Origin of the sequence: Streptomyces actuosus, assembly GCF_016921115.1 — a bacterium.
GTDB lineage: Bacteria > Actinomycetota > Actinomycetes > Streptomycetales > Streptomycetaceae > Streptomyces > Streptomyces actuosus_A.
In genome coordinates, this window is the sequence record NZ_JAFFZS010000001.1 from 114582 (window position 1) to 170962 (window position 56381).

The following is a 56381-nucleotide window of genomic DNA, read 5'->3' on the forward strand; positions in this document are numbered from 1 at the left end:
AGCGTCTCCAGGGGCAGGCCGTGGTTGCGGGTGGCGAGCGCCAGTTCGTCGCGGCCGATGCCCTCGTCCGGGGCGGCCAGCCGGGCGGGCGCGCTCACGTCGGCGAGTCGATGGCCCATGGCTGCATTATCGCGCCGCAGGGCCCGGACGGCACGGCACGCCGGTATGGGGCACCCCCGTGGGGGACGGCCCGCGGTGTACTCGTAGGGCGGACCCGCGCGCCGTTGCCGGGGAGGTTCGGCCGAGGCCCGTCTCTGACGCCGAGGGTCAGGCGTCCCGTCGGCGCACGGCCCACCAGCCGGCCAGGAGGGCGGCTGCCGCCCACAGCCCCTCCACCGCGAGACCGGCCCACGGGCCGAGGCCGGCCGACGGATCCTGGTGCAGGACCTGCTGTCCGGCCCGGTCCGGGAACCAGGAGGAGACGCCGTCGGCGACGTCCGCGACCACGAAGGACACGATCAGGAGGAACGGGACGAGCAGGCTGAGCACCGCGACGGCACTGCGCAGCAGAAAGGTCAGTCCGGCGGCGAACAGGGTGACGAGGGTGAGGTGGATCCCCGCGCCGATGCAGGCCCGCAGGGCTCCGGGCTCGCCGAGTCCGATGGCGTACGGGCCCAGGAAGGCCTGGCCGGCGAAGAAGGTCGCGAATCCGGTCGCCAGCCCCACGGCGAGGGCCGCGGCGGCCACGACCGTCGTCTTGGCCGCGTAGAGCAGGCCTCGGTGCGGTACCGCCGACAGGGAGATCCGCAAGGCGCCGCCCACGTATTCGGACGACACCGCCGTGGCTCCGAAGGCGATGGCTGCGATCTGCGCGAAGTTGATCGCGTAGAAGGCTCCGGAGACGGGGTCCCCGCCGTCGTCCGCCTCGGCCCTGCCGACGGTGGCGAAGACGAGAAGGGTGATCATGAGGGTCGCGGCGAAGACCGCGACGAGGGAGCCGAAGCTCGCCCGGGCGGACCTGATCTTGATCCATTCGGAGTGGAGTACCGCGGTGACGGACATGGTCAGACCTCCCGGGGCGCGGTGGGGGATGCAGGGGGCGCGGCGGCGAAGTCCGCCTGGTTCGCGGTGAGGGCGAAGTAGGCCTCCTCCAAGGAGGCCTGTTCGTCGGTGAGTTCGAGGACGGCGATGCCCTCCTGGGCGGCGAGGGCTCCGATGTCCTGGGCCCGGGCGCCCTCCACGAGCCAGCGGCCGTCGCCGCCCTCTGCCACCGTGTGCCCCCTGCGCAGCAGCGCGGCCCGCAGCCGGACGGGGTCGCCGGTGCGCAGGCGTACCCGTTCGCGGCTGTGCCGTTCGATGAAGTCGGGCAGGGAGGTGTCGGCGAGCAGCCGTCCTCGACCGAGGACGACGAGGTGGTCGGCGAAGGCCGCCGTCTCGTTCATCAGATGGCTGGAGACCAGGACCGTGCGGCCCTGCCGGGCGAGCCGGCGCAGCAGCTCACGGATCCACACGATCCCTTCGGGGTCGAGCCCGTTGGTGGGCTCGTCCAGCATGAGGACGGGCGGATCCCCGAGGAGCGCGGCGGCGATGCCCAGGCGCTGGCGCATGCCGAGCGAGAAGGTCCTGATGCGGCGGCGTGCCACGGCGGCGAGGCCGGTCTCCTCCAGGACGTCGTCCGTGCGACGGGCCGGGATGCGGTTGCTGGCGGCGAGGAAGCGCAGATGGTCGCGTGCGGTGCGGGAGCCGCTCGCCGCCTGTGCGTCCAGTAGCGCGCCGACCGTGCGCAGCGGCTCGTCGAGCGTGGCGTACGGGCACGCGCCGACCGCGGCGGTGCCGGAGGTGGGTCGGTCGAGGCCGAGGACGAGCCGCATGGTGGTGGACTTGCCGGCGCCGTTGGGGCCGAGGAAGCCGGTGACGCGGCCCGGTGCGATGCTGCACGTCAGGTGGTCGACGGCGCGCACGGCGCCGTACTCCTTGGTCAGGTCCAGGAGGTCGATGCTGGTCATGGCTTCAGCCTGGTCGTGCCGGCGCGGGCGATCATCCCCCGCCGGAGGAGGGTGTCTCCCCCGGGCGGGGGAGATCCGGCGCCGTCCGGCCGTGCCACGATGCCCACATGTCGGATCTTCTGCTGCCGCTGACCCGTGCGGTCACGTACACCCGCTGGGTTCACCTGCTGGTGGGAGCGATCCTGCCGCTCGCGTGCGCCATGGTCTATCCCGGGTTGGTCGACCCGTCGCCGGGTGACTGGGTGCTGATCGCGCTCCTCCCGATCCCCCTGGTGCTGGCCGCCGCGGCGGTGCCCTCGGTGCGCCGGGCGGAGGGCCTGCAGGCGCGGTTGATGCTGTTTCCAGGTCAGCACGCCCGGGTGAAGGGTGACGGGGAGCCGGGTGTCTCCGCGGTTCCGTCCGCCTCGTGGGCCGACCGGGCCGGAACGGGCGTCTGGCTGGTGCTGCGGCTGGAAATGGGGATGGCCGTCGCCGTGGTGACCGAGCAGTTGATGGCCGTCTCGCTGTCGCTCGTCGGGTCGGCCTGGGGGGTCGGCGACCTCGCCGACCCGCCGGTGCCGGTTCCCTCGGGAAGCGGCGCGGGCTGGGTGTGCCTCCTGCTGCTGCCCGTACCGGTGTCGGTGTTGTTGGCGGTCGTCGTCGGGGCGGGTGCTCTCATGGCCCGGGCCGCCCGCCAGTTGCTCGGACCGACGGCCGGGGAACGGCTGGCCGAGTTGGAGGAGCGTACGGAGCGGCTGCTGGAACGCAACCGGATCGCCCGGGAGTTGCACGACTCCCTCGGTCACGCGCTGACCCTCGCCGTCGTCCAGGCGGGTGCCGCGCGGGCGGCGGCCGACCCGCGGTTCACGGATCAGGCGCTGGAGGCCATCGAGGAGACGGGACGCGCCGCGTTGGAGGATCTGGAGCGCGTCCTGCTCGTGCTGCGCCACGGGGACCACCCGGCCGGCGCCCGGCCCACGCTCGGCGAGGCGGACCGCCTGCTGGAGTCCGCCCGGTCGTCGGGGGCGCAGGTGCAGGCGGAACTGACGGGGCCGCTGGAGCACCTGCCGGGACCGGTCTCCCGCGAGGCCTACCGGATGCTCCAGGAGGCGCTCACCAACGTGCTGCGGCACGCCGGACCCGTCCGGGTCGCGGTGCGCGTCGCCGCGGACGACGCACGGCTGCGGCTGGAGGTGCGCAACCCGCTGGCCGAGGGGGCACCGGCGGCCGGCACCGGAGGTGGCAGCGGGCTGCGCGGGATACGGGAGCGAGCCGCCCTGCTCGGCGGTGCGGTTCGCGCGGGACGGGACGACGGGCACTGGCTGCTGTCCGTCGACCTCCCGCTGCGGTGATCGACCGTGCCGGACGGCGGCCACCGCCCGATCGGCGGGAGGCACCGCCAGATCGGTGCGATCGAGGGGGCGGAACCCGCCCCCGGCCAAGGGCCGTTCCGCTCGCAACACTAGGCTGACCGGATGCCGCTCACCGTTCTCCTCGTCGACGACGAGCCGCTCGTACGGGCGGGCCTGCGCGCCGTGCTGGAGGCGCAACCGGACATCGAGGTGGTGGGTGAGGCGGCCGACGGGGCGGCCGTGATCCCCCTGGTGCGGCAACTGCGCCCCGATGTCGTGGCCATGGACGTGCGGATGCCGTTGATGGACGGCATCGAGGCCACCCGGGCGGTGCTGCGCACGGTGGTGGACCCGCCGAAGATCCTGGTGGTGACCACCTTCGAGAACGACGACTACGTGTACGGCGCGCTGCGCGAGGGCGCCGACGGCTTTCTGCTCAAGCGCGCGGCCGGCGGAGATCGTGCACGCGGTACGGCTCGTGGCCGAGGGCGACTCCCTGCTGTTCCCCGCAGCGGTACGGCAGTTGGCCGCGTCGCACGGGCAAGAGGGGGGCAACGCCGCGGCCCGGGCGGCGATGGAGGGTGCCGGGCTGACCGAGCGGGAGCGCGAGGTACTGCGTCTGATGGCGCGCGGGCTGTCGAACGCGGAGATCGCGGCGGGCCTGGTGGTGGGGACCGAGACCGTCAAGAGCCATGTGAGTGCCGTGCTGGCGAAACTCGGTGCGCGGGACCGCACCCAGGCGGTGATCGCGGCGTACGAGTCCGGTTTCGTGTCACCGGGCTGAGGCCAGGTCGGCGACGACCCACCGCCGCGCCCCTGACGCACCCGGGTGATCTGCACGGACAGAAGGGTCCGCGAGCGCACCGCCCAGGGCCGCGCGGCAGCGCGACCGCAGTGCGACAGGGTCGCCGCGGCAGCCTCGGAACAGCCCGCTGGCGGCGAGGGCGCACATGCTGTGCAGCCGAGCAGGGGACGGCCGGGCCGGGCCCGAGGTACCGGTCGTACAGCTCGTGCCTCGGGCCGGAACGCGCCATGGCCGCGTGCGCGGCACAGGCCTCCGGGCCGTTTCCCCGCGCCGCGCCGGACCGGTCACCGGGCAGTACCCCGTCGGACCCGGTGTCAGCCGGAGAGCAGGTCCGCGAGGTCGGCCACGACGCGGTCGGCGCCGTGGGCGTACAGGGCGTCCCGCTGCCCGGCCCGGTCGACACCGACGACGTACCCGAAGCGTCCGGCACGGCCGGCATCCATCCCCGCCAGCGCGTCCTCGAAGACGGCGGCATGGGCGGGCGGCACGCCGAGGTCGGCGGCCGCGGCGAGGAAGGTGTCGGGGTGCGGCTTGCCGGGCAGCTTCCGCCCGGCCGCCACCACCCCGTCGATCCGTACGTCGAACAGGGCCTCGGCGCCGATCGACCGCAGCACGTCGAGGGTGTTGGCGCTGGAGGAGACGACGGCCGTGGCCAGCCCTCGGGCTCGGGCCGCCTCGATGTACCGCACGCTGCCGTCGTAGGCCTCGACGCCCTCGGTGCGGATCTTCTCCAGCAGCAGGGTGTTCTTGCGGTTGCCGAGGCCGTGCACGGTGCCGGCGTCCGGCGGGTCGCCGGGCTCTCCCTCGGGCAGTTCGATGTCCCGGGAGAAGAGGAAGGTGCGCACGCCGTCGGCGCGGGGGCGTCCGTCGACGTATTCGTCGTAGTCGGCGGCGTCGAACGGGCGGAAGGGCGTCTCCTCCCGCTCCCGCAGGAACGCGTCGAACGTCTCCTTCCAGGCCGCCGCGTGCAGGGTGGCCGTGCGTGTGACGACCCCGTCGAGGTCGAAGAGGCAGGCCCGGATGTCGTCGGGCAGTCCGAGTTCCGTCGTCATACCCGGAAGGTTCCCCCGATCGCGTCTCCCAGCGGCCCGCGCGGCTGACAGACTTCCTGTGTGCCGATCGCCTTCGCCTCCCTCCTCGCCCGTGCCCGTGCCCTCGCCGAGGGCCGGCGGCGCGCGGTCCTCGGCATCGCCGGCAGCCCCGGCGCGGGCAAGTCGACGCTCGCCGAGAACCTGGTGCGCGCGCTCAACGCGGACGGGCCGCCCTGGGTCGCCCACGTACCGATGGACGGCTTCCACCTCGCCGACGTCGAGCTGGACCGGCTCGGGCGGAGGGACCGCAAGGGGGCTCCCGACACCTTCGACGCGGCCGGTTACGCGGCGCTGCTGCGTCGGCTGCGCGAGGAGCCGGACGGGGACGTCGTGTACGCGCCCGGATTCGAACGGGTGTGGGAGCAGCCGGTCGCCGGGGCGGTCCCGGTGCCGCCCTACGCCCGGCTGGTGGTCACCGAGGGGAACTACCTGCTGCTGGGCACCGGGGCGTGGGCGCGGGTGCGGACCCAGTTGGACGAGGTGTGGTTCTGCGAGCTGGACGAGCCGGAGCGGATCCGGCGGCTGATCTCCCGTCACGAGCGGTTCGGCAAGGGCCACGAGGAGGCCGTGGCGTGGGTCCTGGGCACAGACCGGCGCAACGCTGAACTGGTGGCGACGACGCGAGGCCGGGCCGACCTGGTGGTGCGGGACGTCGTGGGCGGGCCGGAGGGCCCCGGGTCGTCCCCCCGCGGCGACGCCCGGCCGGGTCAGGTGGGCGCGGACGGCGGACGTTGAGTGTGGCGCGCCGTCCGGGCGCGCCGGGTCGGGTGCCGCGCGCCGGGTCGGCGTGCCCCGGGGCGCGTCGGGGCCCGGCGCGGGCGGTTCGGGGTGGCCGCGAGGTGAACCCCGGTGCGCTGCGGGCCGTACCCCTTGACACGGCGGGCGGTCCGTCGCGGGGACCGGTGAGGCGGTGCCGCCCGGTGCGGCGGGCGCCGGCGGGGGACGGACGATGACGAACGATCGGAGCGGGGGGACCGCCCCGGACGGGCCCGGACGGGGCGTCCGGGTGCGCCGGTGGCTGCTGCCGTTCGTCGTGGCCGCGCTGCTCGTCCAGATGGCCGTCGCCATGGTGACCACGGCCGTGCAGCAGACCCCGACGATCGACGAACCGGTGTACGTGGGCGCGGCGGCCGTCTACCTGCGCGAGCACAGCCTGCGTCTGAACCCCGAGCATCCGCCACTCGGCAAGCTGGTCGTCGCCGCGGGAGTGGCGCCGGCCGGGCCGCGGCTCGACCCGTCGTTCCGCGGCGACCAGGGGCAGGTGGGCCGGCATCTGCTGTACGGGTCGGGCAACGATCCGGGGCGGCTGATGCTGTGGGCCCGGCTGCCGGTGATCGCGCTGACGCTGCTGTTCGGGCTGGTCGTGTTCGCCTTCGCCCATGATCTGACCGGACCTGCGGGGGGACTGGCCGCGCTCGCGCTGTACGTGTTCACACCGGACGTGATCGCGCACGGCTCGCTGGCGACGCTGGACGTGCCGATGGCCGGCTTCCTGCTGACCTCCGTCTGGCTGCTGTGGCGGGCCCGCCGGCGCCCGCGCCGGTACCTGCCGCTTGCAGGGGCGGCGCTGGGGGCGGCGCTGGCGACGAAGATGAGCGCGCTGCCTGCGGTTCCGGTGCTGCTGGTGCTGGCGGGCGTGGCGGCGGGGTCGTGGCGGCCGGGAGGCCGGCGGCGGGCGGCGGCGGGCGCCGCGACAGTGGCGCTGGTGGCCGTCGCCGTCGTGTGGGCGGCGTATCTGGCCGTCGATCCGCGGCTGCGGCGGCCCCCGCCCGAGTCGGTGCCCGCCGTGCACGGGCTGCGTGGGCTGCTGGTGCGGGCGATGCCGTTCCCGGGGTCCTACCGGGACGGCATGCGCATCCAGTTCGCCTTCGAGGACCGGCCCTGGCAGGGCTTCCTCCTCGGCCACCTCTACACCGGGTCCCACTGGTACTACCTGCCGGTCGCGCTGCTGGTGAAGACGCCGCTCGGGCTGTTGCTCCTGGGTGCGGCGGGCGTGGTCGCGCTCCTGGCCGTGCGGCGGCTGCGGCCGGCGGCGGCGTACGTTCTCCTGCCGGCGGCCGTGCTGCTGGTGGCGGCGATGCAGGGGGCCCGGGACCTCGGCACCCGGTACGCGCTGTGCGTCCCGGTGTTCGGGGCGGTGGCGGCGGGGTGCGCGGTCGCGTCCAGGGGCCGTTGGATGTCGGCCGTGGCGGGGGCGCTGGTGCTCTGGGTGGCGGTCAGTTCGGGGCGGACGTTCCCGTACTACCTGCCGTACTCCAACGAGGCGTTCGGCGGGCCGTCCCGCACGCATCTGCTGCTGCACGACTCGAACGTGGACTGGGGTCAGGACCTGGGCCGGCTGGCGGCCCGGCTGCGCGGGCGGTACGCGGGCCGGCCGGTGTGGCTCGTGTACAAGGGCAGTGGTGTGCCGTCGTACTACGGGATCCACGCCCGGGATCCGCGCACGGTGCCGCCCGGCCGGGTGCACGGGCTGCTGGTCGTCTCGGACTCGGCCGCCGCCAAGGCCCGGGGGAGGCTGGCCGAGCTGCTGGCCGGAAGCCGTGCGGTCGACGACGTGGGCCACTCGATCACGATCTACCGGCGGTGAGGGCCTGTGGACGAGCACGGGACGTCCGCGGAACGGGGTCGAGGCCCGGGGTCCGCCATCGGCCGTCTCCGGCGGGCGGGCCGGGTGAGGGCGGCGGCGGCCGGGAGCGCTCTCTCGGCTCCCCGGCGCGCTGCCGCCGGTCGCGGTCCCGGCCGAGACCCGTCCGGGAAGGGCGTGCGGCGTCGCCCCCCTTCCTGCCGCTGCGGCAAAGGCGCCCGCACGGTGTCCGAGGTGTGGGAACGGCCGCCCACCGGCCCTGAGCCGGGCGGCGGGTGAGCTATGTTGAAACACCGTGGGAGACAAAGGAGACGCATCCGTGCCATCGCTGCAGCAGGCACGTGCGCAGGCATCGGCGATCACCTCGGGGAAGACTGCGCCGGAGGTGGAGGCGTCCCCGACCTCCCAGCTCAGGAGGCTCTTCGACAAACCCCGACTGTCCCCCGGGCAGCGGCGCATCGCCCAGTACCTGATCGAGCACATCACCGAGGCCGCGTTCCTGTCGATCACCGACCTCGCCGAGCGGGTGGGGGTGAGCCAGCCGTCGGTGACGCGGTTCGCGGGGGCGGTCGGTTTCAGCGGCTACCCCGCGCTGCGCGAGAGGCTCCAGGCGATCACCCTCGGCAGCCGCGGCGGCGGCGCGGCCGCGGACGAGGCCAACCGCAGCAACGAGCTCCAGGCCGCGGTGGACGCGGAGATCGAGAACCTGGAGAACCTCCGCCGCGACTTCGCCGACCCCGACCAGGTCATCGACATCGGCCGCAAGCTGACGCAGTCGACGCCGCTGACCGTCCTGGGACTGCGCATCTCCGCCTCCCTCGCCGAGTACTTCGCCTACGCCGCGCGCCGTATCCATCCGGACGTGCGGCTGGTGACGCTCGGCGGCAGCGTGGCCTACGACGCGCTGCTGCAGTCGCGGGAGGCGGGCGGTTCGTGGGTGCTGGCGTTCTCGCTGCCGCGGCACGCCAGGGAGACGCTCACGGCCCTCCGCGTGGCGCGCAGCGCGGGGCTGAAGGTGGCCCTGATCACCGATCTCGCCCTGGGGCCGGTCGCCGACGAGGCCGACGTGGTGTTCGCGACGGGAACCGGCTCCCGCCTCGTCTTCGACTCCTACGCCGCCCCCGGGCTGATGGCCGCGGCGCTGCTCCAGGCGATGACCGACGCAGGTCCGGAGCGTGTCCAGGCGCGGCTGGAGGAGTACGAGCAGATCGCCGACAAGCACCACTTCTTCCTGCGCGACTGATCGCGTGGCACGCTTGGCCACCGGGCTTTCAACCCCAGCACGCATGAATGTTTTCATACGTCTTGCAAAGGCGACGGCATATATAAATACTGCTCACGGCCGCACCGCCCCGCAGCCGCCGTCCCCTACCCGCGTCGGCGGCCGGAAGGTTCGGTCGGGCCTCGCGAGGGCGAGCGCCCGTGGCGGCCCCGGCCATCCCCTAGGCCGGGGCCGCCCGAGACCGTCGGACACCACTCGACGCCGGAAGCGATCACCATGCCTCTCACCACGACGCGCACCAGCCCGGACTGGCCGTGCCAGGTCAAGACCCCCGGCTCCTACGACTGGGAGCGCTCGGCGGCCAAGTGGCTCCGCGAGCTGGTGCCGGCGCGCTACGCCAGCTACCCGGCCCTGATGCGCCACCCGGTCCTGCTCGCCCGGCACGCGGACATACAGGTGCAGCACGAGATCCGCATCGCCCGCACCGCCCTGCAGACCGCCCGCGCCGACCTGCCCCGCCTCGGTCTGCCGGAGTCGGTCATCGAGCACACGATCAAGATGTACGCCGCCGAGGTCATGCAGCTGCAGCACATCGCCCGCAGCGTGCGCACCGTCACCCAGGCGCTCGTGGAACGCAACGCCGCACGCTGATCGCCCGCCCCACGGGCGAACCCGTGCACCGCCCGACGGGTACGTGCGCGGAACCGATCGGACGGTCCGGTTGTGCCATGCTCACCATGTGACGAGTGAGCCCGCCGTTCCGGCGGAGTCCGGTGCCACGCCCGACCTGGCGGCCCTGACCAGGATCGTGGCACAGCAGCGCGCCGAGTTGGACCGGCTGCACGATCTGGCGGCCACCTCGGCGGTCCTGGAACGCGCCAAGGGCGCCCTGATGGCACTGACCGGCTCCTCCCCCGACGCCGCCTTCGATGAGCTGGCGCGGCGCGCCAAGAGCGCTGGCCGCACGCTGCTGGAGGAGTGCTGGCTCACACTCGGCGACCTGGTCCCGCCCCTGCCGCCGACCGCGCCGCAACCGGAGCCGAGCCGGTCCCCCTTCCCCGAGGAGGCCGGAACAGGCCATAGGGGCGCCTTGGAAGACCAGGACATCGGCTCACTCGCCCGGCTCGCCCGGGCCCTGATCCAGGTCCGCTCCCCGCACGACCTGGCCGCGGCACTGCTGACGCACCTGGCGCCCGGGGTGGGCGCCGACGCGGTCATGGTCTTCGCCCGCCACTCCGCCGGTGGACTGGAACTGGTCGGCCACGCGGGCATCGACGACACCCTGGCCGCGCAGTGGCACCAGGTCCCGCCGGTGAGCGGGGTGCTACCACTGGACGCCCTCGACACGTGCGAGGAACGCTGGCTGGAGGACATCGGCGAGGCCGGGCACGGGTATCTGATCATCGGGGAGCCGCCCGACCGCTGGAAGTCGCGGGCCTGGCTGCCCGTGGTGGTCGGGGATTCCGCGGACGTCACCGTCGGAGTGCTGCGCGGGCGGGCCGAGCCGTTCGGCCCGCGGGTCCGTGAGCATCTGCGGGCCGCGACACGGCTGTGTGCGGGGCGGCTGCGGTCTCTCGACGCCACGCACGAGGACGGGGCCGACGCCGCCACGGACGTCGTGCAGACGGTACTCGACGTCATGCCGGGCGCCACACTGCTGCTGACCCCGTTGCGCTCCCCGACCGGCGGAGTGGAGGACTTCCGCATCGACGCCGCCGCGCCGACGGCCGTCGACGCCGCCGGCCGCACCGGCCGGGAGCTGGTCGGACTGCGGCTGCGCGAGTACCGGCCGACCGTGGCCACGGAGCCGCTGTGGCAGGGGTGCCTGCGGACGCTGGCCACCGGGGAGCCGTACGAGAGCGAGCCGTTCGCGCAGCGGCAGAGCGTGGGCGGCACCGCCGAACTGGCCACGTGGTTCGTACGCGTGGCGAAGTTCGGCGACGGGCTCGTCGTCACCTGGATCCGGCACGACCCCTCCGACCGGCAGGAGCAGCGCCTCGCGGACGTCCAGCGGCTGGGCAACCTGGGATGGGCCAGCTGGAACCTGCTCACGCACGAGACGACGTGGTCCGCCCAGGCCTTCGCCGTACTCGGCCGGGACCCGGAACGCGGGCCGCTGCGGCTGACGGAACTGCCGGCACTGGCCCTGCCCGAGGACCTGGGACCGCTGGCCGGTGCGGTGGGCCGGCTGCTGCGCGAGGGCCGACCGCTCGACGTCCCCTTCCGGATCCGCGTGCGCGCCGGGGTACGTCATCTGCGCGCCGTCGCGGAGGCGGTCGGCGACAGCAGCGGCACGCCGATCCAGGTGCACGGCTTCCTGCAGGACGTCACCCCGCTGCGCAGTGCGGAGATCGCCCTGATGCAGAGCGAGCGGGCGATCCACACCCAGCACAGTGCGCTGCAGGCCGAACGGTCCATGGCGGCGCGGCTCCAGCACGCCCTGCTGCCCTTGCCGGGAGGCCCCCTGCTCCTGGCGGGGCTGCGCGTCGACGTGGCCTACCTGCCCGCCCAGTCGGGGCTGAACGTCGGCGGGGACTGGTTCAGCGCCGTGGAACTGCCCGACGGCGACGCCCTGTTCGTCGTCGGCGACGTGGCCGGGCACGGCATCGACGCGGTCGCCACGATGGCGCAGCTCCGCTTCACCACGAAGGGCATGGTGAGCACGGGGTCGTCGCTGACCGGCGCCCTGACCCGGCTCAACGCGCTGCTCAAGCCCTCCCGGGACGCTCACGGCACGGCGACCGTGATACTCGCCCGGTACCACGCCGACGGCCGGCGGATGGTGTGGACGCAGGCCGGGCATCCGCCGCCGGTGCTGCTGCGCGGGGGCCGCGCCCGGCTGCTCGACCGCCCCGCGGGCATGCTGCTCGGCGCGAGCGACACTCCGCGGTACGAGGCGGCAGAACTGGGGTTGCTACCGGGCGACCGGCTGGTTCTGTACACCGACGGGCTCGTCGAGCGGCCCGGGGAGGTCATCGACCTGGGTCTCGCGCGGCTCGTCCGCGCCGTCGAGGCCCAGGCCTCCGGCCCGCCCGGGGCGACGGCCCCGCTGCACGCCGAGTTGCTGGAGAGCGACCAGCGCGACGACGTGTGCGTCCTGGACATCCGGGTGCCGGTGTAGGGCTGCGGCGCCGTCCGGCGGCCGATCACGCGGAGTACGGCCGCCACAGAGAGAACGGTACTCAGTACCCTGTCGGGAGGGTACTGAGTACCGTGAGGGCGTCCGGGGTGCTACGTTCCGCGCATGAGCTCCACCAGTGCGGGATCCGGGCGCAACGACAGGGCCGACACGGCGGGCGCCAGGCCGCCCATGCGGGAGGCGCTGGTCGCGGCGGCCTTCCAGCTGTTCCTGGAGCGCGGGTACGAGCAGACGACCGTGGACGACATCGTGGCGCTCGCCGGCGTCGGACGGCGCTCGTTCTTCCGGTACTTCCCTTCCAAGGAGGACGTGGTCTTTCCCGACCACGAGCGGTGCCTCGCCGACATGACCGCGTTCCTCGCCGCGAGCGGTGAGGACGAGGAACCCGTGCGCCGGGTGTGCGACGCGGCCCGGCTGGTGCTGCGCATGTACGCGGAGAACCCCGCCTTCTCGGTGCAGCGCTACCGGCTCACCAAGCAGGTGCCGGGCCTGCGGGCGTACGAGCTGTCGGTGGTCTGGCACTACGAGCGGGCGCTCGCCGCCTACCTGCGCGGGTGCTTCGCCGGGCACCGGGACGGCACCCTGAGGGCGGATGTGATCGCGGCAGCGGTGGTCGCGGCCCACAACAACGCGCTGCGCTCCTGGCTGCGTTCGGACGGGCAGGGCGACGCCGGCGCCGCCGTCGACCACGCCCTGGGACATGTGCAGGCCGCCTTCGGCGCGGCCGCCGCACCGGCGTCGAAGGCCCCGGCCGGGGAGCCCGGCGGCGCCGTCGGGTCCACCGGCCCGGCCCGGCCCACCGGGGCCGGCGGCTCCGCCGGGGCCCGACGAGCCGCCGCTGCCGCCGAGGACGTGGTGGTCGTGGTGGCCCGGCGCGGGGCTCCGCTGTGGCGGGTGGTCCAGGAGGTCGAGACCGCGGTCGGCCGCGACTGAGGGGCACTCTCCCGATTCTGGGGTACGGAGTGCCTTTACGCGTGACACTCAGTGCCATACGCTGAGCCCGTGCACGGTCGCACCGTGAACCGCGCACGGGCGTGCACGGGTGCCCCGCGCACGCGGGTTTTCCGGCCGAGCGCAGGGAGTTGACCAGCGTGTACCACCACTCAGGAACCGCCGTTCAGCAGGGATCCGGCTCCGCGGCCGGCGTTCTCCAGCCTCCGAACACGGCCACGGACGCCACGGACGCCATCCTGTTCCAGCGCTGCACCTGGTGCGGCACGGCCATGTACCACCGACTGTTGTGCCCGGTCTGCCGGGGCAGCGAGCTCAGGACCGAGCGGAGCGAGGGCGCCGGTACGGTCCGCCACTCCACCGTGGTGCACCGCAACACCCCCGCCGCCCGCAACGTGTCGCTGGTCGAGATGGCCGAGGGGTTCGTGGTCCGCGGCCGGGTGATGGGCCCGCCGATCGGCATCCACAGCGGTGACCGCGTGCGACTGTCCACGGCGAAGGACCCGGTGCGCGGTGAGCCGGTGTTCCAGTTGCTCGACGAGCCCTACCGCGCCTGGAGCTGACGCCGGCTCACCCCCGGTCGCGCCCGGGTCGCCGCCGGGTGCCCTGCCGGGCCCTCCGGCCCCGTCCGCGCCCGCTCCTCGTCAGGTGAGCGTGATGCGGATCCCGACTGTGCCGTCCTGCCCCCGGCGCAGCCGGCTGCCGAACAGCGTCAGCCGCCCGACCAGACCGTACTTGCGGGCGATCAGTCGGCGGTAGCGGGCCGTGGCCTCCGCGCCGCACAGCTCGGCCGTCGCCGGGACCTGCTCACCGGTGGGCCTGCCCCGCATGTCGCAGGGCCCCACGAGGATGTCGCCGCGGGCCCGGATCCGCTTCACCTTCCACGAGTCGGCGGCCGTCCACGCGCCGAGTGCCTCGCCGTCGCTCACCACCCACACCGGGGTGGCGACAGCCGTGCCGTTCTTCCGGTAGCTGGTGATCAGCAGGTACTTGCCGGCAGCGAGCCGGTCGACCGAGGTGGAGTCCATGCCGGAAGTGTAGGCAGGGGCCGCGCTACGGGCACGCGGCGGAACCCCTCCGTGCGCCCTGTCCCCCGGCACGCAGCGCCGAACGGCAGCGGGACGTTCCACGCGGTCTTGATCGACTCCCACTGAACACGCACGGTCCCGGCCCCGTATCCAGTGTGGGCGTCCGGCAACCGGAGGGCCCCGCGGAGCGGAGGCCGCCCGCGCGTTCGGTTTCGGGAGCCATGCATGAGGCACGCACGACGACGGATCGTCCGGCGAGTTGCCCGACTGGCGGCCGTCGGCGGACTCCTCGTGGGAGGGGCCATGGTGGGGCAGGCGGCGATGGCGGACGAGGCACCACCCGCCGTCGGCGACGCCCGCACCACCGCCGGGCCGGCCGGGCAGGCGGGGACGGCCCTCGCGGCCCGGCTCGGCACGGACCGTACGGCGGGCAACTGGGTCGACGCGGACGGGCGGCCGGTCGTCGCCGTCACCGACCGGGACACGGCCGCCGCGGTGCGTGCCGCGGGCGCCGAGGCGAAGATGGTCCCGCACAGCATGAGCGAGCTGCGATCGGCCACGGCGAAGCTGCGTTCGGCACCGCGGGTGCCCGGCACGGCCTGGATGGTCGACTACCGCAGCAACGAGGTGGTCGTGCAGGGCGACCGCACGGTCTCGGCCGCGGACTGGTCCCGGCTGACGCGGGTCGCGGACGGCATCGGCGGCTTCGTCCGCATGGAGCGGACCGCCGGCACCTTCACGCCCCGGCTGAACGGGGCGCTGCCGATACTGTCGACCGGCGGGCGCTGCTCGGCGGGGTTCAACGTCACCGACGGCAGCCGCGACTTCGTCCTGACGGCCGGGCACTGCGGGCCCGACGGCACGGTGTGGTTCGCCGACGCCGGCGGAACCCGGAGGATCGGGCAGACCGTGAACGGCAGCTTCCCGGGCGGCGACTTCTCCCTGGTGCAGTACGCGTCGGGCCGAGCCGGCGACGGCGCCGACGTCGTGGCGCTCGGCAACGGCAGCGGGGTACGTATCACCGGCGCGGCCGATCCCTCGGTCGGGCAGCGGGTGTTCCGCAGCGGGAGCACCAGCGGGCTGCGCGACGGCCGGGTGACCGGCCTCGACGCGACGGTGAACTACCCGGAGGGCACCGTCACCGGCCTGATCCAGACCGACGTGTGCGCCGAGCCCGGCGACAGCGGGGGGCCGCTGTTCTCCGAAGGCATCGCCCTGGGCGTGACCTCGGGCGGCAGCGGTGACTGCACGACGGGCGGCACGACGTTCTTCCAGCCGGTGACCAAGGCGCTCCAGGCCCTCGGCGTGAAGCTGATCGTCTCGGGGCAGGCCGGGAGCGGGGCCGGTGCCGCGCCGTCCGGGCCCCCCATGCAGAACGCGATCGCCCCCGGAGCCGCGTCCCCGGGCTCTTCCGCCCCGGTCACCGGGGGAACCGAGGGCACGGCACTGCTGTCCCGGCTGACGGACAGCCGCAACGCCGGGCCGGGGCTGCTGGTCGTCGCCGGCAGCCTGGTGGCGCTGGTCGCGACGCGGTACATCAGGGTGGAGCAGGATCGGAAGGCCTACCGCCGCCACTATTCGGCGACATGGGGCTGAGCAGACGGCGACCGAAAAGAAGTCGCGGGGCCGGGCCCGGGCCGCCCACCCCTGCACGGGGCGGGCGGGCGGCGCCGAAGCGGCGCCCGGCAGTGCGGGCGCGGGGACGGACGAACGAATCGGGGTGCGGCGGTCGGGAGAGCCGGGTCAGGCCGCTCTGGCCGGCAGCTGCGGGTCCGCGGCGGCCCACTCCAGGACGAGACGCCGGTACTCCTCGCGCTGCTCGCCCGTCAGTGTCCCGCCGGACCGGAACCACAGGGCCCGGATCTCCTCGTTGACCTCGGCAGCCGATCGCTCGGAGGCGGGTTCAACAGTGGTGGGCATGCCGTGAAGCTTACGGGGGTAGGAGTGAAGGCTCTGCGAGCAATCACTCACGATTCGGGCAAATGGGACCGTGTTGATGGTCACGTGATCTGCGCCTCCCGCCACGGCGATCACGGACCGGTCGGTCACGTGCCCGGCTTGCGCCCGTAGACGAAGACGTCGTCGCCCGAGCGCAACAGCGACCAGTAGGCCTTGGCGTCGGTCCTGGTCATGTTGACGCAGCCGTGCGAGCCCGGCGGGTTCCACATGCTGACACCGACCGAGTGGAAGGCCTGGCCCCCGTCGAAGAACTGGCTGTACGGCATCGGCACGTGGTAGATCGACGAGACGTGGTCGATGTGCCGCCAGTAGATCTTCTTCAGCCCGGTGCGGGTCTCGTACCCGTCGCGGCCGGTCCGCACCGGAACCGGGCCGTAGACGAGCTTGCGTCCGTCCTGGATCCAGCTCAGCTGGAGGGTGAGGTTCACGCAGGCGATGCGCCCCTTGTTCACGGGGCACTTGCCGTCCTTGCCGGGGTTCTTCCCGACGGCCCGCTGCTTGGTCATGAGGTCCATCACACCCCAGGTGACGGGCCCGGCGTAGCCGATGTTCGGGGTGATGCCGTGCTTGGTCTGGAAGCCCTTGATCGCCTTGCAGTCGGCCGTGGACTGCCGGCCGTCCACGGGCCGGCCGAGGAACTTCTCGACCCGCTTCTGGTACGGGCCCGCCGTGGACGTGCAGCCGGTCGCCGCCTGGGCGGTGCCGGTACCGAGAGCGAGTGTGACGGGCGCGACCAGCGCCGTGATCCCGAGTGCGACGGCGCCCCGTCGGCGTATGTCCCCCATGGCGGTCCTCTTTCCTCTGCGCGAGCTGCGGTCTCTGCCGGTTGGACGGATGAGCGGGCCCTGCGGTTGTGGGGACGGGCGCGCTGTGACCGAACGGTGAACTGTACCGGCACCCGATGTCGGCCCCGTGCCCTCGGGCCCCTGCGTCGTTCACCTGCGTCGTTCAGGTGTCCGGTACCACGGCGGCCCGGAACCCGGTGTCGATCGCGGTGATTCCACCGTCGACGTACAGGGAGGCACCGGTGATCCACGCGGCGTCACGCGAGGCGAGGAAGGCGACCGCCGCCGCGACGTCCTCGGGCTCGCCGACGCGGCCGAGCGGGTACAGGGCGCGGACGGCCTCCGGTTCGGCATCGCGCCCCTCCCACGCGGTGGTCCGCACGGTGCCGGGCACGACGAGGTTGACCCGCACTCCGCGGGCCGCGGCGTGTCCGGCGAGCGTGCGGGTCAGGGAGCCGAGGCCGGCCTCGGCGGCGCTGTAGGCGTGGTTCCCGAAGTCCTGCGCGCCGTTGACGGAGCCGATCCCGACGATCGCGCCGCGACCCGGAGGCGGCCAGGTGCGGCAGGGCGGCACGGGAGCAGCGGTAGGCGCCGGTCAGGGTCAGGTCGAGATCGCGGGCCCAGACGTCGTCCGGCTCGTCCTCGAAGAGCGGTGCGTCGGGGTGGCAGGCGTAGGCGTTGTCGACCAGGACGTCGAGCCCGCCGAAGGAGGCGGCGGCGTGCGCCACGCCCGCCTCGACCGAGCTGCGGTCCGCCACGTCACAGGCGAACGCCTCGGGCCCAGCCCCTGCTGCCTCGTCCCGGAGGCGGTCGTCCGGGCCGCTGCCGGGTCCACGTCGGTGACCAGGACGTGCGCGCCCTCCTCCGCCAGCCGACGGGCGATGGCGGCACCGATGCCGCGGGCGGCACCGGTGACGAGGGCGGCGTGGCCGTCGAAACGCTGCGGGGAAGGGATCACGGACCGACCGCAGTGTCGCGACGATCATCCGGGCAGAGGCCCGGCGCGTCCGGCCGCGCCGCCGACCGTGCGCCCGCACGCCTGCCGCGCAGGGTGGCGACGCGGACACACCCCGCACCGGCGCCGCACCCGGCGGCCGGGCGCCGCCGCGCGGGCCGTGCCCGCGCCCCTCCACAGCCCGGCGCGGCGCGGCCGTCAGCGGTAGCCGGTGGTGTCCGCGGGCCTGCCGGCGTCCTGGACCTCGACGAGGTACCGCCAGGCGTCGGGGCGGCTGCCGTCGAGGTCGGTGAATCCGTACTCACGGGCGAGTCCACCGCTCGACAGGGAGCGCCCGTTGAAGCGGGCCACCTCCGGGTCGGCGGCGAGCGCCGCGACGGCGCGGCCCGTGTAGCGCGGGCTCTCGGAGATGGCGAAGTGCGGCTCGCGGTCGAGCGCGTCGCGCCAGTTCTCCTCGCGGACCCCGAACAGGTCGAGCATGAGCTCGGAGCGCAGCCAGCCGGGGGTCAGCGCGACGGCGGTGGCACCGCGCGGTCCGAGTTCGTGACCGAGGGCGAACGCCATGCGCAGCACGGAGGTCTTGGCGAGGTCGTAGAAGAGGTTCACCCGGTAGCGGTCGCGGTTGTACTCGGCCGTCCCGTCGGTCATCTCCACGACCAGGCCCCCGGGACGGCGCAGCAGGAGCGGCAGGGCGTGGTGGCTCGTGACCGCGTGCGTCTCCACGGCCAGGCGCAGCAGGCGGAGTCCGTTGTCGAGGTCGTGCTCCCAGACGGGGGTGTCCCACTCGAAGAGCTTCTCGCCGCCCCAGATGTCGTTGACGAGGACGTCGAGGCGGTCCTGCTCGGCGGCGATGCGGTCGACCAGCGCCCGGACCTGGTCGGGTTCGAGGTGGTCGGTGGGTACGGCGATGCCGTGGCCGCCGGCCTGGGTGACCTGGTCGGCGGTGTCCTCGACGGTCTCCGGCCGGTCGTACTCGGAGCGTTGGGCACGGGTGCTGCGGCCGGTGACGTAGACGGTGGCGCCGGCGGCTCCCAGTTCCACCGCGATTCCGCGTCCCGCGCCCCGGGTCGCCCCCGCGACCAGTGCGACCTTGCCGTCCAGTGGACGTGACATGTCCGGCCTCCCGTTGCCGTGCGAAGTGTCGTCACGTCGAGGGTGCCGTGGAAGCCGGACAACTCCTGTCGGGTATGACGGACGTTCACCCGGGGGCCCCCGGAGCGCGTCCATCCGGTCAGTGGCCGCGGTCGATCCACTCCTGGAGGTGGGGAGCCTCCGCCCCGATCGTCGTCGCGTCGCCGTGTCCGGTGAGAACCCTGGTCCCGGGAGGCAGGGTCAGCAGGCGGTCGCGGATCGAGGCGACGATCGTCGGGAAGTGGGAGTAGGAGCGGCCGGTGGCGCCGGGGCCGCCCCGGAAGAGCGTGTCGCCGGTGAAGACGGTCCCGAGGGCCGGTGCGTACAGGCAGACCGCGCCCGGGGCGTGACCGGGGGTGTGCAGCACGGTGAGGTCGACACCGGCGGCCTCGATGACCTGCCCGTCACGCAGATGGGCGTCGGGCTCACGGTCCGGGTGGGTGAGCTTCCACAACGGCAGGTCTTCGGGGTGGAGCCAGATCACGGCGCCGGTCGCGTCGGCGAGGGCGGGGGCGGCGTCGACGTGGTCGTTGTGGGCGTGGGTGCACACGATCGCGGTCAGGCGCCGACCGCCCACGGCGGCGGCGATGGCCGCGGCGTCGTGGGCCGCGTCGACGACGACGACCTCATGGTCGTCGCCGACGATCCACACGTTGTTGTCGACGTCCCAGGTGCCGCCGTCGAGGGTGAACTGCCCCGAGGTCACCAGCCGTTCGATGCGGGTGCTCGTCACAGCACCACCACCGAGCGCAGGACGTCCCCGCGCTGCATCCGTTCGAAGGCCTTCTCGACCTCGTCCAGCGCGATCGTCTCGGAGACGAACCGGTCGAGGTCCAGGCGGCCTTGGAGATGCAGGTCGACGAGCATCGGGAAGTCCCGGGAGGGCAGGCAGTCGCCGTACCAGGACGACTTGAGGGCCCCACCGCGCCCGAAGACGTCCAGCAGCGGGAGTTCGAGCGTCATGTCGGGAGTGGGGACACCGACGAGGACGACGGTGCCGGCCAGGTCGCGGGCGTAGAACGCCTGCTTGTACGTCTCGGGGCGGCCGACGGCCTCGATCACGACGTCGGCGCCGAAGCCGTCGGTCAGTTCACGGATCGCCTCGACGGGGTCGGCGGTGCGGGAATCGACCGTGTGGGTGGCGCCCATGGTGCGGGCGGTGGCCAGTTTCCGGTCGTCGATGTCGACGGCGATGATCTTCGCCGCGCCCGCGAGGCGCGCCCCGGCGATCGCCGCGTCGCCGACGCCGCCGCAGCCGATGACCGCGACGGTGTCGCCGCGGCCGACATCGCCCGTGTTCAGGGCGGCGCCGATACCGGCCATCACCCCGCAGCCCAGCAGCCCGGCCGCCTGCGGGGAGACGGCGGGGTCGACCTTGGTGCACTGGCCGGCCGCGACCAGGGTCTTCTCCGCGAACGCGCCGATGCCGAGGGCGGGCGCGAGGACGGTGCCGTCGGTGAGTGTCATCTTCTGGCCGGCGTTGCGGGTGTCGAAGCAGTACCACGGCCGGCCGCGCCGACAGGCTCGGCAACGGCCGCAGACAGCACGCCAGTTGAGGATCACGAAGTCGCCGGGTGCCACGTCGGTGACGCCCTCGCCGACGGACTCCACCACGCCCGCCGCCTCGTGGCCGAGCAGGAAGGGGAACTCGTCGGTGATGCCGCCCTCCCGGTAGTGCAGGTCGGTGTGGCACACGCCGCACGCCTGGATCGCGACGACGGCCTCGCCCGGCCCCGGATCGGGCACCAGGACCGTGTCGATGCGCACCGGCTGGTTCCTGCCCGGTGCGATCACGCCGCGTACTTCCTGCGCCATGTGCTGATCCCCTTCCGTCGGCGGGGGCCGGATTCCGTTTCTGGCCCGACCCTACGTGCGGGGCGGCGGCGAGGGCGTGCGGCGGCGCCGGTGACCTACGGTTTCGGCCACATCGGGGTCCGGTTCCCGGGAGGCTGCCGGCGGCGTCCGCAGAGCGTGCGAAGGGTCGCCCCCGCGGGGGCGACCCGGGGAGGCGCGCAGAGCCTGTTACTGGACGGCCGGGAGCAGTCCGGTCACCGGTGCGGCCAGGTCGGTCAGCTGGTGCAGCTCGTTGAGCTTGTTCAGCTCGTTCATCCGGTTCAGCGACCCGAGCTGCTGGGAGACCCGCGGCATCTCCGCCCGGTGCTCCGCGGGGATGTCGCTCGTCGCGAGCGAGTCGAGCACGTGGACCGGGTTGAGCCGACCGGTGCCCTGGGCGCCTGCGTCGGCCGCGTTCGCGGCCGGCGCGGCAAAGCCGGCGGCTCCGACGGCGAGGCAGGCGGCGGCAACGATGCGTCGAGTGGAGATCATGCCCTCAGCAACGGCGCGGGGCGCCCCCCGGACACGGGCGCGTTGCGCCGCTCACCCGTCAGGCGCAGCGGGCGGACTGCGCTTGCCGAGCCCGGCGGGGCGGAGGACGCTCGAAGGTGAGGCCGGCGCCGCCCGTATCCCCGTACGGACCGCGGCCCCCGAAGGAGGTCATCATGGGCACCACCGCATCCGCCGCCTTCGACACCGAGACCTTGCGCCGAGGCATCGAAGGACAGACAGCGGCGACACTCTTGTCGCTCTACACGGACGACGCGACGCTACGCATCGTGAACCGCAACAGCCAGCCCAGCCACCCCAAGGTGCTGCAGGGTCGTGGCGAGATAGCCGAACTGCTGGAGGACGTGTACGGCCGGGACTTGAAGCACACGTTCGAGGGATGCGTGATCCAAGGAGACCGCGCGGCGTACAGCGAGTCCTGCCGGTACTCGGACGGGACCCGTGTGATGTCCGAGTCGATGATCACGCTGCGCGACGGCAAGATCTCGGAGCAGATCATGATCGAGGCGTGGGACGAGTAGAGGCAGGTCCCCAGGCACAGCCGACGAGGGCCCGGCCCGCATCCCGCGCGCACGTGACTCACACCTGACGAGGACGTGGTTACACACAGCCGAACGGTGACACGCGACGCACAGCGACGGTCCGGACCCTTCCTGGTCCGGACCGCTCACTCCGGTCCCGACCGTGCGCGCCGGACACCCGGCCCCACACGGACACCTCGTTCCGGGCCCGCGGCAGAGGTGTCCCCGGGCCGGCCCTCCCGACCACCGGACCCGCCGCACGCCCGGATGCCCGCGACCCGGACGCTGCGCCCCGGACGCCCGCCGCCGCCCCGCGCGTGGCTCCACTCCCCCACCCGGCGCTCCCCGCGCGGTACTTCCCGTGTTCTCCTCAGCCGGGCGGCGCGGGCCCGTCCGGCGGGCGCAGCATGCCCAGGAGCTGCCGGACCAGCTCGTCGACGACGTCGTCGAGGGTGGCGTCGACCCAGCCGGCGCTCCAGTCGTGCAGAAGGCCGTTGACGCTGCCGATGAACGCCGCCGCGGCCAGCCGGTAGTCGCGGTCGGCGGCCTCCCCGCGGGCGGCGGCCGCGCGGGCCTCGGCGCAGATGAGGTCGACCCAGCGGGCGCGCCGGGCGAGGCGCTGCTCCTCCAGGCGCTCGCTGACGCCGACGATCTCCACGAAGGTGACGCGGATGCGGCGCGGGTCGTCGGTGACGTTGTCGGCGTAGGCGCGGAAGAAGACGGTGATGCGGTCCGCGAGCGGTAGGCCGCCCGCGGTGGCGAACGCCGCCCGGACGGCCTCCTCGGCCCACCCGTTGACCTGCAGGTGGAGGGCGGCGAGGACGTCCTCCAGAGTGCGGAACTCCTCGTAGAACTGCCGGGTGGACAGACCCGCGGCCTCGCAGAGCGCTGCGACCGTCGTCGCCCGGTATCCGGGCGTGTCGCCGAAGAGTTCCAGTGCCGCCTCCAGGAAGCGGCTGCGGCGCTCGGCCTGCCGCTCCGCGGCCGACCTGCCGCCGTAGCGGCCTGTCGGTGCCCTCAGCCTGCCCGTCACGCTCCCTCGCGCCTCCCTCGTCGTCCCCGGGACGCCGTCAATTTTGTCGTGTACGCGGTCTTGTCGAGAAGGCACCCCCTCCTTACTTTCGAGTAAGTCCACTGTGAAACCGCGCGTGTTCAGATTCCTCGCACTCGCCCGCACGCTCCCCCACTCCAAGAGGAGAGAGCACTCATGCCTGCTGTCGGTACCAGGCACCTCTGCTCCGTGGCCGCCGCCCTCGTCCTGGCCGTCACCGCCCCGGCGACGACCGCCACCGCCTCGACCGGATCCGCCCCGGGCACCGGCCTGCGCGAGGTGCTGTTCGTCGGCAACAACTGGGACGGCACCGCCGATGTCCTGCGGTCCTCCGGCGACTACGCGAAGGTCGGCCGGATCGACGTCGTGCCCGACCGGGCCGAGCGGATGGCGGAGATCAACGCCGACCCGATCAAGTGGATCTACTTCATGGCGATCCGACACAGCGTCGGCGAGGGACACGACCAGTTCGCCGACGACATGTACGCCACGCCGGACGGCACATCGGTGGTGGTGTCGCGGCCCAGCTTCGCCGACGTGGTCTCGATCGACCTGTCCGACGGGGGCGTCAACTGGCGCTTCCGCGTGTCGGGGTACCGCGCCGACCACATGGCGGCCTCCCCCGACGGCACCCGGGTCGCGGTGTCCGCCTCGACCTCGAACACCGTGCACGTGCTGGACATCGCCGGCGGAAGGGAGCTGGGCCGGTTCGCCACCGGCGACAAGCCGCACGAGAACATCTTCGGCGCGGACGGCAGATACCTGTACAACATGTCGATCGGCGAGGTGAACACCGCGGCGGACGCCCCCTGGCTGGACTGGACGAAGGGCGACCGGCACATCACCGTCGTGGACGCGGCCACGTACCGGCCGGTGCGGATCGTCGACATGCGCGAACGCCTGGACGCGATCGGCCTGAGGGACTTCTCCGACGCGGTGCGGCCCGCGGTGTTCTCGCCGGACGGGTCGAAGCTGTACTTCCAGGTGTCGTTCTTCAACGGCTTCTTCGAGTACGACCTCGCCGACGACCGGATCACCCGGACGAAGACGCTGCCGAAGAACCCGGCGACCAGCGACGACCGCACCACCTTCGTCAACGACTCGCGCCACCACGGCCTGTCGATGAAGCCGGACGGCAGCAAGCTGTGCGTCGCCGGCACCATGGACGACTACGCCACGGTCGTGGACCGTGCCACGCTGCGGGAGGGTCCGCTCGTCCCCGCCGTCAAGCCGTACTGGGCCACGGTCAGCGGTGACGGCCGTGACTGCGTGGTGTCGGAGAGCGGCGCCGACCGGGTCACGGCGATCGACTTCGCCACCGGCGAGAAGCGGCTGTCGGTGCCCGTGGGCGACCATCCGCAGCGCGTCCGTCTGGGCCATGTACCCGCGGACTGGACCGGCCCCGGAGTCTGAGCACGCCGTACGGGGTCCACGGTTCGGACCCTCCCTGTCCCTCCGCCCCTGGTCCCCCGCGCACCCACGCCACCTGCCGTCCCACGCGGGTGCGCGGCGGCCGCAGCGAGGCCGCCACGCCCGCCGCCGTCGCTGGACACGATGCCGGTGGGCCGTCCAGGGGGCCGGCGGACCCGGGTTCCCGGTGGCCGGGGACCCGTCGGCGGGGCGGGCGGCCGCGGGGCCGGGGTGAGCCAGGGCGCGGCGAACGGCACGGGACGGCGCCAGGGCGCTCCGCGGTCGCCCCGGCCCGGCGGGCCCAGAACCTGCGGGCCCGTCGGCAGGCCCGCAGGCCGTGCCCGGTACAGCCGCCGCCCGGGGCCGGGCACGGTCCGGCGCGCCGGTGCCGGGCCGCCGCTTCGTCGCCCAGCGATCCGTGCCGTGCACTCGCCGCCACCCCGGCGCGGTCATAGAGTGCGGTCATGGGGTGACGAACATCACGCCCGGCTGCTGGCTGCTCCTCTCATCCGCCCGCATGCCCTCTGGAGGGCCCATGACCCACATCTCGGTGAAGGTGGACGGCACGACGTACGAGGACGAGGTCGAGCCCCGCCTTCTGCTGGTGCACTACCTGCGCGACCGGCTCGGCCTGACCGGTACCCCGGTCGGCTGCGACACCTCCAACTGCGGTGCCTGCACCGTCGATCTCGACGGCGAGAGCGTCAAGAGCTGCGCCGTGCTCGCCGTCCAGGCGGACGGCGGCGAGGTGACCACCGTCCAGGGACTCGCCCGCGACGGGGAGTGGACGGCGCTCCAGCGGGCCTTCCACGAGCGCCACGCGCTCCAGTGCGGCTACTGCACCCCCGGCATGATCATGGCGGCGCGCGACCTGCTGCGCGACAACCCGCGTCCCACGCCGGAGGAGGTGCGGCAGGGCCTGGAGGGCAACCTCTGCCGCTGCACCGGCTACCAGAACATCGTCCGGGCCGTCCTGGCCGCCTCCGGGCAGGAGGTCACGGCATGACGTCGACGACGGAACGCGAGGTCGGCCGGGCCCGGCCCCGCAAGGAGGACGCGCACCTGATCACCGGCCAGACCAACTGGACCGACAACATCCAGGCCGGGGGCCTGCTGTACATGGCGTTCCTGCGCAGCCCGCTGGCGCACGCCCGCATCGAGCGGATCGACGTCGCGCCCGCCCTGCAGCGTCCCGGCGTGGTCGCCGCGTTCACCGGGGCGGACCTCGCGGACGGACTCGGGTCGATGCCCTGCGTGTGGCCGGTCACCGAGGACATCGTGATGCCGGCGCACCCGCCGGTCGCCGCCGACGAGGTGCGGTACGCGGGCGACCCGGTGGCCGTCGTCGTGGCCCGGGACCGGTACGCCGCCGCCGACGCGCTGGAGGCGATCGAGGTCGACTACGAGCCGCTGCCCCCGGTGCTGGACCTGGAGGGCGCGCTCGCGGAGGACGCCCCGCTGGTCCACGCCGACAAGGGCACCAACCGCTGCTACGTCTGGCCGCTGCGGACGGGCGAGGAGTTCGACGCGGTACGGGAGCGGGCCGAGGTGACGCTGAAGCGCCGCTACCACCAGCAGCGGCTCATCGCCAACGCCATGGAACCGCGCGCGGTCGCCGTCACACCGGTCGCCGCGTCCGGCGAGTACACGCTGTACTCCTCCACCCAGGTCCCGCACATCGCGCGGTTGCTGCTGGCCGGCGTGACCGGCATCCCCGAGAACAAGCTGCGGGTCGTCGCGCCCGACGTCGGCGGCGGCTTCGGCTCCAAACTCCAGGTCTACGGCGAGGAGGCCGTCGCCCTCGACGTCGCGCGCCGCCTGGGACGGCCGGTGAAGTGGACGGAGTCCCGCTCCGAGGGCTACCTGGCGACCCACCAGGGCCGCGGCATGATCCAGGACGTGGAGATCGCGGCGACCCGCGAGGGGCGGCTCCTCGGCCTCAAGGTCGACCTGCTGGCCGACATGGGCGCCTACCTGATGCTCATCACGCCGGGCACCCCGCTCCTGGGCGCCTTCATGTACCCGGGGATCTACAAGATGGACTCCTACGAGTTCACCTGCACCGGCGTCTTCACCACCCGTACCCCCACCGACGCCTACCGCGGGGCCGGACGCCCGGAGGCCACGTTCGCCATCGAACGGATCATGGACGACCTGGCGGCCGAACTCGGGGTGGACCCGATGGAGCTGCGGCGGCGCAACTGGATCCGGCACGAGGAGTTCCCGTACACGACGGTCGCCGGCCTGACCTACGACAGCGGCCACTACGAGGCCGCCACCGACCGGGCGCTGGCCCTGTTCGGGTACGACGAGCTCCGCGCCGAGCAGCGCAAGCGCGCCGAGGGCCAGGACGCCGTCCGGCTCGGCATCGGCGTGTCGACGTACACGGAGATGTGCGGTCTGGCACCCAGCAGAGTGCTGCGTGACCTGCGGTACGCGGCCGGCGGCTGGGAGGCGGCGAGCATCCGCATGCTGCCGACCGGCAAGGTCGAGGTGGTCACGGGGACCAGCCCGCACGGGCAGGGGCACGTCACCAGCTGGAGCCAGATCGCCGCCGACGTGCTGGGGGTCCCGTTCGAGGACGTGGAGGTCGTGCACGGCGACACCCGGGCGGCACCGCAGGGCATGGACACCTACGGTTCCCGGTCGCTGGTCGTCGGCGGGTCCGCCGTGCACCACGCGGCGGTGAAGGTGGTGGAGAAGGCCCGCAAGGTGGCCGCCCATCTGCTGGAGGCCAGCGAGCAGGACCTGGACTTCGCGGACGGGGTGTTCTCGGTCAAGGGCTCCCCCGAGGCCCGCAGAACCATCCAGGAGGTCGCGTTCGCGACGTTCACCTCGCACGACCTGCCCGAGGGCCTGGAACCGACCATCAACGCCGAGCACCTGCTCGACCCGGACACGTTCTCCTACCCGCACGGCACCCACCTGTGCGCCGTGGAGGTCGACACCGAGACCGGGCAGGTCCGGATCCGCTCCTACGTGTGCGTCGACGACGTCGGCCGGGTGGTCAACCCGATGATCGTCGAGGGGCAGGTGCACGGCGGCCTCGCCCAGGGCATCGCCCAGGCGCTGTACGAGGAGGCGGTGTACGACGACGAGGGCAACCTGGTCTCCGGCACCATGGCCGACTACCTGGTGCCGTCCGCGGCCGACCTGCCCGACTTCGTCACCGACCGGACGCAGACACCCGCCACCTCCAACCCACTGGGCGTCAAGGGCGTCGGTGAGGCGGGCACCATCGCCTCGACGCCGGCCGTGGTGAACGCGGTCGTGGACGCGCTGCGCCCCCTGGGCGTCGGCGACGTCCGGATGCCCTGTACACCCGAACGGATCTGGCAGGCAGTGAGGGAGGCGCGCTCATGATTCCCCCGACGTTCGACTACGTCCGCCCGGCGAGTGTCGAGGAGGCGGTGCGCGGCCTCGCCGAGGGGGGTGAGGAGGCGAAGGTCCTGGCCGGCGGGCAGAGCCTGCTGCCCCTGCTGAGGCTGCGGCTGGCCTTCCCGGAACTGGTCGTGGACGTCGGCCGGGTGGCGGAGCTGCGCGGGGTGCGCGAGGACGGCGACACGCTGGTCATCGGCGCGCTGACCACGCACCACGACGTGCTCCGCGACCCGCTCGTCCGCCGGTACGCCGGGCTGCTGGCCGCCGCCACCGCCACCGTCGCCGACCCGGCGGTGCGGCACCGGGGCACCCTCGGCGGGTCCCTCGCGCACGCCGACCCGGCCGGCGACCTGCCCGCGGTGGCTCTGGCACTGGACGCCGAGCTGGTCGCGGCAGGTCCGGGCGGGCGGCGGACCGTCCCGGCGCGGGACTTCTTCGTGGACTACCTCCAGTCGGCGCTCGCACCGGACGAACTCCTCGTCGAGATCCGCGTCCCCAAGGCGGAGGGCTGGGGCTTCCACTACGAGAAGTTCCACCGGGTCGCCCAGGCCTGGGCGGTCGTCGGGGTGGCCGCCCTGGTGCGGCGCGACGACGGCCGGGTGGCCGAGGCCCGGATCGGCCTGACCAACATGGGCGCCACCCCGCTGCGGGCCGCCGCGGCCGAGGCGGCGCTCGCCGGTGCCGGGGACGGGCAGGCCGTGGCGCGGGCCGCCGAGGCTGCGGCGGAGGGCACCCGCCCCACCCGGGACACGTCGGCCTCGCCGGAGTACCGGGAGCACCTCGCCCGGGTGCTGACACGGCGGGCCGTGCTCGCCGCCGCCGGAATGGGGTGAGGTCCGATCGCGCACATCGCCGGCATGGACGACCCGGAACAGGTGAGGGCCCGTCTGGAGGAGACGGGGTACCTCGTCGACGACGGGCTGGCCGTCGCCTGCTTCCTGGTCCTGCGCCTGGGCCGGCCGCTGCTGTGCGAGGGCGACGCCGGCGTCGGCAAGACCGCGCTGGCCTCCGCCCTCGCCGAGGCGCTGGACGCGCCGCTGATCCGGTTGCAGTGCCATGAGGGCATCGACGCCTCGCAGGCCCTGTACGACTGGGACTTCCCGCGCCAGCTGCTGCACCTGCGGGCCGCGGAGGCGGCGGGCGTGCGCGACGTGGAACGGCTGGAGGGGGAGCTGTACGACCGGCGGTTCCTGATCGCCCGGCCGCTGCTGAGAGCACTCCAGACGCAGCCGTCGGTGCTGCTGGTCGACGAGATCGACCGGGCCGACGACGAGTTCGAGGCGTTCCTGCTGGAGCTGCTGTCGGAGTTCTCCGTCACCATTCCCGAGCTGGGGACTTTGCGCGCCGAGCAGCCCCCGGTGGTGGTGCTCACCTCCAACCGCACCCGCGAGGTGCACGACGCGCTGAAGCGCAGGTGCCTGTACCACTGGTTCGACCATCCCGACTTCGCCCGCGAGCTGGCGATCGTCCGGCGCCGGCTGCCCGAGGTGTCGGTGCGGCTCGCGGAGCAGGTGACCGCGCTGGTGCAAGCGCTGCGTGGGCAGGAGCTGCTGAAGCCGCCCGGGGTGGCGGAGACCCTCGACTGGGCGCGGGCCCTGGACGCGCTGGGGGCCGGCGAGGTGGACGCCGAGCTGGCGGTGGCGACGCTGGGCTCGGTGCTGAAATACCGAGAGGACGCGGAGCGGGCGCGGCGGATGGACTTCGCGGCGGTGCTCGCGGCGCGGGGAGGGTGAGCGGCGTGCTCGCCGCCGACGCCTCGCTGGTCGGCTTCGCCCGGGCGCTGCGCGCGGCCGGGGTGGACGCGAGCGCGGAGCGGCTGCACGCCTTCCTGCGGGCGGTGGACGTGCTCGGGGCCGAGGCGCGGGCGGACGTGTACTGGGCGGGCCGGCTGACGCTGTGCGGCGGGCGGGACGACCTGGAGCGCTACGAGCGGGTCTTCGCCGCCTGGTTCGGCCCCGGCCCGGAGCCGCGGGCGGCGCAGCGGGCCGCTCCCCGGCGGCAGCTGCGGCTCGTGGCCCGGGAGGGAGCCGGCGCCGCACCGGACACCGGCGGGAACGCCGCCCCCGACGCGCCGCCCGCCGCGGCGGCGGCCAGCCCGGTGGAGGTGCTGCGGCACCGGGACGTGGCCGGTCTGGATCCGGTGCAGCGGGAGCAGCTGCACCGGCTGCTGGCGGCGTTCGCGCTGCGCGGTGCCGCCCGGCGCACCGCCCGCCGGCGGCCGGCCCGCCGCGGCACGGTCGATGCGCACCGCACGGTGCGGGAGCTGCTGCGGCACGGCGGGGAGCCGATCCGGCCGCGCCGGCACGCGCGCGCCGAGCGGCCACGCCGGGTGGTGCTGCTCGTGGACGTGAGCGGCTCGATGGCGCCGTACGCGGACGCGTTGCTGCGGTTCGCCCACGCGGCGGTGCGGGGGGCGCGGGCGGAGGCGTTCACCGTCGGTACCCGGCTGACCCGGGTCACGCGGGAGCTGGCGCACCGCGATCCCGAGGTGGCGATGGCCGCGGTCGCTCGGGCGGTGCCGGACTGGCGCGGGGGTACTCGGCTGGGTGAGCTGCTGCGGGAGTTCCTGGACCGCTGGGGGCAGCGCGGCATGGCTCGGGGCGCGGTGGTGGTGGTGCTGTCGGACGGCTGGGAGCGGGGTGATCCGGCGTTGCTGGCGGCGCAGATGCGGCGGCTGCACCGGCTGGCGCACCGGGTGGTGTGGGCCAATCCGCTGAAAGCGCGGCCCGGATACGCGCCGCTGGCGGCCGGGATGGCGGCGGCACTGCCCAGTGTGGACGCGTTCGTGGAAGGGCACAGTCTGGCCGCGCTGGAACAGCTGGCGGCGGTGGTGAGAGGAGCGGAGCGTGCGTGAGATTCTGCCGGTGCTCGGCGAGTGGTATGCGGCGGGCGCGCCGTTCGGCCTGGCCACGGTCGTCGGGCGCAGCCGCAGCGCACCGCGCGATCCGGGCGCCTCGATGGCGGTGGGCCCGGACGACGAGGTCGTGGGCAGTGTGTCCGGCGGCTGCGTGGAGGGGGCGGTGTTCGAGCTGGCCCAGGACGTCGTGGCGAGCGGCGAGGCCCGGCTGGAGACGTTCGGGTACAGCGACGAGGACGCGTTCGCGGTGGGGCTGACCTGCGGCGGCGAGATCACGGTGCTGGTGCGGCCGGTGACGCCGGAGCGGGATCCGTGGTTCGGCGCGGTCGCGGAGTCGGTCGCCGCGGGCGACCCGGTGACCGTGGCGACCGTGACCGACGGCCCGGCACCCCGCGGGGCGGCGCTCGCGGTGTGGCCCGAGCGGATGTCGGGGACACTGGGATCGGCGGGCCTGGATGCGGCGGTGAGTGCCGACGCGCGCGGTGAGCTGGCCCTCGGCGCCACTGGGGTGCGGCACTACGGGCCGCACGGTGAGCGGCGGGAGGACGCCGTGTCGGTGTTCCTGCACTCCTTCGCCCCGCCACCGCGGATGCTGGTGTTCGGTGCGATCGACTACGCGGCCGCCGTGGCCCGGATCGGCGACTTCCTGGGCTACCGGGTCACGGTGTGCGACGCCCGCCCGGTGTTCGCCACGCCGAAGCGGTTCCCGCCGGGCGTGGAGGTCGTCGTGGACTGGCCGCACCGCTATCTGCAGGGCACGGAGACCGACGACCGCACGGTCGTGTGCGTCCTGACCCACGATCCCAAGTTCGACGTCCCCCTGCTGCAGGAGGCACTGCGCCGGCCCGCGGCGTACATCGGGGCGATGGGCAGCCGCCGTACCCACGAGGACCGGACGGAGCGGCTGGTGGAGGCGGGGCTGACCGGGCACGAGCTGGCCCGGCTGCGCTCTCCGCTCGGCATGGACCTGGGGGCCCGTACCCCCGAGGAGGTGGCGGTGTCCGTCGCCGCCGAGATCGTCGCCCTGCGCTGGGGCGGCAGTGGGGCACCGCTGACGGCCACGGCGGGGGCCATCCACCCCGCGACCGACATCAGCTGAGGAGGAACAGATGGAACTGCACCACGAGTTCACCGTGCCGGTGCCCCTCGACGACGCATGGCAGGCGCTCCTCGACATCGAGCGGGTGGCGCCGTGCCTGCCGGGGGCGAGCGTGGAGGAGTTCGACGGCAAGACCGTGACCGGCTCGGTGAAGGTGAAGGTGGGCCCGGTCACCGTCACCTACAAGGGCACCGCCGTCTTCGAGGAGCAGGACGAGCAGGCGCACCGCCTGGTGCTGGCCGCGAACGGCCGGGAGACCCGGGGGCAGGGCACCGCGCGGGCCAGGGTCACCGCCACGCTCGCCGAGGACGACGGGACGACCACCGTCTCGGTGCGCACCGATCTGACGGTGACCGGGCGGCCGGCGCAGTTCGGGCGCGGCGTGCTGGCGGAGGTCGGCGAACGGCTGGTGACGCAGTTCGCGAGTTGCCTGGCCCAGCGCATCGCCGGGCCGGCCGAGACCGCCCCGGGGGCCTCGGCAGGCGAGGTGCCGTCGTCGGCCGCGATCGCGGAGCAGTCCCCGCCGGCCGCTGCGGACGAGCCGCTCGACCTGTTCCGCACGGCCGGTGTCCCGATCGCCAAGCGTGCGGCCGTGGCGGTGGCGGCCGTCGCGGCGGTGGTGTGGGCGGCGCTGCGGCTCCGGCGGTGGAGGCGGCACTGAGCAGCGGGAGCCCGCCGGGGTGCCCTGTTCGCGTGCTGAGCTGCCCATCGCTCGGGCCCCGCCGCCCGCGGAGCACCCGCAGGCGAGCGGGGGCTCCGGCGCGGCGGCGGGCTGCAGCGCCGTTCAGCGGGGCGGCAGCCGGTGCAGGACGACGTCCGTGAGCCGGCCGTCGGCGACCGTCGCCGTCATGTACGTGCAGTGCGGCTGCCGACGGCGGTCGGTCGGGGATCCCGGGTTGAGCAGCCGCAGTCCGCCTTCGGCCGTGGTGTCCCAGGGAATGTGGCTGTGGCCGAACACGAGCACGTCGAGGTCGGGGAAGCGGGCTGCGCAGCGGGCCTCCCGGCCCGCGGCCGGGCCGGTCTCGTGCACGGCGCCGAAACGCAGACCGCCGATCTCGGCGCGGGCCACTTCCGGGAGCCGGGCACGCAGGTCCGGGCCGTCGTTGTTGCCGTACACGCCGACGAGCCGGCTGCTCCGTTCCCGGAGCAGGTCGAGGGTGGCGGTGTCGACCCAGTCACCGGCGTGGAAGACGACGTCCGCACGCGGGAGTTCGGCCAGCAGTGGACCGGGCAGTTCGGCCGCACGCCGGGGCAGGTGGGTGTCGGACATCAGCAGGAGGCGCACGGGCTCAGCGTACGGCGGGGCATGGGCGCGGGCACAGAGGGTTCGTGCCGCCGGGCCGGGCCGCGGCCGGGTGCGGCCTCCTCCCGCAGTCGCCCGTGCGGATGGGATATTGGCGTGCGGGATCGGGGCCGGCCACCGGGGACCCGGCGTCGTCACCGGCGACCGGTGCTGTGGCGGAGATCCCGGCGGCCCCGTCAGCGCAGTGGGCCCACGCGTTCCTTCAGCGGTTCCCACCACGACCGGTGGTCCCGGTACCAGGCGACGGTCTCGGCGAGGCCGGTCGTGAAGTCCCGTCGCGGCCGGTAGCCGAGCTCGCGGCGGGCCTTGGTCCAGTCGACGGCGTAGCGGAGGTCGTGGCCCTTGCGGTCGGTGACGTGCTCGACCATGTCCCGGCCGGCTCCGCAGGCCGCCAGCAGCAGCCCGGTCAACTCGCGGTTGGCCAGTTCGGTTCCGCCACCGATGTTGTAGATCTCGCCGGCACGGCCCCGGGTGCGCACGAGTTCGACGCCGTGGCAGTGGTCCTCCACGTGCAGCCAGTCGCGGACGTTGCGGCCGTCGCCGTAGAGCGGCACCGGGCGCCCGTCGAGGAGGTGGGTGACGAACAGCGGCACGACCTTCTCGGGGAACTGGTACGGGCCGTAGTTGTTGGAGCAGCGCGTGATGCGGACGTCCAGGCCGTGGGTTCGGTGCGCGGCCAGGACCAGCAGGTCCGCGGAGGCCTTGGAGGCGGCGTACGGGGAGGAGGGCCGCAGCGGAGCCTCCTCGGTGCACGCGCCGGCCGCGACGGAGCCGTAGACCTCGTCGGTGGAGACCTGCACGAACGGCGCTGTGCCGTGGCGGAGGGCCGCCTCCAGCAGCGTGTGGGTGCCGAGCACGTTGGTACGGACGAAATCGGCCGCGCCCACGATGGAGCGGTCGACGTGGGACTCGGCCGCGAAGTGCACCACCTGGTCCGCCTCGGCGATCAGCTTGTCGACCAGGTCGGCGTCGCACACGTCACCCTGCACGAACCGGAGCCGCGGATGAGCGGGCGGCAGGTTGTCGAGGCTTGCGGCGTAGGTGAGCCGGTCCAGCACGGTGATGTACGGCGGCTGCTCTCGGGCGAGCAGGGAGCGGACGTAGGTCGATCCGACGAAGCCGGCGGCTCCGGTGACGAGCAGGTGCATGATGCGCCGAGCCTACGTCGGCACCGCGGCCCGCCGGCTGCGGGGGCGCCGGCTTCGTCGGCGTCAGTCCTCGCCCCGCACGATGTTCCCCTCGGTCCCGGAAGGCGCCGCGGGCGGACCGCCGGGGCCCTCCACGGCGGGCATCCAGGTGCGCAGTGCCTGCTGCCGGCGCAGCCGGCGGGCCCTGGCCCAGCCGGTCTCGGGGCGGCGGGTCCGGGGATATTCCTTGGCCTGCGGGATCACGGTGTCTCATCTTCCTTCTGCGTCGGCGTCCCTCGTCGGGTATCCCCCGGCGTGGCAGCTCAAACGGGGTGCCGGAGGGGTCCCGGGTTCTGCCGGGGCCACTGTTGCCGCGGGGACCGCCGGAGCGCGGGCTCGGGCGGGACTGGGCTGGGCCAGTGGTCGGCGGCCGGGGGGCCGGTGTCCGGGGCCTGGTGCCTGGCCGGGGCGGGCACCGGGCCCACCTGGCCAGCGGCTCAGTCGCTCAGTCGCTCAGCAAGAGCTCGCTCCACACCTGCTTGCCGCCGCTGACCGGCACCGTCCCCCACGTGTCGGACACGGCCTCGACCAGGAGGATGCCGCGGCCCCCGGTGGCCTCCCAGCCGATGCTGGTCGGCTTGACGGGGCTGCGCGGGGAGGTGTCGGTGACGGCGACGCGGAGCCGGTGGTTGACCAGCGTGAGGTCGAGGCGGACCCGCCCGTCGGTGTGGACGAGCCCGTTGGTGACGAGCTCGGAGACGACCAGCAGGGCGGAGTCCTGATCCTGCTCGGGCACACCCCAGGTGCGCAGGGTGCGCCGGGTGAAGCGGCGGGCCTGACCGACGGCCTGCGGCACCCGCCACACTGTCCAGCTCTCGCGCAACGGGCGGGAGGCCATGCCGTCGTAGCGCAGCAGGAGCAGGGCCACGTCGTCGTTGCGCTGGGCACTGTCGAGCAGGGCGTCGGCGACCTGGCCGAGGTCGACGGGGTCGGCGGCGCCCAGGCGGTCGGCGAAGCGGGCGAGGCCCTCGTCGATGTCGGCCTCGACGGACTCCACCAGTCCGTCGGTGGTCAGCGCGAGGACGGCACCGGGGGGCAGGTCCAGCGGTCCCAGCGGGAACTCGGCCTGCCGCAGCACGCCCAGGGGCGGGCCCCCGTCGGTCTCGACGATCTCGGTGCGGCCGTCGGGGTGGCGCAGCACCGGCGGTGGATGCCCGGCCCGCACGCACCAGGCGGAGCCCTCCTCCATGTCGACCTCGACGTAGCAGCAGGTGGCGAAGAGGTCGGTCTCCAGGTCGGACAGGAGGCGGTTGGCGTGTGCGACGACCACGTCGGGCGGGTGGCCCTCGGCGGCGTAGGCCCGCAGCGCGGTGCGCATCTGGCCCATGAGGGTGGCGGCCGCGGTGCTGTGCCCCTGGACGTCGCCGATGACGAGGGCGACATGATTCTCGGGCAGCGGGATGACGTCGTACCAGTCGCCGCCGACCTCCAGGCCCGCCGTGGCCGGCAGGTAGCGGGCCACGGCGACGGCGCCGGGCAGTTTCGGCAGGCGGCGCGGGAGGAGCTGGCGCTGGAGCATGGTCACGAGTTCGTGCTCGGCGTCGAAGGCGTGGGCCCGCATCAGGGCCTGACCGGCGAGGCCGGCGGAGGCGGTGAGCAGGGCGCGCTCGTCGGTGCCGAAGTCGTGCGGGGCGTCCCAGCCGATGAGGCAGGCCCCGGCCATGCGTCCGTCGGCGGGCAGCGGCAGCACGGCGAGACCGCCGGGGCCGACCTCGGCGAGGGCGGGCTCCAGGGCGGTACCGGCCGGCCAGATCTGGGCGCGTCCCTCGCGCAGCGCGGCGGCGAGCGTGGGCATCGTACGCACGGGCGCGTCGGGCCACTCGGCACGCCACTCCATCCGCCACAGCTCCGGCCAGTCCTCGGGCTCGGGCGGGTCGAGGACGGTGACGACGAGCCGGTCGCCCTCCAGCTCGGCCAGCGCGATCCGGTCGGCGCGCAGCGGGCGGCGCAGGGCCGTCACGACGGCCTGGCTGACGTCGCGGACGGTACCGGCCGTGGACAGGGCGGCGGCCAGGCGCTGCACACGGGCCACGTCGGTGACGTCCGAGCGGAGGGTGGAGGCGTCGGCGACGCTGCCCACCAGGCGCGCGGGCCGCTGCCCGCCCCCGGGCAGCAGCCGGCCGTGCAGCCGGAGCCATCGGGGCGGGCCGGCGGGCTGCAGGACACGGAACTCCAGCTCGCGGTCGCCCAGGGACATGTGGTCGGCCTCGACGACGGACATCAGCGACGGGAGGTCCTCGGGCACCGTGCGGGCAAGGAGCGTCTCGACCTTGCCGTCGAACTCCTCCCGACGTAGACCGAACAGCCGGAGGATGTCGTCGCCGACGTCGATCCGGCCGCTGTCCATGGCGAGGGTGAAGGCGTCGGCGTCCGGCTCCCCGCGGGTCTCGGGCCCGGAGACGGCGGGGCAGACGACGGACCGGGCGATCAGCTCCAGGCAGCTGCGCTCGTCGGCGTCGAAGCCGCCCGGGCTCTCGCGCACGGCGAGCAGGCAGCCGTCGCCGGCGCGTACGGGCAGGACGGCCAGCGAGAACTCCTGCGCCTGCGCCGCATGGGACCTCAGGCCCACGTCCTGCTCGCCGGGGCCGAGCCACACCGGGCGGGTGTCGCGGTGCGCCCGGGCGGCCGGGGAGGGGCCGGACACGGAGTAGCTCTCCGGCAAGCCGTACAGGGTCCGGGGCAGTCCTGCCGACTCCACCAGGCGCAGCAGTTCGCCGTCCTCGCCGGGGGCGTACAGGGCGACCAGGGCCGCGTCCGCGAAGACAAGCGCGAGTTCCAGCACGCGATGCACCCGTTCGGGTGAGTCGGGATCGGCCATGACCGTTTCGAGAGCGGCCTCGGCGCGCAGCCCTCGCGTTCTGCGCCCCCCTGCTCCCTCACTCACCACCTCCGTATTACAGCGCTTATGGGACGCCCGCGCAGCCCCTGTGGGCGTTCGGCGCGGTTCCTCCGGGCGCGGCTGGTCGAAAGGCCCCGAACATGTCCTGACGCGTGGGGTTCCCCTCACCGGTCTCGTGGCCGGCACGGGGAGGCGTCGGCCCGTGGTCCCGCCGGGGGCTCGTACCGCGGCGGTGATCCTCGGACCGGCGGGACGCGGCCTCCGCCCTCGCACGCCCGAAGGTCCGCGACGCGTCCGACAGGGGGCGGGGACGGTCGGGGACACAGGGCCGCACCGCACGCGCAGGGCCGCTGATGGCGGTCTGGGCCGCCGCGGGTGCCGTTCCACGTGCGCGGTCGGTCGTCGCGGGGTGTGGGGCGCACGCACAGGCCCCTGGGCCCCGGGTGCACCGGCTCGCCCACTCGGTGCGGCACCCGCGGCGGCCCAGACCGCGTGCCGAGCGGTCGACGGAGTGCAGCGCGACGCCTGAGGGGGAGTCGCCGGGGGCGTCGCGCTGCGGACTGGAGGGGTGCGGGGGCTGTGAGGGTGCGGGAGGGGCGGGGGTGAGGGGGCACCGGGGGTTCCGGGAGGGTGGGGGCGCGTGGGTCGAGGGTCCGGCCCTCCCGCCGGAAGGCCGGACCGCTCCCCTGCCGGCCGGAACCGCCGGGGCCTGGTCAGCGGGTCTCGACCAGGTCGGAACCGCCCTCGTCGTCCGCTCCGGCGCCGGACCGGTCACCGGTCTCGGCCCGACCCGCGCCCTGTCCCTGCTTGCGCCCCTGGCCCTGGCCTTGGCTCTGGCCTTGGCTCTGGCCTTGGCTCTGGCCTTGTCCCTGGCCCTGGCCTTGTCCCTGGCCCTGGCCTTGTCCCTGGCCCGCACCCGGGTCCTGGCTCTGACCCTGGCCTCCGGCGCCGAGCGTCGCGCCGGTCGCCTGCAGGGCCGTGGTGACCGGCTGGAAGAACGTCTCGCCGCCCGCGGTGCAGTCCCCGCTGCCGCCGGAAGTCAGGCCGACGGCCAGGCCGTCCTGAGTGAACAGCGAGCCGCCACTGTCGCCGGGCTCGGCGCACACGTTCGTCTGGATGAGGCCGGTGACGGTGCCCTCCGGGTAGTTGACGGTGGCGTCGAGGCCGAGGACCTGACCGTTGTTCAGGCCGGTGGTGCTGCCCATCCGGAAGACCTGCTGGCCGACGGTCGCGTCGGCGGCCCGGCTGATCGCGACCGTCCGCCCACCGCCGATGTTCACCTCGCTCGGCGCCTGGGTGGCCGGATCGTCGTACTTCACCAGCGCGAAGTCGCCGTTTCCGGGGAAGACCGCCTGATCGACGGTGGCGACCGGCTGCCCGTTGGCGGAGTCGGACCACTGCTCGGCGGCGACACCGCAGTGACCCGCCGTCAGAAACGCGGGCGATCCGTCGGACGCGGTGACGTTGAAGCCGAGCGAGCAGCGGGCGCCGCCGCCGAAGACGGCGTCGCCGCCGGAGACGAAGGTCTTGAAGGTACCCGCCGACCTCTTCAGCGTCGCCATGTCCGAACCGAGGCTCCGCACGGTCGACGAGAGTCTGTTCCACTTCTCGCCGGTGACGGTGCTGTCGGCGGTGACGAGAATCTTGTCCGTGCGCGGGTCCACGGCCCAGGCGGTGCCCGGCATGGTGGCCTTGCTCCGCAAGGTCTGCGCCGCGGACTTCAGTTCGGCGAGGCTGTTGTCGACCTCGCGGACGGCCGCGCCCGCCTTCTGCGCCTGGACGACGACGTTGTTGTTGTCGCCCGGCACGACGTTGACGACGAGTTGCTGCCGGACGGCGTCGTAGTAGGAGCCGGCGAACGTGTCGCCGAGCAGATTCGCCAGTTGTCCGGCGAGGTCCGAGGCGTCTGCGGACTTCAGCGTCCTGGGCGCGGTGGAGGCGGCGGAGCCGCCGTCCTGGGAGGCGTGGGCGTTGGGCAGCAGGATCGCCGCCGCACCGAGTGCCGCCGCACCGCCCACCGCCATCGCGGCTTTGCGCTTCGGAATTCGCTTGTGACTCAACTTCTCTACCTCCTGCGGAACGCGGTCCGTACTGCCGGCCGGCAGCCGGTGTTCGGCGGCGCCTGGATGGCTGGAGGTACGCACGGGCCGGTCGGGGCGTTCACCTCGGTCCGGCGGACGACCGGCCGGGACGCCGATTCGGCCAGGAAGCGAGCGTCGCGGCCAACCCCGGGGAACAATCCCCCATATGACGATGACCACTGCTGAAGCCGACAGGATCCTCGCCGACAACTTCGCCCCCTGGGTGCTCGATCTGGGGCTGTCCGTGCAAGCCGTGGGCTCCGAACGGGCGTTGCTGCGTCTTCCCTGGTCGGACCGACTGGCACGGGAGGGCGGGGCGCTGTCGGGGCAGGCTCTGATGGCCGCCGCGGACACGGCGACCGTGATCGCCGTCAGCGCGGCGCGGGGCGCCTTCGTGCCGATGACGACCGTTCAGCAGTCCACGTCGTTCCAGCGCGCGGTGACGGGTTCGGATGTCCTGATCCAGGCGGTCCTGACGAAGTTGGGCCGGCGGACGGCGTTCGCCGACATCACGCTCACGGACGAGGCGTCGGGTGACCTCGCGGCGCACGCGACCACGGTCTACGCCCTGCTGGGCTGAGCCGCCGAGCCCGGCCACCCCGTGCGGGCCGGATCCGCATGGCCCTGCCGGTCACGGCCCGCACGGCGGCGGGGACTCGGCGCCTCCGACCGCACCGCGAGGTGAGCCCGCCGCACTCCCCCGCGTCGTCGCCGGCGGTCCGCGGTGGCCGCCGGCCGGAGACCGCGGCAGGGTCCCGCCGTCCTGGGCCCGTACGGAGGCGGCCGGAGCGCCGGGTCCGGTCGCCCCCCCCCGATCGCCGTACAGGACCTCGCGGCGAACGGCACGTTCCTGATCGATCGCACCGGGTTCGGACAGCCGGCCGGAATCCCGGCTTCAGGAAATCTGCACAGCGATTGCCCAACGGGGTCACCGCCGGTCAGGGATCTGCACAGCTGCCGTGCCCGCAACATGCCGTGTGCGCGGACTGCCGGCCCGACGCGGCACGGTCGTCCGCGGCGGTTGCCGGAGAGCAGGCCACACGTCCCGCCGGACGCCGGACGCCGCCCGGGCTCCCAGCGCGCCCGCGGGGCGGTGCGGGACCGCGCCGTGGCGGGTCCGCCCAGCTCCCGCGATGACCGGTGCAAGAGGCCACCTGGACAGGGAAGACGCAACTTCGACATGGCCCGCAGGGGCGGCTACCTTCACCTGGTCTTCGGCGATCGCCCACGGTCGCACAAGAGTTCCTGCGGGCTGAGCCACCCGCGGATCCACCCAGGCACCCCCCATCAGGGAGAGACGCATGCCCCATCTTGCGCTGTACACATTCGGCGTCCTGAAGTCACCTCTCGCCGATCCCGCGCCTCTCACGCGCGAACTCCACGACAGCGGCGAGGCCATCTACCGGAAGATCAGCCAGCACCCCGGACACCTCGCTCATGCTGAAGCGGCAGACGGCGACCGGGGCACACACTTCGAACTGCACTGGGGTGCATGGGGCGAGTTCGCCGTACCGAACTGGTACGGCAAGGGCCATACGGTGGAAACCACCGCCCTGGCCACGACCCTCTCGCTCTGGACCGACCTGCGCCCCGCCTTCGACGCCATCTACACCGGTCTGCACCGTGAGGCGCTGAACAGGCGTCACGACTGGTTCGAGAGGACAGGACACCCGAGTCACGTGTTCTGGTGGGTCTCCGACGGCGTGATACCCACCTGGCAGGACGGGGTTTCCAGGCTGGAACACCTCCACGGCCGCGGCTCCGCGCCGCACGCCTTCACCTTCCACCACTCGTTCGCCCCGGACGGAACTCCGACCAGGGTCAAAGGCATCGGGCCGAAGAGCGACCAGGTTCGCTGACGAGGAAGCCTGAACGACCGGGTTCGCTGTCGAACGCCTCGATCGAACGACGGCGAACAGATGCGTCCGCGCCACGGCAGGTCCGCCGGTACCTGGGGCCTCGCCCTCCACCTCGCGAGCAGCATTGAGTACCAAGACGCCATCCTGCCCACCAGCGGCTTCGCCGGCACCTCTGAACACGCCCTCGACCGCGCCGGCGGCCTCTACCTCACCGCCCCCGGCATCTGACCCCGCACGACACACGACACAGGTTCCGCAGTCGACCCCCGAAGGATTTGCGGAGCCGACCCCTTGGTTGCCGATGTCGATGGCGCCGCTGCGGAGCGGAGCAGGGGAATCGTCGAGTCGCATCAGCCGGTCGTGGGTGCGTACCGCGAGCCGGGTCGATGACGCATCGGTCTTCCGGGGCATCGGCCCGAAGGTCGGCACTCGTGCCGTGCCGCACCGGACCGGGAGGCTTCGCGCCGCGTCATCCGGGGGCGCGGTCCCCGTCCCCGGCGGGCCGTCGAGGGGCTGCGCCCGCGTCGGGGCCGACGGGCCTTGGCGATGGTCGCGGCGGGCGGGGAGGGACATCGCCGCGGCCGGCCGCTTCGGTGGCCGGTGTACGGGACGCCGCGCTCGCGATTCCCGGGCGGCCCAGCGGGCCGATCCGGGGTCCGCGGAGTCCTTCCGCGGTTCCGGCCCGCGGCCCCCGCGCAGTGCGGCGCCGCCGGCCGGGGGCGCGGTGGACGGCTGCGGGTGGCGATCCACGCGCTGCTCGCCGACCGGCCGTTCGACAGAGGCGGGCCCGGGCGGGCCGGTCGGCCCGCCTCTCGCCCTGTCGGGCGGGACAAATGATTCCGGGGGTCGGACGGGCGGCCCCACTCCGCCCGGCCGACCCCCGGTGCGAGATCGCCCGGCTCCCGTGAAATGGGCTCGCACTCCCCATCTGCAAGCCTCGCAAAGGTCACGGGAACCGCACGACCCCGGTCTCAGAACGCGAAGACGCTGTTTCCGTAGGCGTTCTTCACGCACTCGTTGGCGAAGGTGCGCTCGTAGGCGACGCGCTGGCCCTGCCAGACGCCCTCGACGGTGACGACGACGGGGTTGTACTCCTTGGTGCACATCACGTCGTCCCGGGTCTCCAGAGCCCCGAGGTCTCCGTCCGCGGCGCGCAGTTCGGCGCAGGCCATGGCGGGGACGGGATGGGTGCCGGTCGACGTCGGCGCGCAGGACAGCGTCACCGCGCGCTCCGGGTTGACGTCCGCGGCCCGCTGGCCGTGGCCGACGGTGAGCACCAGGGCGGACGGGGCGTAGAGGGAGGCGGGCGCGGCCAGGGCGGCCTGGGCGAGGGGCCAGCAGGCGGCTGTGGCCGCGAGGCCGAGGGTCGCTGCCCAGCGCGCGGTGTAACGCATTGTGTGCATCCTTCCGCTCAGTTGTCGGGGGCGCCGACCGCGGCCCGGTGGGTGCCGCGGCGGCGAGCGCGAGTCTGCCGAGTCCTCCGTCGAAACACACATCGACCCCATGGGTTTCAGTAACCTTGCGTATTGAATCAGTGGCGTGAAGTCACGGAATTCGAACGCGTCGACCCCGGAACCAGGCCTCTGGGGGGATGCGAGACCGGCCGCATGGCCGGATTGCACGTGCTCGTTAATCGTCCGGAAACATTCCGCTTCCGCTCTCGGCGGACTCCTGTGCAGCCCCTTGTGTTCATGTTCGAACGGAGTAATCGTCATTACATGATTACGGCAGAGCAACGTGAGAAGCTGCGCGGCTGGTTCACGGGCCGGCTGCCGGACGACCTGTTCGAAGAACTGACCGAGGTCACGGTCGACCGCGAGGAGATCACCGTGGTCGGCCGCATCACCGGGCCGCGCCTGCGGGCGCAGGCCACCGCGGCCGAGCGCGCTGCGGCGGTCGAGGGCCGGGTGCAGGAGTTCCGCGAGCGGACCCGCGAGGCCCGCATCGCGGTGGCGCGGGACGCCGAGCACCGCTTCGGCCGCAAGGTCTCCTGGGGAGTGGAGTGCGACGGTGAACGGGCGTTGTTCACGCATGTGGCGGCGCCCGTGATGACCCGGCTGCGGCAGCCGGAGCGCCAGGTGCTGGACACCCTGATCGCCGGCGGCGTGGCACGCAGCCGCAGCGACGCCCTGGCCTGGTGCGTCCGGCTGGTGCAGCGCCACACCGACGACTGGCTGACCGAACTGCGGGAGTCGCTGGAGCACGTGCAGCGGGTGCGGGCGCAGGGACCGGACACCGCGTCGCCGGACACACCGACCGGCGAGGAGTGACGCAGGGCGGTCGGCCGGAGCCGGGGCCGCGCCCGTGAGCGGCGCCCGGCGCGGCCGGCTGCACCCGACGACGCCTCCCGGGGGGGGCGCCCCGGCCGGGAGGGGACGGCGGCGCAGCCGCCACGCCCACCCGGCGAGACCGGCAACCGCCGTGCGTGCCGGGCCCGGCCGGCCCCTGCCCGAGGTCAGGTGACGGGTGACGGGCAGGGGCGCGGGCGGCCCCCGGCGTCCGCACGACCTGACGGGCTCCGGCACCCTCGGCGTCCTGGCGTCCCGATCCCGGCCATCCGGCCCAACCGGTCGGTATGGTGCGGGTGCAGCGCGGACTCGACGGCGAGAGGCGGTACGGCGCATGGCCGGGCACTGGGCGGACTTCCAGTACGAGATCTATCTGAACGGGACGACGGGTGCCGTACCCCGGCTGCCCACCGACCTGACGCGGCTGGAGGAGGTCACCGAGCAGCGGCTGGGCCCGGGCCCGTTCGGCTACGTGGCGGGCAGCGCGGGTGACGGCAGCACGGCCCGCGCCAACCGGGCCGCGCTGGACCGCCGCCGGATCGTGCCACGCATGTTGCGGGACGTGCACGAGAGGGATCTGTCGGTGGAGGTGCTGGGTCGTCGGCTGCCGGCGCCACTGGCGCTGGCGCCGGTCGGCGTGCTGTCGATCATGCATCCGGAGGCGGAGGGCGCGGCGGCCCGGGCCGCCGCCGCGCGCGGTGTGCCGTACATCCTCTCCTCCGCCTCCAGCACCCCCATGGAGCAGGTGGCGGAGGCGACGGGGGATGCCGAACGCTGGTTCCAGCTGTACTGGCCCAAGGATCCGGAGGTGGCCCGCAGCTTCCTCGGCCGGGCGCGGGCGAGCGGCTACTCCGTCCTCGTCGTCACGCTCGACACGCCGCTGCTGTCCTGGCGTCCGCGCGACCTGGACCAGGCCTACCTGCCGTTCCTGCACGGGGTGGGCACCGCCAACTACTTCACCGACCCGGCTTTCCGGGCAGGCCTGGCCAAGCCCGTGGACGAGGACCCGAACGCGGCCGTCATGCACTTCGTCGGCATGTTCGCCGACCCTGCCAAGACCTGGCCGGACCTGGCGTTCCTGCGGGAGCACTGGGACGGGCCGATCGTCCTGAAGGGCATCCTGCATCCGGACGACGCCCGGCGCGCCGCCGACGCCGGGATGGACGGGGTGGTGGTGTCCAACCACGGCGGCCGGCAGGTGGCCGGGGCGATCGCCGCGGCCGACGCCCTGCCGCAGGTGGCGCGGGCGGTCGGCGACCGGCTCACGGTGCTGTTCGACAGCGGGATCCGCACCGGCGCCGACGTCTTCAAGGCGCTCGCCCTCGGCGCACGGGCGGTCCTGCTGGGGCGGCCGTACGCGTACGGGCTGGGTCTGGACGGGCAGGCCGGTGTCGATCACGTCATCCGGTGCCTGCTCGCCGAGTTCGACCTGACCCTGGCGCTGTCCGGGCACTCCGGCCCGGCCGGCCTCGGCGCGTCCGACCTCGCCGAGGAGCCGGCCTGACCGGCCCGGCCGACTACGAGGAACCTGCCGGCGCGTCGGTCGGCCAGGTCTGCGCGGTGGAGCCGTCGCGGACCCTGACGACGATGTCGGCGCCGGCGTCACCGGTGGTGGCGGCGAGTGCGAGCGCGCGGTCCCAGCGGGGCAGGAACTCACCCCGCGCGGTGCGGTCGTAGCGGATGTCGTCGGCGCGCGGGTCGGCCTGGTCGGCGCACCGGCCGAGGATGACGACCCCGGCGTCGGCGTGCGAGTCGAGGCACAGCTGCGGATCGGCCGCACTCCGCAGCAGTCCGTCGCTCTCGTACGACCACTGCTGGGTCGACGCCGACGAGCACACCGCCAGTTGCGTCGCCGCGCCCGCCGCGGCCCGCCCGCGGACGTCGAGGCACAGGTCGGCTGCGGCGTTGCGCAGCCGGGTCTGCCGGGAGGCGGGAGGCGGCGTCGAGACGGGCGGGGCCAGGGTTCCCTCGCCGCCGTTGCCGCCGGTGACGGTGGTGGAGGCCGCCGGGTCGGCACCGGTGCCCTGGCCCGTCCACACACCGGCGACGAGCAGGCTGGTGAGCACTCCGGCGGAGGCGAGGCCGACACCGGTGAGCAGGACGCGCGGCGCACTGGGGGTGCGGCGGCCGGGTGCCGGGATGCGGTCCAGCAGTCGGCGGCGCGTGCCGTCCGGGGAGCCGCCCCGGTGCCGGGCGGCGCCCCGCCGGGTGGACTGCGGCCGGGCCCGCCCCGGCCGGGAGTCGAGGTAACGGCGGGCGCCCCAGCCGAGCACCGCCTCCGCGAGCAGTTCCCCCAACCGGCCGTCGAAACGACCCAGTTGCTCGGCCGCGGCCCGGCAGTAACGACACTGGTCCAGATGCTCCTGCACGTCGGGCAGCAGGGCCTTGCCTCGACGGATGGGGACGTCGAGAAGGCGGTTGTAGAAACGGCAGTCCTTGCTGGGCGCGCGTTCCCTGTGGGCAGTGACGCAGCCTTCGCGGAGTTTTTCCCGCGCCTGTTCGAGGAGTGATCCGGCGGAGACGGCATCCAGGCCCAGCAACGCGGCTGGGACCGATATGGGTTCACCTTCGACCTCGGTATGCCACAACAGGCACTGGAAGTGAGCGGGAAGGACCGTGAATGCCTCTTCGGTCAACTGCCGATTTTCGGATGTCATGTACTTGGCGGCACGCATACCCCGCCCGCCGGCGGGTTTGAGCAACTGCGGCAGCACTTCGGTCATTCGGTCGGCGGCGGCCCATCGGCGCACGATGTCACGCACGGCCACCAGCAGGCGGGGACGCAGTGCGGCACCGCTCTCGCCCAGCGTGAGGCGGTCGAAGACCTGGTGGAAGGCGGCGGCGGTGGCCATGGCGGCGACGTCCGCCGAGGAGGCGAGGCAGATGACGGCATAGGTGTGCACGGGCCGCCAATGACGCGCGACGAGCAGGGCCGTGGACTGGGCCACCTCGTCGTCGGTTCCGCCGCGCATCCGGACGGCGAGCGACTCGTCGGATTCCTCCGGGCCTCCACCCGGAGGCGGATACACGGGGCGGGGCAAGTGGGGGGTTGGCACGGGCTGTTTCCTTTTGGTGCGTACCTTTTGGCGCGGGTGCGAGGCGAATGCGCAGCGTCGCACACCCCACTCGTACACAACAAGACGCCCGGGCAACTTCCGGCCCATTGAAAGAAAGTCAGAAAGCCGCGCCAACTCTCACCGGTCGCACGGGCATTCGCTTCTTCATGCGCCCCGTGTGAATCACGCGCACACACCGGGGCGACGCGCACGCTCCCGGCACCGGGCGGGGCGCAGTGCACTGGAACCGGCCCTTCCTCGGAGGCCCCGCGCAGGACGGCGGCACTCCTGCGCGAAACGGCCGCCGGCCCTGTTCCTCCCGCCCTCGGCCGGCGGCCCGGAGGAGGCTCTCCCCGCGCCCCGGTGCCGGACCGGAGGGACCGCCCCCGCGCCCCGGTGTCAGATCTGCCAGGACCGCAGCCGGTCCGCGGCACCGTAGACGTCCGCCTTGCCGGACATCAGATCGCGGGCGAGGTCGACGAGTGCCCCGTAGGGCGGGTCGATGCCGGCCCCGCTGACGTACATGTAGGCCACGGCCGTGGCACAGGCGAAACGGGCGTTGGCCGAGGGAAGCGGCTTGAGCAGGGCGAGGGTGTGCAGGAGCGCGGCGGCGCGCCAGGCGGGGTCGGAGTCCACTCCGAGGCGGGGCGGGTCGACCCGGTGTCTGGCCACGGCGGCGACGAGGGCGGAGAAGTCGTTGATGGTGGGCTGTTCCGGCAGCACTTCCTCGTGGCGCTGGAGCAGCCAGGGGACGTCGATGTGGAGGACGGGTGGCATCGGTCAGCCGACCCGCCCCGCGCCCTGGGGAGACGGCTCGTCGTCGGGGAAGGCGGCGGCGAACTCGTCGGCGTGCGAGGCGAAGAACTGGCGGAAGGCCTCCGCACCCTCCTGGAGCGCGCGGTGGCGGGCGATGTCGGCGGCGGCGGCCTCCCGCACCAGCGCCTTCATCGACGTACCGCGCTCCTTGGCGATCGCCCGGAGGTCCTCCAGTTCACGATCACTGAACTCCACATTCAGAGCTGGCATGTCCTCACGGTACCGTGCGGGTACTTACCAGTAAATACCAGCAGGTCAGCAAGGCGCGGCAACGGTACCGGCGGGCGGTGGCCCCATGCGGGAGCGGCCGGCCGGGGATCACCCTCCCGGACGGCGGGCCGTCCCGACGCCGGACCGCGTGCGGGGTCCGGCGTCCACGGCCTCCGGCCCTCCCCCCTGCCGGCGGAGCGCGACCGGCCGAGGGCGGCGGCGGGCCCGGCGGGTCCGGGCCCACCCGGTCGGCCCCACCGCACCTTCCCCGGGGTCGTCTGCGGTCCCGACCAGCGGGCCTGTCGTGCCCCGGTGTGCCCCGGCCGGTCCGGCACGAGCCCGGGTTCCCGTCCGTGCGGCACGCGGACGCACTACTCTGGAGCCCACGTGCAACATCTGTTCACTGTGAGTGTGCGCGATGGAGTGGCGCCGATGAGCCCGGACGACCCGTTCGACGACGCCGCGACGGCACGGGCTGTGATCGCCGAGAACGGCACACTGACCGGCTGGAGCGCCGGCGCCCGACGCCTGCTCGGCTGGACCGCGGACGACGTCGTGGGACGACCCGCCGCGCGGCTGGTGTCCTTGGTGCCGCCGGGCCCCGCCCCCGCGGGTCCGCGCTGGAACGGAACGCTGGCGCTGCGCCACCGCGACGGGCACACCGTGTCGGTGTGGCTGCTCGCCCACCACGTCGCCGCTCAGGACGACCGCCCGGGCCACTGGCTGGTCGTCACGCCGCTGGACCCGGGCGACCCCGACGACCCCGACGACCCGCTGGCCGTGGCGGGACTGATGCAGTCGCCCTGCGCCGTCGCCGTGTACGACGACCGCCTGCGGCTGCGGCGGATGAACGACGCCATGGCCGCGGTGGCCGGGCTGCCCGGGGACCGCCTGCGGGGGCTGACCCCGGCCGAGATCGGCGGGACACCGCAGAGCGAGGAGATGCAGCGGCATCTGCGCGAGGTCCTGGACACCGGCGTGCCGCAGGACGTGGAGGTGTATGCACGGGCCGGCGGCGAGCCCCGGGCGCACGCCTGGCTGGCCCGGATGGCACCGGTGCGGGACGCAGAGGGCCGGGTGCGGGGTGTGAGCCTGGCGGCGCACGACTTCACCGAGCACCATCTGGCCCGCGAGCGGCTCCAGCTGGTCAACGAGGCCAGCGTGCGCATCGGCACGACCCTCGACGTCACCCGTACGGCTCAGGAGCTGGCCGATGTCTGCGTACCCGCGCTCGCCGACCTCGTCAGCGTCGACCTGCTGGACGTTACCGGCCCGTCCGTCGAACCCCCGGCAGCGCTCGTCGCGCCCATCGGGCTGCGCCGCGTCGCCCACCGGTCGGTGACCCCGGGTACGCCCGAGGCCGCGGCCAAGCCCGGTGACGTGCAGGACTACCCGATGGGGTCCCCGCAGGCCGACTCGCTCGTCCAGGGCCGCAGCATCATCGCCTCGGCCGCCGCGGGCACCCTGCAACCGTGGCTGGCCTGGGACCCGGAGCGCGTCGCCCGGGCGCAGGAGCACGGCGTCCACACCACGATGTCCGTGCCGATCCGGGCCCGCGGCACCACCCTCGGGGTGGCGGTCCTCACCCGGTTCCGGCGACCGGATCCGTTCACCCCGGACGACATGCTGCTGGCCCAGGAGGTGACCGCACGGGCCGCCGTGTGCATCGACAACGCACGCCGTTACTCCCGCGAGCGCGACACGGCCCTGGCCCTCCAGCGCAGCCTGCTGCCGCACGGCCTGCCGCGCACCGCGGCCGTGCAGGCGGCGTCCCGCTACCTTCCGGCGACGCGCTCCGGCGTGGGCGGCGACTGGTTCGACGTGATCCCACTGTCGGGGATGCGCGTCGCCATGGTGGTCGGGGACGTCGTCGGTGAGGGTGTGCAGGCCTCGGCGACGATGGGGCGCCTGCGCACGGCCGTGCGCACCCTCGCCGACATCGACCTGGCCCCCGACGAACTGCTCACCCACCTCGACGACCTGGTGGTACGGCTGTCGGAGGAGGCCGGCGACCAGGGCAGCCCCGGGGAGGTGGGCGCCACGTGCCTGTACGCCGTGTACGACCCCGTGTCGCGGCGTTTCACCGTCGCCCGCGCCGGTCACGCCCCGCCCGTCCTGCTCCCGCCGGGCGGTCGGCCCCACCGGGTGACGGTACCGGCCGGTCCCCCACTGGGCATGGGCGGGCTGCCCTTCGAGAACACCGAGCTGCACGTTCCCGAGGGCAGTGTGCTGGCCTTCTACACGGACGGCCTGATCGAGGCCGGTGAGGGGGACGCGGACGCGGGGTTCCGCCGGCTGTGCGACGCGCTCGCGGGCGGCGCGGGCCTCCTGGAGGAGGCCTGCGACCGGATCCTGCGCGCGCTGCTGCCGGCGGGCGGCGCCGCCGACGACGTGGCCCTGCTGCTGGCCCGTACCCAGGGCCTGCCCGCCTCCCAGGTGGCCACCTGGGACATCCCGGCCGACCCCTCGCTGGTCGCCCCGATCCGCAAGCAGGTGGTGGACCAGCTGGAGACCTGGCACCTGCTGGGGACGTCCTTCACCGCCGAACTCGTGGTGAGCGAGCTGGTCACCAACGCCATCCGGTACGGGGCACAGCCCATCCGGCTGCGCCTCATCCACGACGCGTCGACGCTGATCTGCGAGGTGTCCGACACCAGCCACACCGCACCGCACCTGCGCCGGGCGAAGACCTGGGACGAGGGCGGCCGGGGGCTGCTGCTGGTCGCCCAGCTCACTCAGCGCTGGGGCAGCCGGCACACCACCGAGGGCAAGACGATCTGGGCCGAACTGGGCCTGCTGGAGGAGCGGTAGTGCCGCGACCGGGAAAGTTCCCGTGAGCCGTGAACCCTCCCGGTCGCGGCACCGGCCGCGGCGCGGGGTCTGCGGTGGGCGGGCGCGCGGCCGGCTCGTGCGGTCCGCTCGCGGCGACGCCGGCGACGGGCGCGAGCGCATCGGCGCCGTGCCACGGGGCACACGTCGGGTATGCCTCGTGCGAAGCGTTCGATGCGTTCGATGACCGCCGTCGTGAGCGCCTGCGCCGTGCCCGCACTGCTGTCCGGCTGCGGCGGTGGTGGAGCCGCGTCAGGATCTCCGGGCCCGTCCGCGCAGGCCGCCTCCGGCACCACGGCGAGCACCCCGGCGACAGCCGACGCGGCGGGCGGTCCGCAGCCGGCGCCGGGCTCGCCCGGCACCCGGCAGCCCGCCGACGGCGGCACCACCCCGCGCGCCGGGAACGGCGGCCGCTGCCACACGTCCGAACTCAGCGCCTCCGTGGGCCGCAACGACCCCGGTGCCGGGCAGGAGAACTTCCCCGTGGTGCTCACCAACACCTCGTCCCGGACCTGCACGGTGTACGGCTTCCCGGGCGCCGCCTTCGTCGACGCCGCCGGGCACCAGCTGGGCCCGGATCCCCTGCGGGAGTCGGCCTCCACCCCACGCGCGGTGACCCTGGCGCCGGGTGGCAGCGCCTGGGCCGGGCTGCGGTACTCCAATCCGCAGATCAGCGGGGCGCGCACCGCGACACCGGCGGCGTTGCTGGTCACACCGCCCGACGAACGGGAGCCGCTGAAGGTGCCGTGGACGGCCGGGGCAGTGCCGGTCGGCGGGAACGCGTCCTCGGTGTTCGTGACCACGTTCCGCCCCGGCACCGGCCCCTGACGGGGGCTGCCGGTCCCGGGGCCGCGCTCAGCGGCTGCGTCCGCCGGTTCGGTGACCGCCGTGGCCGTAACCACCCGACCCGGTGGTGCGGCCGGAGTCCGGACAGGCGTAGGCCCGTTCGGTACAGGTTCCGGCGGCCGGGGAGCCGGTCGGCTGCGGGGGTGCAGTCCGGACCGCGGAGCGGGAGGGCCTCGGGTCAGGCGTCCTCGCGGGTGCGGGGGACCCGGCGAACGGGCCGGCCGAGTCGGAGGCGGCGTCCCAGTTGACGACCTTCATCTGCGGGTCGGGGGCGGAGGCGTCGATCACCCAGCGCTGGGCGGTGTCCTGCACGCGCAGTTTCAGGACCAGGGCGCCGGAGCCGTCGGTGGCGGCGGGGGCCAGGGCGAGGTCCTGCTTCCCCCGGGGTACGAGATTGCCCTGGACGGTGAAGTCGTAGCGGATGTCCGTGCCGCCGGGCCGGGTGGCGTCGACGCACGGCGCCAGGCGCACCGAATAGCCGAGGTGGGAGTCGAGGCAGAGGTCGGGCGCGGCGACATTGCGCAGCAGCCCGTCCGGCTCGTACGACCATCGCTGCGCCGCCGCCGCGGAGCAGACGGCGAGACGGGTCTCGGCTCCCTGAACGGCCTTGCCCCCGGCGACATCGACGCACAGCCCGGAGCCGAGGGTGTGCAGTTGCCCGGTGAGCGTCTCGTCACCCGGCTCGCGGGCGCCGATCCGCGAGGGGCCCGTGGACGCTCCGCCCGTGCCCGGGGTCGCGGCGGGGGTTCCGGCCGCGGTGCCGTCGCCGTCGTCGTCCGGGCCGGTCGCCCACAACGCCAGCGGCAGGACGATCAGGCCGGTCACGGTCAGCACGGCCAGCGCCAGATTGCGCCGCCGCACCGCCCGCGCCCGGTGCATCGCCCTGCGGGCCGCGGCGCGGGAGCCGCCCGGCCCGGTCTCCGGGCCGCGCGTGGCGGCCTGCCGCGTCCCTCGCGGGGACCGGGCCCCCGAGACGCGGGTCGCGGCGGACCGGCCGCGCCCGGCCCTGCGGAGCGAGGCCGCGAGGGCGGCCCCGGAGCGCGAGTGTGCCCCGGGGGCGGCTGACTCGGCAGGGGGCGGAAGCGGCCCGGGATCCATGGGGACCGCTTGCCCGGTACCGGCCGCCGAGGTGCCGTCGGTCCGGACACCGCCCGGGCGGTCGTGGCCGGCGACGACTCCGAGCCCCCGCGGACCACCGGCCGGGCGCGCGTGCCCGGCGTCGTCAGGGTCGCCGGGGGCGGGGGCGTCACCGGCGGAGGGTTCGGCCACCCCGGCGGCTCGGAGCAGGTCTCCCGCGGCGGCCGTACCCGGCTGCGGTGCCTGCCCGTCCGGGTCACCGGCCGCGTTCGCCGCCCTGGCCTCGACATAGTCGCGGGCCGCCCAGCCGAGGACGGCCTCCGCCAGGGTGAAGCCCAGATCGCCGCCGAACTGGGCGAGTTGGTCGGCGGTGTAGCGGCAGTGGCGGCAGCGGTCGAGGTGGCGGCGCAGGTCGGGGTCGGTCACCGTGCGGCTGCGGCGGTAGGAGGCGTCGAGGAGACGCAGGTAGTGCCGGCACTCCTCACCCGGTGCCGACTCCCGGTGGACCTGGAGCACTTCGGCGCGCAGGCGCTCCAGCGCGCGGCGCACCTCGACGGCGACGTCCTCCTCCTCCAGGCCCAGCAGCACGGCCGGCACCGTCGGCGGCTCGGCCTCGACCTCGGTGTGCCACAGGACGCAGCGGGCGGTCTGCGGCAGCCGCAGGAAGGCGCGGGAGAGGGTACGGCGGTGGGGCGGCGGCAGCAGGCGGGCGGCGGCGCGTTCCACGGAGTGGTCGGGTGTGCGCAGTGCGGGGTGGAGGAGTTCGCGGCGGCCGTCGGTGTCCCATTCGGCTGCGATACGGCGCACGGTGACCAGCAGGTGGGGCCGCCAGGCGGAACTGGGCCCGTCCTGCCGCAGGGCCTCCCCGAACAGCCGGGTGAAGGCGGCGGTGGTGAGCATGCCCGCGGCCCGGCCGTCCTCGGTGCACAGCCGGGCGTAGGCGAAGGCGGCGGCCCAGTGCCGATCGAGGAGTTCACCGACGGGATGGAGGGCGGGCGTGGCACCGGTCCACTGCTTCAGCCGTGCGCTCAACTGGGCGTCGGTCTCCTCGCCCGGGTCGGCGAAGGGCCCGGGCGTCGGGGAATTCGACGGGCCGGCGGTGTTCACGGCTGTATTCCTCCGAGGGCATGCGGCACGAAGTCCGTACCAAGGGGTTTCGCGATCCTGTCGACGACGGCACCGCACGGGATTCGGCATCTCGGCCGTCCGCCTGAGGCTGCTCTCGTGAAGCGTGGGGGGGGGTGGACGGGAGCGGCCTCGCACTCGCGGGACAGGTACATCGTTGTCTGCGCGCCGACAGCGGACACCTTCGCACAGGCCGGTGACGGGGAACAAGGGATCTTGCGGAATTGCACATTGTGCGACCTCCCGCGCAATTCGACAGTTCGTCAATGGCGCATTGCGGCACGGAATGCACGGGTGCGGTGCCCCACTGTCGGCCGGGTCCCGGGCCGGGCCGCCCCGGACCCGCGGGGCGGGCGGCACCGGGGCCGGCCGGTGGTCCACCACACCTCGCCGGCCGGCCCCGCGGGTTGCGGCAGGCGCCGCGCGGGAGGGAGTGGAGCCGGTCTCAGTGTCCGGAGACCGGGTGCGGGGTGTACGGCTCCTGCAGCGACTCGATCTCCTCGTCGCCGAGCGGCAGTTCGGCGGCCGCGACCGCGTCCTCGATGTGCCGGGGCTTGGACGCGCCGATGATCGGTGCGGTCACCGTGGGCTGGTGCAGGAGCCAGGCGAGGGCGACCTGGGCGCGCGGGACACCCCGTTCCCGCGCGATCCCGGTGACCGCCTCGACGACCGCGCGGTCGCTGTCCGGATAGAGGGTGCTGCCGAAGGTGTCGGTGGCGCTGCGCCCGGTGGTCGTTCCCCAGTCCCGGGTGAGACGGCCGCGCGCCAGCGGGCTCCAGGGCAGGACGCCGACGCCCCGGTCCGCGCAGAGCGGCAGCATCTCCCGTTCCTCCTCGCGGTAGAGGAGGTTGTAGTGGTTCTGCATGGAGACGAAGGTCGTCCAGCCGTGCCGCTCGGCCGTGTACTGCATCTTGGAGAACTGCCAGGCGTACATCGAACTCGCCCCGATATAGCGCACCTTGCCCGCCTTGACCAGGTCGTGCAGGGCTTCCATGGTCTCCTCGACGGGAGTGTCCGGGTCGTACCGGTGGATCTGGTAGAGGTCGACGTGGTCGGTGCCCAGGCGGGTGAGGCTGTGGTCGATCTCGGTCATGATCGCCTTGCGGGACAGGCCGCCGCCGTTGGGACCGGGCCTCATCCGGCCGTGCACCTTGGTGGCCAGCACGATCTCGTCCCGGTCGGCGAAGTCGCGCAGGGCCCGGCCGACGATCTCCTCGCTGGTGCCGTCGGAGTAGACGTTGGCGGTGTCGAAGAAGGTGATGCCGGCCTCAAGGGCCTGCCGGATCAGCGGCCGCGCGGCGTCCTCGTCGAGGGTCCACTCGTGGGCGCCCCGGTCGGGCAGGCCGTAGGTCATGCAGCCCAGACAGATCCGCGACACGTCCAGGCCGGTCGAACCGAGCTTCACGTACTGCATCGTTGCTGCTCCTGCCGTTGTCGGTTGCTGGGGAGCCTATGTGGCGGGGCGTGCTCGAAGCTGCGGCGGTGGTCGGCGCGGGGCGCCGGGAGGCCGCGCCGTTGCCCGGCGGTGGGGTGGGAGCCCGCGCCGTCCGTCCGGGGGCGGGCGGCAGGAACGGGAGCGCTCCGCGCCGGTGCGACTTTGCCTCTCGGGGAGCGGGCGTTGGCGTCGAAGGCGGGCCCGGTCACCCTCGTGTCCGTGCCGGCCGGGCCGTGAGGGGGGTTTCCATGCCGGCCGGCGGTGACGTGATGACCTCGCTGGTGTTCGACAGCGACGACCTGGAGGCGACGGAGGACTTCCTGTGCCGGGCCTACGCCCGCATGACGATCGGCAGCAGCGGGCCACGGGGCGGCAGGCTGCGCATCCGCCGCGACATCATGCCGTCGGTCAGCGTCGACGAGGTCGACCTGGGCTTCGACATGAGCTACGCGGTGACACCCCTGGGGAGGATCTGCCTGTGCATGGTGCACGAGGGAACGATCCGGGACCACGTCTTCCCGGGGGTGCGGGACGACTTCGGCCCCGGTGACATGGTCCTGTTCGCTCCCCCGGACCTGCCGTACGCGGGCCGGGTCCGCACCGCCCGCTACAACATCACCATGCTGGACCCGGGCCTGCTGGACCAGGTCGCCGTCACCGGTCCGGCCCGCTCCCCGGAGCCCGTGCGGTCGACCGGCCACCGGCCGCACTCGCCGGCGGCGGCCCACCGGCTGCGGAGCGCCATCGTGCGTCTGCGCGACCACGTCCTCGCCGATCCGGCGACCGCCGACGAGTCCGCTGGTCCTGTCGACCGGAGGCCAGCTCCTCGCGGCGAGCGTGCTGGCCGCCTTCCCGAACACCGCGCACACCGATCCGACGGCGCAGGACCGGAGCGACGCACACCCGGTGACCCTGCGGCGGGCCGTCGCCCCCATCGAGGACCACGCCGACCAGCCGCTCACCGTCGCCGACATCGCCGACGCGGCCCACGTCACCGTCCGGGCCCTGCAGTACGCGTTCCGCCGGCACCCGGGTGCGACCCTGCTGGCCCACCTGCTCGGTGTGCGGCTCGCGCACGCGCACCAGGAGCTGCGGGCCGCCGGCCCCGGAGCGGCGCCACGGTCTCCGGGATCGCCGCACGCTGGGGCTTCCCCCATGCCGGCCGCTTCGCGGCGCTGTACCGCGAGGCCTACGGCACCAGCCCGTCTGCCGGACATCGTCCTTCTGCCCCGGCGGGTGGGCCGGAGTGGCACCGGAAACGAACACCGGCGCCTCCGGCGATCCGGAATGCGAAACGAACGCCCGGCGACCCGGCCGGGGCGCGCGGACGGGCGGACGCCGGCCACATGGCGGCGCTGGGATTCCGGACGATCGCGGCGGCCGACACCCACCGGCGTTCCTGACCACGCAGAAGGAATTCGACCTGCGTACGCGTACTTCAGCGCCCCGCTGTCGCACATGCCCCGGAGTCGAACACCCGAATGATGCGGAAAACCCAGAAAAAGGGGCCCGGCGCAGCCGGGCCCCTCTTCACGCGACGGGATCGAGTCCGAGGCTGTCGGATGCCTCGCGTGTCCGCGTACTGACGTTCGGGTCAGCCGCGGACGATGTTCTCGGCCTGGGGGCCCTTCTGGCCCTGGGTGACGTCGAACGTGACGTGCTCACCCTCGACCAGCTCGCGGTATCCCCCGCCGGAGATGTTGGAGTAGTGGGCGAAGACGTCAGGGCCGCCGCCCTCCTGCTCGATGAAGCCGAAGCCCTTTTCGGAGTTGAACCACTTCACGGTGCCGCTGGCCATACTGCATGTCCTTCGAATAACGCCGGGGCTCCCCCGGCTGCTC

At 74.0% G+C, this 56381-nt stretch carries 50 protein-coding genes and 2 pseudogenes (1 of these 52 only partly in view); 27 read left to right on the plus strand and 25 right to left on the minus strand.

Features of this window, described 5'->3' with window-relative positions; all coding sequences use genetic code 11:
• The 3 genes from JS756_RS00500 to JS756_RS00510 form a co-directional block, all read right to left on the minus strand.
• Positions 1 to 119, minus strand: the beginning of a protein-coding gene (locus tag JS756_RS00500) for a sulfite oxidase (protein WP_205380850.1). It extends 1066 nt beyond the left edge of the window; only the first 119 of its 1185 coding nucleotides appear in the window; it begins with the start codon at positions 117 to 119; the stop codon falls past the left edge of the window.
• 148 nt (positions 120 to 267) lie between these two features.
• Positions 268 to 1002: an ABC transporter permease gene (locus JS756_RS00505; RefSeq protein ID WP_205380851.1), complete on the minus strand. Its 735-nt coding sequence runs from the start codon at positions 1000 to 1002 to the stop codon at positions 268 to 270.
• A 2-nt stretch (positions 1003 to 1004) separates the two neighbouring features.
• Positions 1005 to 1946, minus strand: coding sequence for an ABC transporter ATP-binding protein (locus tag JS756_RS00510; RefSeq protein WP_205380852.1), 942 nt, complete (start codon positions 1944 to 1946; stop codon positions 1005 to 1007).
• Positions 1947 to 2053: 107 nt separating this feature from the next.
• Between JS756_RS00510 and JS756_RS00515 the strand changes: the two genes are divergently transcribed.
• On the plus strand, positions 2054 to 3277 hold the full coding sequence (locus JS756_RS00515; RefSeq protein ID WP_205380853.1) for a sensor histidine kinase: 1224 nt from the start codon (positions 2054 to 2056) through the stop codon (positions 3275 to 3277).
• 123 nt (positions 3278 to 3400) lie between these two features.
• Positions 3401 to 4061: pseudogene (locus JS756_RS00520) on the plus strand (response regulator).
• Positions 4062 to 4396: 335 nt separating this feature from the next.
• On the opposite strand, the gene JS756_RS00525 reads toward JS756_RS00520, so the two are convergent.
• On the minus strand, positions 4397 to 5134 hold the full coding sequence (locus JS756_RS00525; RefSeq protein WP_205380854.1) for an HAD family hydrolase: 738 nt from the start codon (positions 5132 to 5134) through the stop codon (positions 4397 to 4399).
• A gap of 60 nt (positions 5135 to 5194) precedes the next feature.
• On the opposite strand from JS756_RS00525, the gene JS756_RS00530 reads away from it, so the two are divergent.
• The 7 genes from JS756_RS00530 (at position 5195) to JS756_RS00560 (ending at position 13632) form a co-directional block, all read left to right on the plus strand.
• Complete coding sequence (locus JS756_RS00530) at positions 5195 to 5908, plus strand: nucleoside/nucleotide kinase family protein (protein WP_205380855.1); 714 nt, start codon at positions 5195 to 5197, stop codon at positions 5906 to 5908.
• Between the two features lie 214 nt (positions 5909 to 6122).
• Positions 6123 to 7760, plus strand: coding sequence for a glycosyltransferase family 39 protein (locus JS756_RS00535; RefSeq protein WP_205380856.1), 1638 nt, complete (start codon positions 6123 to 6125; stop codon positions 7758 to 7760).
• 292 nt (positions 7761 to 8052) lie between these two features.
• Positions 8053 to 9000, plus strand: coding sequence for a MurR/RpiR family transcriptional regulator (locus JS756_RS00540; RefSeq protein ID WP_205380857.1), 948 nt, complete (start codon positions 8053 to 8055; stop codon positions 8998 to 9000).
• A 255-nt stretch (positions 9001 to 9255) separates the two neighbouring features.
• Positions 9256 to 9630: a hypothetical protein gene (locus JS756_RS00545; protein ID WP_205380858.1), complete on the plus strand. Its 375-nt coding sequence runs from the start codon at positions 9256 to 9258 to the stop codon at positions 9628 to 9630.
• A gap of 88 nt (positions 9631 to 9718) precedes the next feature.
• The gene (locus JS756_RS00550) at positions 9719 to 12100 is read left to right on the plus strand and encodes a SpoIIE family protein phosphatase (RefSeq protein ID WP_205380859.1); all 2382 of its coding nucleotides are present in this window, start codon (positions 9719 to 9721) and stop codon (positions 12098 to 12100) included.
• A gap of 123 nt (positions 12101 to 12223) precedes the next feature.
• A complete protein-coding gene (locus JS756_RS00555) occupies positions 12224 to 13051 on the plus strand; it encodes a TetR family transcriptional regulator (protein WP_205380860.1) in 828 nt (275 codons plus the stop codon).
• 158 nt (positions 13052 to 13209) lie between these two features.
• On the plus strand, positions 13210 to 13632 hold the full coding sequence (locus JS756_RS00560; RefSeq protein WP_205380861.1) for a Zn-ribbon domain-containing OB-fold protein: 423 nt from the start codon (positions 13210 to 13212) through the stop codon (positions 13630 to 13632).
• Positions 13633 to 13713: 81 nt separating this feature from the next.
• On the opposite strand, the gene JS756_RS00565 is transcribed toward JS756_RS00560, so the two are convergent.
• Complete coding sequence (locus JS756_RS00565; RefSeq protein WP_205380862.1) at positions 13714 to 14097, minus strand: PPOX class F420-dependent oxidoreductase; 384 nt, start codon at positions 14095 to 14097, stop codon at positions 13714 to 13716.
• A 225-nt stretch (positions 14098 to 14322) separates the two neighbouring features.
• Between JS756_RS00565 and JS756_RS00570 the strand changes: the two genes are divergently transcribed.
• Complete coding sequence (locus JS756_RS00570; RefSeq protein ID WP_205380863.1) at positions 14323 to 15693, plus strand: S1 family peptidase; 1371 nt, start codon at positions 14323 to 14325, stop codon at positions 15691 to 15693.
• A gap of 147 nt (positions 15694 to 15840) precedes the next feature.
• Here the strand turns inward: JS756_RS00570 and JS756_RS00575 are convergent, their stop codons facing one another.
• The 7 genes and pseudogenes from JS756_RS00575 to JS756_RS00610 all read right to left on the minus strand — a co-directional run bounded on the left by JS756_RS00575 (position 15841) and on the right by JS756_RS00610 (position 21252).
• Positions 15841 to 16017, minus strand: coding sequence for a hypothetical protein (locus JS756_RS00575; protein ID WP_205380864.1), 177 nt, complete (start codon positions 16015 to 16017; stop codon positions 15841 to 15843).
• Between the two features lie 125 nt (positions 16018 to 16142).
• The gene (locus JS756_RS00580) at positions 16143 to 16841 is read right to left on the minus strand and encodes a L,D-transpeptidase family protein (RefSeq protein ID WP_205380865.1); all 699 of its coding nucleotides are present in this window, start codon (positions 16839 to 16841) and stop codon (positions 16143 to 16145) included.
• A gap of 163 nt (positions 16842 to 17004) precedes the next feature.
• Positions 17005 to 17796, minus strand: a pseudogene (locus JS756_RS36460) (SDR family NAD(P)-dependent oxidoreductase).
• 198 nt (positions 17797 to 17994) lie between these two features.
• Entirely contained in the window at positions 17995 to 18909 is a 915-nt protein-coding gene (locus tag JS756_RS00595; protein ID WP_205380867.1) for an SDR family oxidoreductase, read from the minus strand.
• A gap of 118 nt (positions 18910 to 19027) precedes the next feature.
• The gene (locus JS756_RS00600) at positions 19028 to 19660 is read right to left on the minus strand and encodes an MBL fold metallo-hydrolase (RefSeq protein WP_205380868.1); all 633 of its coding nucleotides are present in this window, start codon (positions 19658 to 19660) and stop codon (positions 19028 to 19030) included.
• On the minus strand, positions 19657 to 20742 hold the full coding sequence (locus JS756_RS00605) for an S-(hydroxymethyl)mycothiol dehydrogenase (protein WP_205380869.1): 1086 nt from the start codon (positions 20740 to 20742) through the stop codon (positions 19657 to 19659). Before JS756_RS00605 ends, JS756_RS00600 begins: the two co-directional genes overlap by 4 nt.
• Positions 20743 to 20949: 207 nt before the next feature.
• A complete protein-coding gene (locus JS756_RS00610) occupies positions 20950 to 21252 on the minus strand; it encodes a hypothetical protein (RefSeq protein ID WP_205380870.1) in 303 nt (100 codons plus the stop codon).
• A gap of 173 nt (positions 21253 to 21425) precedes the next feature.
• Here JS756_RS00610 and JS756_RS00615 point away from each other — a divergent pair, with 173 nt between their 5' ends.
• Positions 21426 to 21791 carry a nuclear transport factor 2 family protein gene (locus JS756_RS00615; RefSeq protein WP_205380871.1) on the plus strand — a complete coding sequence of 122 codons (366 nt, stop codon included), beginning with the start codon at positions 21426 to 21428 and terminating at the stop codon, positions 21789 to 21791.
• A gap of 370 nt (positions 21792 to 22161) precedes the next feature.
• Here the strand turns inward: JS756_RS00615 and JS756_RS00620 are convergent, their stop codons facing one another.
• Positions 22162 to 22824 carry a TetR/AcrR family transcriptional regulator gene (locus JS756_RS00620; protein WP_205380872.1) on the minus strand — a complete coding sequence of 221 codons (663 nt, stop codon included), beginning with the start codon at positions 22822 to 22824 and terminating at the stop codon, positions 22162 to 22164.
• A gap of 174 nt (positions 22825 to 22998) precedes the next feature.
• On the opposite strand from JS756_RS00620, the gene JS756_RS00625 reads away from it, so the two are divergent.
• From JS756_RS00625 to JS756_RS00660, 8 genes are all read left to right on the plus strand, one after another.
• The gene (locus JS756_RS00625; RefSeq protein WP_205380873.1) at positions 22999 to 24255 is read left to right on the plus strand and encodes a YncE family protein; all 1257 of its coding nucleotides are present in this window, start codon (positions 22999 to 23001) and stop codon (positions 24253 to 24255) included.
• Positions 24256 to 24787: 532 nt separating this feature from the next.
• A complete protein-coding gene (locus JS756_RS00630; RefSeq protein ID WP_205380874.1) occupies positions 24788 to 25258 on the plus strand; it encodes a (2Fe-2S)-binding protein in 471 nt (156 codons plus the stop codon).
• The gene (locus tag JS756_RS00635; protein WP_205380875.1) at positions 25255 to 27615 is read left to right on the plus strand and encodes a xanthine dehydrogenase family protein molybdopterin-binding subunit; all 2361 of its coding nucleotides are present in this window, start codon (positions 25255 to 25257) and stop codon (positions 27613 to 27615) included. Before JS756_RS00630 ends, JS756_RS00635 begins: the two co-directional genes overlap by 4 nt.
• Complete coding sequence (locus JS756_RS00640) at positions 27612 to 28466, plus strand: FAD binding domain-containing protein (protein ID WP_205380876.1); 855 nt, start codon at positions 27612 to 27614, stop codon at positions 28464 to 28466. Before JS756_RS00635 ends, JS756_RS00640 begins: the two co-directional genes overlap by 4 nt.
• Positions 28467 to 28490: 24 nt before the next feature.
• Complete coding sequence (locus JS756_RS00645; protein ID WP_205380877.1) at positions 28491 to 29366, plus strand: AAA family ATPase; 876 nt, start codon at positions 28491 to 28493, stop codon at positions 29364 to 29366.
• Positions 29363 to 30487 (plus strand): vWA domain-containing protein, encoded by a 1125-nt coding sequence (locus tag JS756_RS00650; RefSeq protein ID WP_205380878.1) that lies wholly within the window; start codon positions 29363 to 29365, stop codon positions 30485 to 30487. Before JS756_RS00645 ends, JS756_RS00650 begins: the two co-directional genes overlap by 4 nt.
• Positions 30480 to 31589: an XdhC family protein gene (locus JS756_RS00655; protein WP_205380879.1), complete on the plus strand. Its 1110-nt coding sequence runs from the start codon at positions 30480 to 30482 to the stop codon at positions 31587 to 31589. The genes JS756_RS00650 and JS756_RS00655 overlap by 8 nt, the downstream gene beginning before the upstream one ends.
• A 10-nt stretch (positions 31590 to 31599) precedes the next feature.
• A complete protein-coding gene (locus JS756_RS00660) occupies positions 31600 to 32250 on the plus strand; it encodes an SRPBCC family protein (protein ID WP_205380880.1) in 651 nt (216 codons plus the stop codon).
• 123 nt (positions 32251 to 32373) lie between these two features.
• On the opposite strand, the gene JS756_RS00665 is transcribed toward JS756_RS00660, so the two are convergent.
• The 5 genes from JS756_RS00665 to JS756_RS00685 form a co-directional block, all read right to left on the minus strand.
• Positions 32374 to 32874: a metallophosphoesterase family protein gene (locus JS756_RS00665; RefSeq protein ID WP_205380881.1), complete on the minus strand. Its 501-nt coding sequence runs from the start codon at positions 32872 to 32874 to the stop codon at positions 32374 to 32376.
• Between the two features lie 194 nt (positions 32875 to 33068).
• On the minus strand, positions 33069 to 34040 hold the full coding sequence (gene rfbB / locus JS756_RS00670) for a dTDP-glucose 4,6-dehydratase (RefSeq protein ID WP_205380882.1): 972 nt from the start codon (positions 34038 to 34040) through the stop codon (positions 33069 to 33071).
• A gap of 63 nt (positions 34041 to 34103) precedes the next feature.
• Positions 34104 to 34283, minus strand: coding sequence for a hypothetical protein (locus JS756_RS00675; RefSeq protein ID WP_205380883.1), 180 nt, complete (start codon positions 34281 to 34283; stop codon positions 34104 to 34106).
• 241 nt (positions 34284 to 34524) lie between these two features.
• Positions 34525 to 36966 (minus strand): SpoIIE family protein phosphatase, encoded by a 2442-nt coding sequence (locus JS756_RS00680; protein ID WP_307790167.1) that lies wholly within the window; start codon positions 36964 to 36966, stop codon positions 34525 to 34527.
• Between the two features lie 665 nt (positions 36967 to 37631).
• Positions 37632 to 38978: a S1 family peptidase gene (locus tag JS756_RS00685; RefSeq protein ID WP_205380885.1), complete on the minus strand. Its 1347-nt coding sequence runs from the start codon at positions 38976 to 38978 to the stop codon at positions 37632 to 37634.
• A 187-nt stretch (positions 38979 to 39165) separates the two neighbouring features.
• Between JS756_RS00685 and JS756_RS00690 the strand changes: the two genes are divergently transcribed.
• The 3 genes from JS756_RS00690 to JS756_RS00700 all read left to right on the plus strand — a co-directional run bounded on the left by JS756_RS00690 (position 39166) and on the right by JS756_RS00700 (position 41086).
• Positions 39166 to 39579 (plus strand): PaaI family thioesterase, encoded by a 414-nt coding sequence (locus tag JS756_RS00690; RefSeq protein WP_205380886.1) that lies wholly within the window; start codon positions 39166 to 39168, stop codon positions 39577 to 39579.
• A gap of 721 nt (positions 39580 to 40300) precedes the next feature.
• Entirely contained in the window at positions 40301 to 40858 is a 558-nt protein-coding gene (locus JS756_RS00695) for a DUF3291 domain-containing protein (protein ID WP_205380887.1), read from the plus strand.
• Positions 40859 to 40918: 60 nt separating this feature from the next.
• The gene (locus JS756_RS00700; protein WP_205380888.1) at positions 40919 to 41086 is read left to right on the plus strand and encodes a hypothetical protein; all 168 of its coding nucleotides are present in this window, start codon (positions 40919 to 40921) and stop codon (positions 41084 to 41086) included.
• A 743-nt stretch (positions 41087 to 41829) separates the two neighbouring features.
• Here the strand turns inward: JS756_RS00700 and JS756_RS00705 are convergent.
• Positions 41830 to 42252, minus strand: coding sequence for a subtilase-type protease inhibitor (locus tag JS756_RS00705; protein ID WP_205380889.1), 423 nt, complete (start codon positions 42250 to 42252; stop codon positions 41830 to 41832).
• A 324-nt stretch (positions 42253 to 42576) separates the two neighbouring features.
• On the opposite strand from JS756_RS00705, the gene abmR reads away from it, so the two are divergent.
• Positions 42577 to 43128, plus strand: coding sequence for an ATP-binding transcription factor AbmR (gene abmR / locus JS756_RS00710; RefSeq protein WP_205380890.1), 552 nt, complete (start codon positions 42577 to 42579; stop codon positions 43126 to 43128).
• 352 nt (positions 43129 to 43480) lie between these two features.
• Positions 43481 to 44650 carry a lactate 2-monooxygenase gene (locus JS756_RS00715; protein WP_205380891.1) on the plus strand — a complete coding sequence of 390 codons (1170 nt, stop codon included), beginning with the start codon at positions 43481 to 43483 and terminating at the stop codon, positions 44648 to 44650.
• 13 nt (positions 44651 to 44663) lie between these two features.
• Here the strand turns inward: JS756_RS00715 and JS756_RS00720 are convergent, their stop codons facing one another.
• The 3 genes from JS756_RS00720 to JS756_RS00730 all read right to left on the minus strand — a co-directional run bounded on the left by JS756_RS00720 (position 44664) and on the right by JS756_RS00730 (position 47228).
• The gene (locus JS756_RS00720) at positions 44664 to 46202 is read right to left on the minus strand and encodes an RICIN domain-containing protein (protein ID WP_205380892.1); all 1539 of its coding nucleotides are present in this window, start codon (positions 46200 to 46202) and stop codon (positions 44664 to 44666) included.
• 399 nt (positions 46203 to 46601) lie between these two features.
• Complete coding sequence (locus JS756_RS00725) at positions 46602 to 46979, minus strand: toxin Doc (RefSeq protein WP_205380893.1); 378 nt, start codon at positions 46977 to 46979, stop codon at positions 46602 to 46604.
• Positions 46980 to 46982: 3 nt separating this feature from the next.
• Positions 46983 to 47228, minus strand: a complete 246-nt coding sequence (locus tag JS756_RS00730) for a hypothetical protein (RefSeq protein WP_205380894.1) — start codon at positions 47226 to 47228, stop codon at positions 46983 to 46985.
• Positions 47229 to 47660: 432 nt separating this feature from the next.
• On the opposite strand from JS756_RS00730, the gene JS756_RS00735 reads away from it, so the two are divergent.
• Both JS756_RS00735 and JS756_RS00740 read left to right on the plus strand, forming a co-directional pair.
• Complete coding sequence (locus JS756_RS00735) at positions 47661 to 50039, plus strand: SpoIIE family protein phosphatase (RefSeq protein ID WP_205380895.1); 2379 nt, start codon at positions 47661 to 47663, stop codon at positions 50037 to 50039.
• A 201-nt stretch (positions 50040 to 50240) separates the two neighbouring features.
• Complete coding sequence (locus JS756_RS00740; protein WP_240203081.1) at positions 50241 to 50885, plus strand: DUF4232 domain-containing protein; 645 nt, start codon at positions 50241 to 50243, stop codon at positions 50883 to 50885.
• Between the two features lie 27 nt (positions 50886 to 50912).
• On the opposite strand, the gene JS756_RS00745 is transcribed toward JS756_RS00740, so the two are convergent.
• Together JS756_RS00745 and JS756_RS00750 are read right to left on the minus strand one after the other, a co-directional pair.
• Entirely contained in the window at positions 50913 to 53087 is a 2175-nt protein-coding gene (locus JS756_RS00745; RefSeq protein WP_307790172.1) for a ricin-type beta-trefoil lectin domain protein, read from the minus strand.
• Positions 53088 to 53550: 463 nt separating this feature from the next.
• The gene (locus JS756_RS00750) at positions 53551 to 54519 is read right to left on the minus strand and encodes an aldo/keto reductase (RefSeq protein ID WP_205380898.1); all 969 of its coding nucleotides are present in this window, start codon (positions 54517 to 54519) and stop codon (positions 53551 to 53553) included.
• Between the two features lie 269 nt (positions 54520 to 54788).
• Here JS756_RS00750 and JS756_RS00755 point away from each other — a divergent pair, with 269 nt between their 5' ends.
• On the plus strand, positions 54789 to 55943 hold the full coding sequence (locus JS756_RS00755) for a helix-turn-helix domain-containing protein (RefSeq protein WP_240203082.1): 1155 nt from the start codon (positions 54789 to 54791) through the stop codon (positions 55941 to 55943).
• Between the two features lie 191 nt (positions 55944 to 56134).
• On the opposite strand, the gene JS756_RS00760 is transcribed toward JS756_RS00755, so the two are convergent.
• Complete coding sequence (locus tag JS756_RS00760; protein WP_205380899.1) at positions 56135 to 56338, minus strand: cold-shock protein; 204 nt, start codon at positions 56336 to 56338, stop codon at positions 56135 to 56137.
• Positions 56339 to 56381: the final 43 nt, after the last annotated feature.

Excerpts from the sequence above, each read along its gene's own strand:
- JS756_RS00505 (WP_205380851.1), bottom strand. The coding sequence starts at position 1,002 with ATGTCCGTCACCGCGGTACTCCACTCCGAATGGATCAAGATCAGGTCC.
- JS756_RS00510 (WP_205380852.1), bottom strand. The coding sequence starts at position 1,946 with ATGACCAGCATCGACCTCCTGGACCTGACCAAGGAGTACGGCGCCGTG.
- JS756_RS00515 (WP_205380853.1), top strand. The coding sequence starts at position 2,054 with ATGTCGGATCTTCTGCTGCCGCTGACCCGTGCGGTCACGTACACCCGC.
- JS756_RS00525 (WP_205380854.1), bottom strand. The coding sequence starts at position 5,134 with ATGACGACGGAACTCGGACTGCCCGACGACATCCGGGCCTGCCTCTTC.
- JS756_RS00535 (WP_205380856.1), top strand. The coding sequence starts at position 6,123 with ATGACGAACGATCGGAGCGGGGGGACCGCCCCGGACGGGCCCGGACGG.
- JS756_RS00545 (WP_205380858.1), top strand. The coding sequence starts at position 9,256 with ATGCCTCTCACCACGACGCGCACCAGCCCGGACTGGCCGTGCCAGGTC.
- JS756_RS00555 (WP_205380860.1), top strand. The coding sequence starts at position 12,224 with ATGAGCTCCACCAGTGCGGGATCCGGGCGCAACGACAGGGCCGACACG.
- JS756_RS00565 (WP_205380862.1), bottom strand. The coding sequence starts at position 14,097 with ATGGACTCCACCTCGGTCGACCGGCTCGCTGCCGGCAAGTACCTGCTG.
- JS756_RS00570 (WP_205380863.1), top strand. The coding sequence starts at position 14,323 with ATGAGGCACGCACGACGACGGATCGTCCGGCGAGTTGCCCGACTGGCG.
- JS756_RS00575 (WP_205380864.1), bottom strand. The coding sequence starts at position 16,017 with ATGCCCACCACTGTTGAACCCGCCTCCGAGCGATCGGCTGCCGAGGTC.
- JS756_RS00580 (WP_205380865.1), bottom strand. The coding sequence starts at position 16,841 with ATGGGGGACATACGCCGACGGGGCGCCGTCGCACTCGGGATCACGGCG.
- JS756_RS00595 (WP_205380867.1), bottom strand. The coding sequence starts at position 18,909 with ATGTCACGTCCACTGGACGGCAAGGTCGCACTGGTCGCGGGGGCGACC.
- JS756_RS00605 (WP_205380869.1), bottom strand. The coding sequence starts at position 20,742 with ATGGCGCAGGAAGTACGCGGCGTGATCGCACCGGGCAGGAACCAGCCG.
- JS756_RS00610 (WP_205380870.1), bottom strand. The coding sequence starts at position 21,252 with ATGATCTCCACTCGACGCATCGTTGCCGCCGCCTGCCTCGCCGTCGGA.
- JS756_RS00615 (WP_205380871.1), top strand. The coding sequence starts at position 21,426 with ATGGGCACCACCGCATCCGCCGCCTTCGACACCGAGACCTTGCGCCGA.
- JS756_RS00625 (WP_205380873.1), top strand. The coding sequence starts at position 22,999 with ATGCCTGCTGTCGGTACCAGGCACCTCTGCTCCGTGGCCGCCGCCCTC.
- JS756_RS00630 (WP_205380874.1), top strand. The coding sequence starts at position 24,788 with ATGACCCACATCTCGGTGAAGGTGGACGGCACGACGTACGAGGACGAG.
- JS756_RS00635 (WP_205380875.1), top strand. The coding sequence starts at position 25,255 with ATGACGTCGACGACGGAACGCGAGGTCGGCCGGGCCCGGCCCCGCAAG.
- JS756_RS00640 (WP_205380876.1), top strand. The coding sequence starts at position 27,612 with ATGATTCCCCCGACGTTCGACTACGTCCGCCCGGCGAGTGTCGAGGAG.
- JS756_RS00645 (WP_205380877.1), top strand. The coding sequence starts at position 28,491 with ATGGACGACCCGGAACAGGTGAGGGCCCGTCTGGAGGAGACGGGGTAC.
- JS756_RS00660 (WP_205380880.1), top strand. The coding sequence starts at position 31,600 with ATGGAACTGCACCACGAGTTCACCGTGCCGGTGCCCCTCGACGACGCA.
- rfbB (WP_205380882.1), bottom strand. The coding sequence starts at position 34,040 with ATGCACCTGCTCGTCACCGGAGCCGCCGGCTTCGTCGGATCGACCTAC.
- JS756_RS00690 (WP_205380886.1), top strand. The coding sequence starts at position 39,166 with ATGACGATGACCACTGCTGAAGCCGACAGGATCCTCGCCGACAACTTC.
- JS756_RS00695 (WP_205380887.1), top strand. The coding sequence starts at position 40,301 with ATGCCCCATCTTGCGCTGTACACATTCGGCGTCCTGAAGTCACCTCTC.
- JS756_RS00700 (WP_205380888.1), top strand. The coding sequence starts at position 40,919 with ATGCGTCCGCGCCACGGCAGGTCCGCCGGTACCTGGGGCCTCGCCCTC.
- JS756_RS00705 (WP_205380889.1), bottom strand. The coding sequence starts at position 42,252 with ATGCGTTACACCGCGCGCTGGGCAGCGACCCTCGGCCTCGCGGCCACA.
- abmR (WP_205380890.1), top strand. The coding sequence starts at position 42,577 with ATGATTACGGCAGAGCAACGTGAGAAGCTGCGCGGCTGGTTCACGGGC.
- JS756_RS00715 (WP_205380891.1), top strand. The coding sequence starts at position 43,481 with ATGGCCGGGCACTGGGCGGACTTCCAGTACGAGATCTATCTGAACGGG.
- JS756_RS00725 (WP_205380893.1), bottom strand. The coding sequence starts at position 46,979 with ATGCCACCCGTCCTCCACATCGACGTCCCCTGGCTGCTCCAGCGCCAC.
- JS756_RS00730 (WP_205380894.1), bottom strand. The coding sequence starts at position 47,228 with ATGCCAGCTCTGAATGTGGAGTTCAGTGATCGTGAACTGGAGGACCTC.
- JS756_RS00735 (WP_205380895.1), top strand. The coding sequence starts at position 47,661 with ATGAGCCCGGACGACCCGTTCGACGACGCCGCGACGGCACGGGCTGTG.
- JS756_RS00740 (WP_240203081.1), top strand. The coding sequence starts at position 50,241 with ATGACCGCCGTCGTGAGCGCCTGCGCCGTGCCCGCACTGCTGTCCGGC.
- JS756_RS00750 (WP_205380898.1), bottom strand. The coding sequence starts at position 54,519 with ATGCAGTACGTGAAGCTCGGTTCGACCGGCCTGGACGTGTCGCGGATC.
- JS756_RS00755 (WP_240203082.1), top strand. The coding sequence starts at position 54,789 with ATGCCGGCCGGCGGTGACGTGATGACCTCGCTGGTGTTCGACAGCGAC.
- JS756_RS00760 (WP_205380899.1), bottom strand. The coding sequence starts at position 56,338 with ATGGCCAGCGGCACCGTGAAGTGGTTCAACTCCGAAAAGGGCTTCGGC.